The sequence below is a fragment of the Rhizobium sp. CF122 genome (assembly GCF_000282035.1).
Taxonomy (GTDB): Bacteria; Pseudomonadota; Alphaproteobacteria; order Rhizobiales; family Rhizobiaceae; genus Rhizobium.
In genome coordinates this window covers 56,617-114,287 of the sequence record NZ_AKKA01000079.1, presented here as the reverse complement: position 1 = coordinate 114,287, position 57,671 = coordinate 56,617, and the positions used below count along the sequence as shown (strand labels likewise).

Below are 57,671 nucleotides of genomic sequence, written 5' to 3'. Positions count from 1 at the left end.
CCGGCAAGTCGACGCTGATGAAAATCCTGGCCGGCATCTACATCCCCGACAAAGGCGAGGTGCGCCTCAAGGGTGTGGAGATTCAGCTCAAATCACCGCTGGATGCCCTCGAAAACGGCATCGCGATGATTCATCAGGAGCTGAACCTGATGCCCTTTATGACCGTCGCCGAGAACATCTGGATCCGTCGCGAGCCAAAGAACAAGTTCGGCTTTGTCGACCATGCGGCAATGTTTCGCCAGACGGACGAGCTGTTTCGCCGGCTGAACATCGACATCGACCCGGAAATCCAGGTCCGTGACCTTTCGGTTGCCAACCGGCAGATGGTCGAAATCGCCAAGGCGGTCTCCTACAATTCCGACGTCCTCATCATGGACGAGCCGACATCGGCGCTGACCGAGCGCGAGGTCGAGCATCTCTTCCGGATCATTCGCGACCTCAGGGCGCAGGGCATCGGCATCGTCTACATCACGCACAAGATGAACGAGCTGTTCGAGATTGCCGACGAGTTCTCGGTGTTTCGCGACGGACGCTACATCGGCACCCATGCCTCGACGGACGTCACCCGAGACGACATCATTCGCATGATGGTCGGTCGCGAAATCACCCAGATGTTCCCGAAAGAGGAGGTGCCGATCGGCGACGTCGTTCTCTCGGTGAAGAACCTCTCGCTGAACAATGTCTTCCATGACGTATCTTTCGATGTCCGATCCGGCGAGATCCTCGGCGTTGCCGGGCTTGTGGGATCGGGCAGATCGAATGTCGCAGAAGCCTTGTTCGGCGTAACGCCGGCGACATCAGGCACGATCGAGCTGTTCGGCAATAAGACGGACATCTCCTCGCCGACCGTCGCGATCCGGAACCATATGGCGTTCCTGACCGAAGATCGCAAAGATACAGGCTGTCTGCTGATCCTCAACGTTCTCGAAAACATGCAGATCGCGGTTCTCCAGGACAGGTTCGTCAAGGGGGGCTTTGTGCAGGAAAGCGCGATCGAGGCGACCTGCGAAGACATGGCCAAGAAGCTCCGCGTAAAGACGCCCAATCTTGACGAGCGCGTGGAAAACCTTTCCGGCGGCAACCAACAGAAAGTCCTGATCGGTCGCTGGCTACTAACAAATCCGAAGATTCTCATTCTCGACGAGCCAACGCGTGGAATCGATGTCGGCGCCAAGGCTGAAATCCATCGCCTGGTGACGGAGATGGCGAGAAATGGAGTGGCAGTGATCATGATCTCGTCGGAAATGCCGGAGGTACTGGGCATGAGCGACCGCATCATGGTGATGCATGAAGGACGTGTAACCGGATTTCTCAATCGTGACGAAGCAACGCAGATCAAGGTGATGGAGCTTGCCGCGCAGTGATGCGTGGCCTCCAGCAACCCGAAGGGAGGCTAACATGAACACCAACGCAGCTGAGGCGGCAGCCCCACTTGCAACGCGCGCCCGGCGGCGGCGAGTCCCGCCGGAACTCAACATTTTCCTCGTCCTGATCGGTATTGCGCTCATCTACGAAGTGCTCGGCTGGATTTTTGTCGGCCAAAGCTTCCTGTTCAATTCGCAGCGCCTGACGATCATGATCCTGCAGGTCGCCGTCATCGGCATCATCGCGGTTGGCGTGACGCAAGTCATTATCACGGGCGGCATTGACCTCTCTTCCGGTTCCGTCGTCGGCATGACGGCGATGATCGCGGCGAGCTTCGCACAGGCGTCCACCTGGCCAAGAGCACTCTATCCTTCGTTGACCGATCTGCCGTTCTTCATCCCGATTGGTGTCGGTCTTCTCATCGGCCTCGCGGCCGGCTTCATAAACGGGCAGCTGATCGCAAGGACTAAGATCCCGCCGTTCATCGCCACGCTTGGTATGATGGTCTCGGCACGCGGCATTTCGAAGTGGTACACCAAGGGCCAGCCGGTTTCGGGGCTCACCGATCAGTTCAATTTCATCGGTACCGGCATTTGGCCCGTCGTCGTCTTTCTCGTCGTCGCGCTGATCTTCCACATTGCGCTGCGCTATACCCGCTACGGCAAGTTCACCTATGCGATCGGTGCCAACGTTCAGGCTGCGCGTGTTTCTGGCATTAACATCGAAGCCCACCTGATCAAGGTTTACGCGATTGCCGGCCTCCTGGCAGGTCTTGCTGGCGTCGTCACGGCGGCGCGCGCCCAGACCGCGCAGGCCGGCATGGGTGTCATGTACGAACTCGACGCGATTGCCGCGACCGTTATCGGCGGCACCTCTCTGACCGGTGGTGTCGGTCGCATTACTGGCACGGTCATCGGCACGATCATTCTGGGTGTGATGACCTCGGGCTTCACCTTCCTCAGGGTCGACGCCTACTACCAGGAAATCGTCAAGGGGCTGATCATCGTTGCCGCTGTCGTCATCGACGTCTACCGGCAGAAGAAACGCGCCAAGCACTGACGAAAGTACCTCGGAACGGGAGCCTCGGCTCCCGTTTTCCGTTTCCGCTACCCGTTGATGCGGAACAGCAAAATTTCTGAAAAAAAGGGTAGCGTATTCCACCAGCTTTTCTATTCTGCGCTCTTCATATCGCCCGCCCGGGCACACAGGAACGCAGATGCAATTCGTATTTGACGGCCATAACGACGTCCTCCTCCGGCTTTGGACACATGAACGGGACGGCGGCGATCCAGTCGCCGAATTTGCTAACGGAACAGATCTAGGCCACATCGATGCTCCGCGTGCCAAGGCTGGCGGGCTGGCCGGCGGCCTTTGCGCAATTTACGTGCCCTCAGGCGATCTCGTTTTTGCGGATCCCGACAAGAACGGCCACTACGTTACCCCGCTCGCCGCCCCGCTCGAACCGCTGCCCTCCCTCAGAATCGCCACGGAAATGGCCGCGATCGCCCTTCGCCTGGACAAAGCGGGCGCGTGGCGGCTTTGCCGCACGCTAAAGGACATTCGCCAAGCGATGGCCGATGGTGTTTTCGCGGCGGTGATGCATATGGAAGGTTGCGAAGCCATCGGCCCCGACCTGGCGGTGCTGGAGGTATTCTATGCCGCTGGCTTGCGATCGCTGGGACCGGTTTGGAGCCGCCACAATATCTTTGGCCACGGCGTGCCCTTCGCCTTCCCGATGTCACCGGACACCGCTCCGGGGCTGACTGATGCGGGGTTTGCCCTCGTGCGCGAATGCAACAGGCTCGGCATCCTGATTGATCTTGCGCATATCACCGAAAAGGGCTTCTGGGATATCGCGAAGACAACAGATCGGCCGCTGGTTGCAAGCCACTCCAACGTTCATGAACTGACGCCGGTCGCTCGCAACCTCACCGACAAACAGCTCGACGCCATCAGGGAAACCCGGGGTCTCGTCGGCGTGAATTATGCGACCGCGATGCTGCGCAGCGACGGTCGCTCCGATGGCGATACGCCGCTGAGCGACATGGTGCGCCATATCGACTATCTCGTCGAGCGTGTCGGCATCGACTGCGTGGCGCTCGGCTCAGACTTTGACGGCGCGACCATACCCGACGAAATAGGGGATGCTGCGGGTAACCAGAAGCTAATTGCCGCGCTCCAGCGCGCTGGCTATGGTGCAGGAGATCTCGAAAAATTGGCCAGAGGGAACTGGCTGAGAATTCTGGCCTCGGCGTGGGGAGAAGAGGACGCCTAGGCCAGCTACTTTGTATTGAAATGAAAAAACAAGGGAACAAAGCCATGATAGTCAGCAAATTTAACCGCACTTTCCGCCTGCTTTCGGCAGGCGCCGCTCTGTCGATCATGATGGCGGCTGCACCGGTAGCCTTCGCGGAAACGCCGAAGGACACGCTGGTCGAAGGCTTCGCCATCGACGACATCATCACCATGGACCCCGGCGAGGCTTTCGAACTGTCGACGGCTGAAGTCACGAGCAACACCTACAGCCTGCTCGTCCGTCTCGACATGGGTGACACGTCGAAGGTCAAGGGCGATCTCGCCGACAGCTGGACGGTGTCCGACGATGGTCTGACCTACACCTTCAAGCTGAAACCCGGCATGAAGTTCGCCTCCGGCAATCCGATCACCGCCGAAGATGTTGCCTGGTCCTTCGAGCGCGCTGTCAAGCTCGACAAGAGCCCGGCCTTCATCATCACTCAGTTCGGCATCAATGGTGACAACGTCACCGAAAAGGCAAAGGCAACGGATGAAAACACCTTCGTCTTCACCGTCGATAAGCCCTATGCGCCAAGCTTCGTACTGAACTGCCTGACGGCAACTGTTGCTTCGGTCGTCGACAAGAAGCTGGTCCTGGATCACGTCAAGTCCGTGACGCCGAGCGCCGATTACAAGTACGACAACGACTTCGGCAACGAATGGCTGAAGACGGGCTATGCCGGCTCCGGCGCCTTCAAGCTGCGTGAGTGGCGTGCCAACGAAGTTGTCGTGATGGAACGCAACGACAATTACTATGGCGACAAGGCGAAGCTCAACCGCGTCATCTATCGCTTTATGAAGGAAAGTTCGGCGCAGCGCCTGGCGCTGGAAGCCGGTGATATCGACATCGCGCGCAACCTGGAGCCCGGCGATCTGGATGCAGTCTCCAAGAATGCCGACCTGACGACCGTCAATGCTCCAAAGGGCACCGTCTACTACGTCAGCCTCAACTCCAAGAACGAGAACCTGAAGAAGCCGGAAGTCCAGGAGGCCTTCAAATATCTCGTCGACTATGACGCGATCGGCTCGACGCTGATCAAGGGCATCGGCGAGATCCACCAGACCTTCCTGCCGAAGGGCCAGCTCGGTGCGCTCGATGAAAATCCCTACAAGCTCGATGTCGCCAAGGCCAAGGAACTCTTGGAAAAGGCCGGGCTGAAAGACGGCTTCTCGGTGACGATGGATGTTCGCAATACGCAGCCAATAACGGGTATTGCCGAGTCCATGCAGCAGTCGCTGGCTCAAGCGGGCATCAAGATGGAGATTATCCCCGGCGACGGCAAGCAGACACTGACGAAGTACCGCGCACGCACGCACGACATGTATATCGGTCAGTGGGGTTCGGATTATTTCGACCCGAATTCGAACGCCGATACGTTCACCAGCAATCCGAATAATTCGGATGCTGGCACTGTCAAGACGCTCGCCTGGCGCAACACGTGGGAAGCGCCGGAACTCGACAAGGAAACGAAGGCCGCCCTGCTGGAGCGTGACGGCGCCAAGCGTGCTGCCATGTATGAGGACATTCAGAAGAAGTTCCTGGCAAACAGCCCCTTCGTGATCATCTTCCAGCAGATCGAAGTCGCAGGCGCTCGCAAGAGCCTGAAGGACTTCAAACTCGGCCCGAGCTTCGACACCAACTATGTCGGACCGATCGGCAAGGAATAATCCGGCAGGATTGATCCGTTGAGCAACATTGAAACAAAAATGGAGGCACGGCCCAAACAGGGCCGTGCGGTTCCTATTGCCAAGGCGGTCGGGCGATTTCTTGTCGCCGCCGTCACGACTTATCTTGGCCTATTGGCCGTGACTTTCTTCATCGGCCGCGTCGTACCGATTGATCCAGTCCTTGCGATTCTCGGCGACCGCGCTCCGGCCCATGTTGTCGAGCGCGTCCGTCGCGAGCTCGGTTTCGACCTGCCGCTCTACCAGCAGTTCTACATCTATCTGAAAAGCATTCTCTCAGGTGACTTCGGGACCTCCGTGCTGACCACCAATCCCGTCATGGTCGACATCAGGCGCGTTTTCCCCGCGACGATCGAGCTTGCGACGCTCGGGACCATCATCGGCTCGCTCGTCGGTGTTCCGCTCGGCGTGCTCGCGGCTGTCAAGCGAGGCAGCATTGCCGATCAGATCGTCCGTGTCATCGGGCTGATTGGTTATTCGGTGCCTATATTCTGGCTTGCGCTGATCTCGCTCGTCATCTTCTACGCGCAGCTCCGCTGGGTGGCGTTCCCCGGCCGCATCGACATCGTCTTTGAGTACAGCTTTACGCCGGTGACCGGCTTCTATCTGCTCGACAGCGCCATGCAGGGGCAGTGGGACGTCTTCTATGACGTTTTCCGCCACATCATCCTGCCCGCCTCGCTGCTCGGCTATTTCTCACTGGCCTACATCAGCCGCATGACCCGCAGCTTCATGCTCAATGAACTGAGCCAGGAATATGTGGTAGCGGCACGCGCCAAGGGACTTTCGGAAACTCGGGTCATCTGGGGTCACGCACTGCGAAACGCCGCCGTGCCGCTCGTCACCGTCATCGCGCTTTCGTATGCCGGCTTGCTTGAGGGTTCAGTTCTCACCGAGACGGTTTTTTCCTGGCCGGGCATAGGGCTCTACATCACCAATTCCCTCCAGAACGCGGATATGAACGCCGTCCTCGGTGGCACCATCATCATTGGCACGGTCTTCATCGGCATCAATCTTCTGTCCGACCTTCTCTATCGGACGCTTGACCCTAGGACGCGAAGCCGATGACGGTCCCTGCAAATCAATCAGCGCCGCTGAGCCGCCGCGAGTGGCTGCTGTCCGATCGACCGCAGTCGCGCACGCAAGCGCGATTGGGCCGAGTCTACGTGACCTGGCGCCAGTTCACCGCAAACCGCCTGGCCGTCGTCGGTCTCGTGATCATCATCGCCCTCCTGTTCGTGGCTACCTTTGCGAACCTTCTCGCAACCCATTCGCCCATTGTTGGCGACCTGAAGAATGCGCGGCTGCTGCCGCCTGGCGCTGAGGGCTACTGGCTGGGCACGGACGACCAGGGTCGCGATATCTATTCCCGCCTCATCTATGGTTCCCGATTGACGCTGCTCGTCGTCGTTCTCGTCGCAGCCATCTCGGCGCCGATCGGGCTGATCGTTGGAACAGTGTCGGGTTACGCCGGCGGCTGGGTCGATGCGACGCTGATGCGCATCACCGATATCTTCCTCGCCTTCCCCAAGCTGGTTCTGGCCCTCGCCTTCGTCGCGGCTCTCGGACCTGGCATCCAGAACGCGATCATCGCGATTGCGATCACCTCCTGGCCGCCCTACGCTCGTATTGCGCGTGCGGAGACGCTGACAGTGCGACGCTCCGACTATATCTCTGCAGTCAAGCTGATGGGCGCATCACCCCTGCGGATCGTGGTCCGGCACGTCATGCCACTTTGCCTTTCTTCGCTCATCGTGCGCGTGACGCTCGACATGGCTGGGATCATCCTGACGGCGGCCGGTCTCGGCTTCCTCGGTCTCGGCGCGCAGCCGCCGCTTCCCGAATGGGGCGCGATGATCGCGTCTGGCCGGCGTTTCATCCTGGATCAGTGGTGGGTGGCAGCCATGCCGGGTTTTGCCATCCTGATCGTCAGCCTCGGCTTCAATCTGCTCGGCGACGGCTTGCGCGACGCGCTCGACCCCAAGGAGAGCGGCCAGTGACCGAGCTCCTCACCGTTCAAAACCTCAAAGTCAGCTACCCCACGCGCACGGGCGTCATCGAAGCCGTCCGCGGCGTCTCGTTTACGCTTGGCAAGGAACGCCTCGGCATCGTCGGTGAATCCGGCTCAGGCAAGTCTCAGACCGGGCGCGCCATTATGGGCTTGACCCCGAAGCACGGCATCGTTTCAGCCGACAAGCTCGATTTCAACGGCATTGATCTTCTCGCCGCATCCGCCAAGCAGCGCCGGCAATTGCGCGGCAAACGCATCGCGATGGTCCTGCAGGATCCGAAGTATTCGCTCGATCCCGTCATGTCGATCGGCCGACAGATCTGCGAAACGCTGAGGACCCATGAGAAAGTCGGCAAGGCGGAGGCGCGCGATCGCGCTCTCGCCATGTTGGAGGCCGTGCAGATCCGCGACCCCGAGCGGGTATTCGACCTCTATCCGCACGAGGTCTCGGGCGGCATGGGCCAGCGCGCCATGATCGCCATGATGCTGATCGCCGATCCGGAGTTGCTGATCGCCGACGAACCGACCTCCGCACTGGATGTCACGGTCCAGCTTGATGTTCTCAGGATCATGGACCGGCTCGTGTCGGAACGCGGCATGGGGCTGATCTTCGTATCCCACGACCTGCGCCTGGTTTCGTCCTTCTGCGACCGTGTCATCGTTATGTATGCCGGCAAGGTTGTCGAAGAACTCAAGGCATCGGAGCTCAAGAATGCGCGCCACCCCTACACGCAGGGCCTGTTGAACTGCATGCCCCAAATTGGAGAAAGCAGGCATCCGCTGCCGGTTCTCGATCGCAGGCCGGAGTGGGGAGCATGAGCATCGCACTTTCAGTCGACAAGCTGAGCGTAACCTATGATCACTTCCGTGCGTTAAAGGACGTCAGCGTTGATATCGAGACCGGCGAGTCATTCGGCCTGGTCGGCGAGTCCGGATCGGGAAAGTCGACCCTGCTCCGTGCCGTTGCCGGCCTGGCACCGGTGGCAGGCGGCTCGATCAAGATCCATAGCGATCCCCTCGTTGGTGCGAAACGATCCAAGGCCTTTTACAGACAGGTGCAGATGGTCTTCCAGGATCCTTATGGATCCCTGCATCCTCGCCAGACCATAGATCGCCTCCTACTCGAGCCGCTGGCGATACACGGCATCAGCGACAGTGACATGCGGATCGCCCGGGCCCTCGACGAAGTCGGGCTTGGAAATGGCTTCCGTTTCCGTTACCCGCATCAGCTTTCGGGCGGTCAGCGTCAACGCGTTGCGATTGCCCGGGCATTGATCGTCGAGCCGTCCATCCTCTTGCTTGATGAGCCGACCTCGGCCCTTGACGCTTCAGTGCAAGCGGAGGTTCTGAACCTCCTCGAACAGGTGCGGCGAGATCGCAAGCTGACCTTCGTTATGGTCAGCCATGATCTCGGCGTCGTCACCCACATGTGCGGTCGCCTGGCCGTGATGCGAAACGGGGCCGTCGTCGAGCGACTGACTTCAGCGCAGCTTGCGCAGGCAGCCGTGACAGAGGACTACACGCGAAATTTGATGGTTGCCAGTAAGGGTTTCGTCAAAGCTTGAAGGGCAATCCTTCCAACGATTTGATTTCACTGAGGCTCGCTGGGCCTCAGCCTTAATGATCCACTAAAACACGACCATTCGACTAGACTATTGACACTTGCCTTACTTCTGTCATGATCCGGTTAACGCCCGTTAATTTTCGTGATCATGGAGATCCGGCATGTTTTTTCTTGGCGGCATGACCATGGGATATCTGCAGCCATCGGCCAAGATCGATAGAGAAGCTGCACCCTCGACATCCATTCCCGCAGAGAAAGACCGGCGACTCCTGGAAACACCGGAAGCAACGGTCAGGTGCCGCCAAGGTGCCGGAGACGATCGTTCGTTGCTCTGGGCGTGGCGAATTCTCGTGTAATCGCCGAAGGACGGATTTTTTAACGTCCCCTGGCAGGACAGAATTTTATCTCTACCTATTAGATAGAGAAAATACGAAAACACGCTCTAACAAAAGAAGCGCGGAGAAACGGAGGCAGCACATGGCAGACTTGGGTATCTCGCATGCTCATGTGAATCAATATGGTTCCGTCCAGACCAAGAAGCCGGTCACGACACGCAGCAAGATTCAGCTTGTCGTTCACGCAACGCTTGTCACGGCGGCATTTCTTTTCGTCACAGCCCTCGTCTTTGGCATCGTAGGATAAGCCAAAGAACACGTAGTGTCGCGGCCGTCGAGAGATGCCGCGTCGGAGCCACGTTTTATTCTCTCATCACATTCATTGTGAAACGGAGAATGAAGATAAAAGGGATTTTGGGATATTCCGATCCCGGTGATTATTCTGCTCCATCTCTTCCATGCAGTCTAAGATTGCGGTTGGTTGCCGATATAGAAAAGGTGCGTCGATTTCGACCCGCCTTTTCTATTGGCTGAACCCGGCCTGGGGGCTCCAACGGAACCAATAGGGCGACCTCCCGTTATTTCGTCAGCAAAGACAAAGGAGATCGCCATGCTTTATTATGCACTCGTATTTCTCGTTGTAGCGCTGATTGCCGGGGTTTTGGGCTTTGGCGGCATTGCAGGTGCTTCCGCGTCGATCGCACAGGTTCTTTTCTTCCTGTTCCTGATCCTGTTTGTCGTCTCGCTGGTTATGCGCCTCATGCGACGCGCTTGACAAAAAACACTGGTGTAAGATTGGAAATCGGCGCTTGCCCAAGCGCCGATTTCTTTTCGACCGCAAGTGATGTTCGTACGCTGCCCCATTGCATCCTTTGAAACATCTTGACTTGAATTATCGCAATGGTGTCCAACTTTCCCGGGATGGCTCCGAAAGGGTGGAGGGCGCAACGGAGTCGTGTTCGCACATCGCCCACATAGGTTGCGTTTAAACCGTTTCGCATCGTCGGTTGATTACCGCTTCGATCTTGCTGTCTGGGATCAGGAAACCCCGGCGCTGTTCATGCGGCAGTCATATTTGGCAGTGCAAAAGGCTACGCAAAATCATCATAACTTTGTTTGGATCCAGAACCGAACCCATGAACATTTCCGCAACGTCTCCGAGCCCGTCCCGCGAGTCCGAAACGAAGCAGATCGATCATAACGACTCGATCCGCTCAACCTATCTTTCCATTGAGGATATCAAGGCAATCGGCGCCTCCGTCGCCGTGCGCGGCGTCGACTCGCTGCCCGCTTTTACGCCCTTCGATTTCTTCGCGCGGCATAAGGAAAACGAGAAGGAAATCCTGCGGGTCTACCGCACCACGGCAACGGACGTGGAATCCGGTGAAACCATTACCCCGGCAGCGGAATGGCTGCTCGACAACCATTACATCGTCGAGGAAGCGATCCAGGAAATCCGTCGTGACTTCCCGCGGCGCTTCTATCGAGAACTGCCAACGATCGACGTCAGCGGCGTGCAGATCCCGCGCACCCTGGTGCTCGCATGGCTTTATGTCGCCCACACCCACAGCACGATCTCGCAGGAAAGCCTGACGGCCCTCGTCGATGGCTTCCAGCAGAGCGAAACGTTGAGGATCGGTGAACTCTGGGCACTGCCATCGCTTGTTCGCTATGTGCTCGTGGAAAATCTGCGTCGCATTTCGATCCGCGTCGAGCGCAGCCGCCGGTTGCGTCGGCGTGCCAACGAGGCTGCAGATGAGCTTGTGCGGCTGACGGACCCGACAAAGGCGGCCGAGTATCTTAAGTCGCTCGAGTCTCTTGCCGAAGACAATACCTTCGCAACGCAATTCCTCTACCGCATGCGTGACGGGTCGCAGGCCTCCAGCGTGGCGATCGCCTGGCTCGACGAGCGCCTCGAGGCCCTCGGACGCGATACCGAAGAAACGACAATGGCGGAGCACAGCCGCCTGTCCTCCGGCAACGTCACGATGGGCAACATCATCCGGAGCTTGCGCGAGATCGACGACACCGAATGGTCCGTTTGGGTCGAACAGGTCAGCCATGTCGACAAGCTGCTGTGGGATCATTCCGACTACGGCGATCTCGATTCGGGTTCGCGCAACAAGTACCGCAAGCAGATCGAAAAACTCGCCAAGCGCTCGCCGCTTTCGGAAATGGAGATCGCCCAACTGGCGCTGGATATGACCGAAGAGGCGAAGGCCTCCGGCGAGCCACAACCGCATGAACCGAATGTCGGTGGCTTTCTGACCGGTGCTCAAAGGCCCAAACTCGAAGCGCGTGCGAACTATAGCCCGACCGCAACGCAGCACTTCGTCCGAACCGTTCGCCGTTTCAACTGGCTCTCGATCGCCACACCGGTAATCCTGCTCACCATCATCGCCATGGCGATCGTCGGCAAGTTCATGGCCAATGCCGGCATGGGACCACTTGAGATCGCGATCCTGCTGATCATGTTCTCGCTCCCGGCTTCGGAAGGCGCAACCGGCCTCTTCAACACGGTACTGTCGTTCTTCGTCACGCCGGCCCGATTGGTCGGCTACGAGTTCAAGGAGGGTATTCCCGAAGAAGCCCGCACGCTACTGGTCGTTCCCTGCCTTATCTCCAACCGTGACAGTGTCGATGAACTCGTCCGCAATCTCGAAGTTCACTACCTCGCCAACCCGCGTGGGGAGATCTACTTCGCGCTGCTCAGCGACTGGCCGGACAGCCAGGCCGAGGAAACGTCCGCCGACCTCGAGGTATTGGACTATGCCCGCCGCGAGGTCGCAAACCTTTCAGCACGGTATGCCTTCGATGGCAAGACGCGCTTCTACCTCCTGCATCGCCGTCGACTCTACAATCCATCCGAGGGCGCCTGGATGGGATGGGAGCGCAAGCGCGGCAAACTGCACGAACTGAACCTGCTGCTTCGCGGCGACCGCGATACCACTTACCTTCCGGGCGCAAACATCGTGCCGGCAAACGTTCAGTACGTTATGACGCTCGATGCCGACACACGCCTGATGCGCGATGCCGTCACTAAGCTCGCTGGCAAGCTCTACCACCCAATCAACCGTCCGGTCATCAATCCGGTCAGCGGTCGGGTCGAAAGCGGCTATGGCGTGCTGCAACCGCGCGTCACGCCGTCACTGACGACGGGCAAGGATGCATCGGTCTTCCAGCGTGTCTTCTCGATCAATCGCGGCCTCGACCCTTACGTATTTACCGTCTCCGACGTCTATCAGGATTTGGCGGGTGAGGGCACCTTCACCGGCAAGGGCCTCTATCACGTCGACGCCTTCGAAGCATCGCTCAAAGGGCGCGTCGACGAAAACTCAGTGCTCAGCCACGACCTGCTAGAGGGTTCGATGGCCCGCTGCGCGCTCGTCACCGATCTGGAGCTCGTCGAGGATTTCCCGACCCGCTACGAGGTCGAAACCTCGCGCCAGCATCGCTGGGCGCGTGGTGACTGGCAGCTGCTGCCGTACATGTTCAACCCGAAGCACGGCGTCACCGGGCTCGGGCGCTGGAAGATGTTCGACAACCTCCGCCGATCGCTGACGCCAATCGCATGGTTCTTCGCCTCAGTGCTTGGCTGGTATTTCATGGCCCCGCTCGGCGCGCTCGTGTGGCAGATCCTATTGATTTTCTGCCTGTTCGTCGCCCCGACACTCTCCCTCATCAATGGTATCATCCCGCGCACCAGCGATATCGTCGCCCGCGCCCATCTCTACACCGTCTGGTCCGATATCCGTGCTGCCAACGCACAGGTCGCTCTCCGGATTATCTTCATTGCCGATTCCGCTTGCATGATGGCCGATGCCATCGGTCGCTCGCTCTACCGTCTGTTTGTCAGCCACAAGCTGATGCTGCAATGGCGAACGGCTGCCAGTGTCCAGGCCGGCAAGCAGGGAACCATCGTCTCTTACTACAAGGCGATGTGGCACGCCCCGGTGCTGGCCCTGCTCGCCCTAGCCTTTGCAGCGCTTTCCGGTGACAAGGCATATCTGGTCGGCGTTCCGTTCGCGTTTCTCTGGATCCTTTCGCCGATGGTCGCCTATTACGTCAGCCAGTCGGCCGAGACGGAAGACCGGCTTGAGGTTGCCGATTCTGTTTCTAGCGAACTTCGCAAGATCGCCCGCCGCACGTGGCGCTATTTCGAGACGTTCACAACTGCCGAGCAAAACTATCTGCCTCCGGACAACGTCCAGGAGACGCCTCATGTAATCGTGGCGACACGCACGTCCCCAACCAATATTGGCGTCTACCTCCTATCCGTCGTTTCCGGCCGGCATTTCGGATGGTTCTCCTTCGAGGAGACCATTGATCGGCTCGAACAGACGATCGCGACAATCGACAAGATGGAGAAATTCCGCGGGCACCTCTTCAACTGGTACCACACTGATACTCTCGATACGCTTGGGCCGCGCTATGTTTCCGCAGTCGATAGCGGCAACCTCGCCGGCCACCTCATCGCGATCTCGTCGGCCTGCCGCAACTGGGCGGAAGCGCCCTCCGCTCATATGCAGGGCAACCTCGATGGCGTCGGCGATACCGCAGGCATCCTCGCGGAGGTGCTGTCCGAGTTGCCGGACGATCGCAAGACGGTTCGCCCGCTGCGCCGTCGCTTGGAAGAGCGTATCATCGGATTCCAGAACGCATTGGCCGCGGTCAAGCGCGAGCACGAGTTCGCATCGATCCGCATCATCAACCTCGCCGTTCTGGCGCGCGACATTCAAAAGCTCGCTGCCAACCTCGATCATGAGGTGAAGTCCGCATTGAGCGTCGAAGTCACGCGCTGGGCGGAATCTCTCGTCAAGGTCTGCGAAGCCCACATCTCCGACAGCACCTTCGATCTGTCCAACATCGACGCACTGCGCCCGCGCCTGATTGCCTTACGCGACAAGGCCCGCGACCTCGCCTTCTCGATGGACTTCGGCTTCCTGTTCCGGCCCGAAAGACGTCTGCTCTCGATCGGCTACCGCGTCGAAAGTGGCGAACTCGATCAGGCCTGCTACGACCTGCTCGCGTCGGAATGCCGACTAACCAGCCTGTTCGGCATCGCCAAGGGCGATCTGCCGACGGAACATTGGTATCGTCTCGGCCGCCAGGTCGTCCCAGTTGGCTCGCGTGGTGCGCTTGTCTCCTGGTCCGGCTCGATGTTCGAGTACCTGATGCCGCCGCTCGTCATGCAGGAGCGCGGCGGAGGCATCCTCAACCAGACCAACAATCTGGTTGTGGTCGAGCAGATGAACCATGCACGCAAGCTGGGGATCCCGTGGGGTATTTCGGAAGCGGCGTTCAATGCGCGCGACCATAACCTGAACTACCAATACACGAACTTCGGTGTACCCTCGCTCGGCTTGAAGCGGGGCCTTGGCCACAACGCGGTCATTGCGCCCTATGCGTCGATCCTTGCCAGCCAGTACAATCCTGACTCAGCGCTTGAAAACCTCCAGCGCCTGCGCAAACTCGGCGCACTCGGCAAGTTCGGCTACCACGACGCCGTCGACTTTACGCCGACCCGCGTGCCAGAAGGCAAGACTTGCGCGGTTGTATATAACTACTATGCTCACCACCACGGCATGTCGATCGCCGCAGTCGCGAACGTCGCCTTCAATGGTCACCTGCGCGAACTCTTCCACTCGGATCCAGTGATCGAAGCTGCCGAGCTCCTTCTCCAAGAGAAGGCACCGCGGGATATTCCGGTCATGAGCGGCAAGCACGAATCCGATACCCCAGCCAGCATCCAGGACGATCTGTTGCGCCCTGAACTGCGCAAAATCTATGATCCGGCCTCGCGTGATCGCGAGCTGGTCTTCCTCTCGAACGGCCACTATTCGCTGATGCTGACCGCAACGGGCGCCGGCTATTCGCGATGGAACGGCCAATCGGTTGCACGTTGGAAAGCCGACCCGACTGAGGACCGCTGGGGCACCTTCATCTTCCTTCGCGATACGGCGACCAACGAATGGTGGTCGGCAACTACGGAGCCAAAGAGTGTCGAAGGCGAACAGGTAAAGGTTCTCTTCGCTGACGAAAAGGCGGAGTTCACTAAGACGGTAGGCGACCTCACGAGCGAAGTCGAATGCATTGTCGCCACTGAGCATGACGCCGAAGCACGGCGCCTGACGCTCGTTAATTCGGGGACGGAGGATCGATTTATCGAAGTAACCTCCTATCTCGAGCCCGTTCTCGCGCCAGACGACGTCGACAACGCCCATCCGGCATTTGCCCGCATGTTCGTCAAGACGGAGGTCGGCAAGCGCGGCGACGTCATCCGCGTCGAGCGCAACAAGCGAGATCCGAACGAGCCGAACATGGCCGTCGCTCACCTTATCGTCGACACCTCCGGCTCTACGCGCGACACCGAGTTCGAAACGGACCGCCGCAAGTTCCTAGGCCGCGGGCGTAGCCTCGCGAACGCCGCCGCTTTTGATGCGGGAGCGACCCTTTCCGGTACCGACGGCTTCACGCTCGATCCGGTACTCTCGCTTCGCCGCACCCTCCGCGTACCGCCGGGCAAGAAAGTCAGCGTCATCTTCTGGACCATCGCTGCCCCTAGCCGCAACGAGGTGGATCAGGCCGTTGACCGGTATCGCCATGCAGACGCTTTCAACCACGAACTCGTCCAGGCCTGGACGCGCACGCAGATCCAGATGCGCCATGTCGGCGTGACGTCACAGCAGGCGGCAGCCTTCCAGCATCTCGGCCGTCATCTGGTTTATCCGGATATGTATTTGCGCGCCGATGCGGCCGCAGTTGCCGCCGGCATGCAGTCGCAGTCATCACTTTGGCCACTGGCGATCTCCGGCGATTTCCCGATCTTCACGTTGCGCGTCAACGACGACATGGATCTCGATATCGTCAGGGAAGCGTTGCTTGCGCAGGAATACCTCCGCTCGCGTGGCGTCACCGCCGATCTGGTCATCATGAACGAGCGCGCCTCATCCTATGCGCAGGACATGCAGCACGCCGTCGATCAGATGGCCGAGAACGTTCGCCGCATGGGTCAGGCCGATGGCTTGCGCCAGCACATTTTCACGGTCCGCAAGGATCTGATGGAAGAATCAACATACCATGCGCTGATCTCCGCCTCGCGCGTCACGCTCCATGCCAAGAACGGCAAGATTATCGATCAGATCAATCGTGCCGTCGCGCTCTTTTCCCCGAGCAAGGAAGAGCAGCACGAGCTGGAGCGCGCCGACCGGCTGAAGACGCCCGTCAAGCGGATCGCCCCGGCACCAGCCTCACGGCCCTCCAGGGTGGTGATCGAGGAAGAGGGGGACCTCAATTACTGGAACGGCATCGGCGGCTTTGCCGGCGACGGTCGCGAATATGTCGTGCGCCTTCCCGGAGGTCACGCAACGCCGCATCCGTGGATCAATGTAATCTCGAACGAAAAATTCGGCTTCCATGTGTCTGCCGAAGGAGCTGGTTTCACGTGGAGCGCAAACTCCCGTGATTATCAGCTGACGTCGTGGTCGAATGACGCAGTCATCAACCGCCCCGGCGAAGCGATCTACGTCGTCGATCGGGATAGCGGCGCGGTATTGACCCCGTTCGCAAACCTCTCGGAGCGGCCGGATATTCGCTTCGAAGCGCGACATGGCCTGGGCTATTCGGTATTCTCCAGCGTGCAGAACGAAATCGCGCTTGAGGTCACGCAGACCGTCGATCGCGAAAAACCGGTCAAGCTGCAACGAATCCGGCTACGCAATGCCGGCTCCAAGCCAAGGAAGCTGCGGATTTACGGCTACGTCGAGTGGGTTCTGGGCAACAATACGCAGAAGTCTGCACCGTTCATCCTCTCCGAGCACGACGAGGAGACCGGCGCACTATTCGCAAGCAACAATTACAGCATCGATTATTCCGGTCGTGTCGCTTTCTTTGTGGCCGGCGAGAAGCCATCTAGCTTTACTGCCAGCCGCCGCGAATTTATCGGCAAGAAGGGAACGATTCAGGCGCCACACGCCCTGAATTCGGGAGCCAGCCTTTCCGGCACGACAGAACTCGACGGCGATCCGGCAGCGGTTCTGGCGATCGATATCGAGATCGGACCGGACGAGGAGCGGGATGTCTGCTTCTTCCTCGGCGACACCAAGACGAAGGCCGAGGCGCGGGCGTTGATCAACGATATTCGCAAGGTTGCCTTCGAGGACGTTGTCCACGCAAACCGTGCTTTTTGGCAGGGATTCACCGGAAAACTGCAGGTTTCCACGCCCGATCAGAGCATGAACAATCTGATCAATACCTGGCTGCCGTACCAGAGCCTAGGCTGCCGCATCATGGCGCGTACGGCCTTCTACCAGGCAAGCGGTGCCTTCGGCTTCCGCGATCAGTTGCAGGATACGTTGGCGTTCGTCATCCATGAGCCGTCGATTGCCCGCAAGCAGATCCTGAACGCCGCCTCGCGCCAGTTCCGCGAGGGTGATGTTCAGCATTGGTGGCTGCCTGGCACCGGCGCTGGTGTCCGGACGATGATTTCGGACGACGTGGTTTGGCTCGCTTACGCGATCCATCACTATTGTAGCGTTACGAGGGACAAGAGCGTCCTCGACGAACAACTCGCCTTCTTGGAAGGGCCGGCACTCCTTGAGGGACAGCACGATTCCTTCTATTTGCCTGAGATCTCCGAAGACAAGGCGAGCGTCTACGAACACGCGGCCATCGCGCTGGATCTCGCGATCGCCCGCACAGGCAAGAACGGTCTGCCGCTCTTCCTCGGAGGTGATTGGAACGACGGCATGAACCGTGTCGGCATTGGCGGACAAGGAACGAGCGTCTGGCTTGGCTGGTTTCTGGCGGGTGCGCTACGTTCGTTCTCGGCATATGCGGAGGAACGTGGCGACAAGGCACGGGTTGAGCGGTGGACTCAGCATTTGACCACGCTCAAGGCCGCACTTGAAACCGTCGCCTGGGATGGCGCTTACTACCGGCGCGGTACATTCGACGATGGCAGCTTGCTTGGTTCCAAGGAAAGCCTCGAATGCCAGATCGATTCGATCGCCCAGTCTTGGAGCGTGCTGTCCGGAGAGGGCGATCCGGCGCATTCGGCAAAGGCTATGAACTCCGTGCTGGATAAGCTGGTCGATCCAGAGGCACGGATCATCCGGCTCTTCACGCCGCCCTTTGCAAACTCGGCTAAGGATCCTGGCTATATCAAGGCTTACCCGCCAGGTGTTCGAGAAAATGGTGGCCAATACACTCATGCCGCGACTTGGGTTGTCTTGGCATTGGCTGAACTTGGCCGCGGCGATGATGCCCTGCGTTGCTTCGAGCTGCTCAATCCGATCAGTCATGCCCGCGACCCGGTTTCGGCGGAACGCTATCGCGTCGAACCTTATATCATTGCAGCTGACGTCTACGGTGAGGGCGCGCTCAGCGGTCGCGGCGGGTGGACCTGGTACACAGGCTCCGCGGGCTGGCTCTATCGCGCGGTGATCGAGGGCATCCTCGGCATCAAGGTGAGGGATGGCCGCTTGTACGTGCGTCCAGCACTGGCGAGCACATGGGACGGCTTCTCCGCCGAGATTGAGCACGCAGGTGCTAAATACCTCATTTCGGTCTCAAAATCGTCCCATCCGAGAGGCTACGATGTGACCATCAACGGACGCGAAGTCACCGATCCCGACGAGGGATATCCGGTCGGATAACAGCATTTTCCTCGCTAATCATCCGGCGATTCGTTGCGGCCAAAAGGGAAACCTTTTGGCCGCAACTGCGTTTGCAAATCGGAAAAGCAGGAGAGGTCCATGGCAATAGCGCTCGGGGGAACGATCGGCGCCAAGCAAAGTTCTGTGACGGTAGCGGCGCCGAAACGCGATACGAGATTGGACGTTCTACGCGGACTCGCGCTCATCACGATTTTCATCAATCACGTACCCGGTCAGATTTTCGAGAATCTTACAACCAAGAATTTCGGCTTTTCAGATGCGGCCGAAGCCTTCGTTCTGATTTCGGGCATCGCGGTTGGCTTGGCCTATGGTACGCGCTTTGAGCCCGGCGCGTGGCTGCAGACGGTAGTGAAGGCCATGAAGCGGGCGTTTACCCTTTATCTGGCTCACATGATAACGACGTTCATGACGCTCGCCCTGTTCCTGGCCGGCGCGTGGATCTTCCACCGACCCGGCCTGCTGTGTGAAATCAACATCCTCGCCGTCCTCACCAATCTGAAGGCCGGCATTCCCTCGCTAGTACTGCTTGGACATCAGATCGGCTACAACAACATTCTGCCGATGTACGGCGCGTTGATGTTGATGGTGCCGATCATCCTTCTGCTCAACGCGGCAAGCCCTCTTCTTGCACTCGCCGTTTCCGGCACTGTTTGGCTATTTGCGGGCGTTTACGAGATAGCGCCACATAACATGCTGATCGAGGGTTATTGGTTCCTCAACCCACTGTCCTGGCAATTCCTCTTCACGATCGGCATCGTTGGCATGATGCATGTGCGCCGCGGCGGCCAACTGCCGCAGCACCCGATCCTCTTTGCTTTCGCGGCCGCCTATGTCGCGTTGTCCTTTGCCTGGGTCGTGGGCCAGCTCTGGAGCTTCGGAATTGCGTTGGCATCGCTCGGGCTGCCGCCCGTGCTGACAGGCTTCGACAAGACATTCCTGTCGCTGCCGAGGCTACTGCACGTTCTGGCGCTGACGTATCTCGTCATCAATATTCCAGCAATCTCACGCCTGCTTCGCCGGTCCACGAACAATCCGCTGACCATCCTTGGACGCCACTCGCTGAACATCTTTGTCGCCGGCACTGTTCTGGCGATGGTTGGTCAGGTGGTGCTCTACATCAACAACCACGACCGGATCGTCGGCCCAGTCTTCGTGGTCATCGGCATCGCCATTCAGTTCGCCTACGCCTACCATCTTGAGCGAAAGCGCAAGCTGGAGACCGGCGACCGCGACAGGCTGCCCAGCCGAACGATGGTGCCGGTTCCTGCGCGCGTCGATCGTTCGCAAGATCGACGCTAGACGCCAGTACCATGCGACTGTTGAGAGATCGCTGCCTTCCGCGCCGTCGCATATCATGATCGCAAAAACCTTGACTCCTGTGGAAAACCTTTTAAGAGCAACGGCGGAAAAGGAATATCCATGGTTCGTGATGAACACGCCATTGCTGCATGCAATGACCGGGCACAAGGTGCCGGGATGGGTATTGCCGTTCCGGTTTCTTCCAAAACCAAGGCCAAAACGACGACGAAAACCGTCTGACGTCTCTGGCCTGCCGCTCTCTCCCCGGCCCGGCTGGGGACAGGAAGTCGCGATGTCTTCGCGCTTCCCCCTCACCGGACAAGAGGAGAGAAGAGAAAGAGAGCTTGAGAAATGGGTTTTAAAGTTGCAGTTGCGGGAGCGACCGGAAATGTTGGCCGGGAAATGCTCAATATCCTCTCCGAACGCGGTTTCCCCGCCGATGAAGTCGTAGCGCTTGCGTCTGCGCGCTCGCAGGGCACTGAGGTTTCTTACGGCGACAAGACGCTGAAGGTCGCAAACCTCGAGAACTACGATTTCTCGGACACCGACATCTGCCTGATGTCGGCCGGCGGCGAGGTCTCCAAGAAGTGGTCGCCCAAGATCGGTGCGCAGGGTTGTGTCGTCATCGATAACTCGTCGGCATGGCGCTACGACGCAGACGTGCCGCTGATCGTTCCTGAGGTGAATCCCGACGCCGTTACCCAATTCAGCAAGCGCAACATCATCGCCAACCCGAACTGCTCGACTGCCCAGCTCGTCGTGGCGCTCAAGCCGCTTCACGACTTCGCCAAGATCAAGCGCGTCGTCGTTTCGACCTATCAGTCCGTTTCCGGCGCCGGCAAGGATGGTATGGACGAGCTGTTCAACCAGACGCGAGCCGTGTTCGTCGCAGATCCGATCGAGAACAAGAAGTTCACGAAGCGTATCGCCTTCAACGTCATCCCGCATATCGATGTCTTCATGGAAGACGGCTACACGAAGGAAGAGTGGAAGGTTCTCGCCGAGACCAAGAAGATGCTCGACCCGAAGATCAAGGTGACCTGCACGGCAGTTCGCGTTCCTGTCTTCATCGGCCACTCTGAATCGGTCAACATCGAGTTCGAAAGCGAGATCACGGCTGATCAGGCACGCGACATCCTGCGCGAAGCTCCCGGCTGCCTCGTCATCGACAAGCACGAGAACGGCGGATACATCACGCCCTACGAGTCTGCCGGTGAAGATGCGACCTATATCTCCCGCATCCGCGAAGACGCGACGGTCGAGAACGGCCTGAACATGTGGGTGGTCTCCGACAACCTCCGCAAGGGTGCCGCTCTCAACGCGATTCAGATCGCTGAGCTGCTTATTAATCGCGGACTTGTGAAGCCGCGCAAGCAGGCAGCCTGAACCAATTGTTAACTATGGTTTGTTAAGCCCGGCTTATTAAGGTAAGGGCTTTTTTGGCGCGGGTTTGCTGTTCTCGGCTTCCCGCGCTTGCCAAATCAAAGACGGTGACAATATTGCCGAAAGCGGGCTGCGGGCCCGGTTTGAAGGCTAGTCAGATCGGGATCGGGGTATCTCCATGCGCATGACAAGATTTCTGTTGGCAGCTTCGGCGGCCTGCATTCTCCACGCAGTTCCTGCAGCAGCCAAGGCAGCCCAGTGTGGCAACAACGGCGCCGGTTTCGAGGCCTGGGTTGGCGAGTTCAAGCAAGAGGCAGCTGCAAGCGGTGTCAGCCCCTCCGTTCTTGATCGCGCCTTCGCAAACGTCTCCTACAACAGACCGACTATTGCCGCTGACCGCGGCCAGAAGAGTTTCAAGCTTTCCTTCGATGCTTTCATGCAGAAGCGTGGCGGTGCAGCGATCATTTCGCGCGGCAAGGGCATGAAGCGCGCCAATGCCGCTCTCTTTGCGTCGATCGAACGCCGCTACGGCGTGCCGGCGGGTCCGCTAATCGCGATTTGGGGCATGGAGACCGGATTCGGCAGCTATATGGGCAACCAGCATACGCTGTCGGCAGTGTCGACCCTCGCCTACGATTGCCGACGTTCCGACTACTTCACCGATCAGCTCTATGCAGCACTGCAGCTTGTCTCGGAGGGTTACCTCAACCCGCAGGCGCGCGGTGCGGCCCATGGCGAGATCGGACAGACGCAGTTCCTGCCGCGCAATGTCGTGCGCTTCGGCGCCGATGGTGATGGCGACGGCCGCGTCGATATGGTCGGCTCGCGCGCTGATGCGCTTGCCTCTACTGCTAATTTCCTGAAAGGCCATGGCTGGCAGGCTGGTGCCGGCTATCAGCCCGGCGAGCCCAACTTCGCAGCGATCGCCGGCTGGAACGCGGCGACGGTCTATCAGCAGGCCATCGCTTATATCGGCCAGCAGATCGACGGAAACTGAGAATAATTCAGCGCAAACCGCGAGCGCCGAACTGAGGTTCGGCGCTTTTTTGTTTGAGCCTAGACGTCGGGGCGAATGAAGTCGCGGGTTTCGGCGTCCATGACCCACAGTTCTCCCGTCGAAATATCGAACCAGGCACCGTGAAGTGCGATCTTGCCGGCGTCTTCCAGGGCCTTGATGTCTGGAAACGTCCTGAGATTCTCAATCGAATTGCGGATCGAGACACGCTCGAGGGCGGTTTGGCGCTCGGCAGGAGTCATCACGTCATTGGCGCCGATCTGCTCGGCCGCAGGCCTGACGAGCGACATCCAGCGTCCGATAAAGTCGCCGGGCGAAAGGGGCTCGGCACTCGGATCGAGCGCCGCCCTGATGCCACCACAGCGCCCATGACCCATGACAACGATGTCCGTAACCTTCAGAACCTGAACCGCGAATTCCAGCGCGGCTGACGTGGCATGAAAATGACCATCCGGCTCGTAGGGCGGCACCATGTTGGCGACATTGCGGATGACGAAAAGTTCGCCGGGACCTGCATCAAAGATCAGCTCGGGAGCAGCACGCGAGTCCGAACAGGCGACCACCAGTGTGCTTGGGTTTTGGCCGTGCTCGGCAAGCGTCTTGTAGCGATCACGGGCGTCCGCATAACGCCCGTTCATAAAGTTGCGGTAACCGTCGAGAAGGGTGTTTGGAAAACGCTGCATGATCTTCGATTACAGCCTGCGCCCACCAAGATCAATATCGCACTGCAAGATAGCAAGCGCGGGCGTGACGTCAGCCCTTGCGCCTTTGTGCCGGGTGCATCAAGCGCCGCATCTGTACCATCGCCATCGGCGTTGCCAGGCTTGACGCGTCGCTTGCCAGCGTCAATTCGTCGCTCCCCCGCTTCACGGCGCGGACAAGCACCTCGTAGACGCTTGCCGTTGCAAGCTGAAGCGCCTTCTCGTCCTCCATGCCGGAAAGAAGCCGCGACAGAAACAGCGCGGCAAGAAGATCACCGAGGCCATTCGGCGGCTTGTCGATCAGGCGATGTTCCGCCAGCAGCGCATGGCGCCCCGAGAGATAGAGATTTCCTGTGCCTCCTGCCATCATCGGCACGGCTGAGGTCACCAGCATGCGGGACGGACCGAGCGACAGGGCAGCATCCATAATCGACGTATTGTCCTCCAGCGGGGCACCAGCGAGCCAGGCGAGTTCAAATCGATTAGGCGTCGCAAGCGAAGCAAGGGGTATCAGATGATCCCTGATCGCCTCGGCCGTTGCCTGCGGCACGTAAAGGCCACCCAGATCCCCCATAACCGGATCGCAAACGTAAAGCAGCTCCGGTTTCTGCTCGCGCAAAGCTGTCACGAGCCGGGCAACCGAGCGCGCCTGCCCGGCATTGCCAAAATACCCTGAAAGAACAGCCTTCACTTCACCGATCCAGGGTGCGCGAATGAGATCGTCGATCGCCGCGTCAAAATCGGCTTCGGCAAACGTGAGCCGTGTCGACCGGCCATGGCCGGGGTGCCACGGCAGCACGATCGTCGGCAGCGCCCAGACCTGATGACCGAGTGTCTCTAGCGCAAAGACCGCCGCACGATTTCCGACGGACCCACGCACAACATGGCTGGAGATAACAATGACGGTTCCTGCGGCATTATCTGACATGATGCTCTACTCGGCCTTCGATGACCGTTGATCTCCTTTTTGCAGCTCCACTGTCAACAGCTCTTCACGCAGACATGGAAACTTCCGCCGCAAGAAATTCGGGCATTCATACAACGAAGCAAAATCTTTCGAAAATTTGCGTTCCGACCGCCAAAAACGCATGAAAGCTGCCTCGCAATGCACTCTTTTAGAGATTCTTTCGTCAAATCTTCTGCTAACTTGCGCCAAATCGAGGAGATGAGGGAGTATCTGCGATGGCTGGTCGAAACAATCCGAAGCGAGAAAAACAGCTCGAGAGCGCGACCAAAATCGCGGCCGCAACCGGGGAGACCTACCTCGATCCCGAATTCTTGTTCGGGCGCGCCAGCGGCGACGACCTGGAACGCTACACGCCGGAGATGTTGGCACTTTCTGCCGTGCATTCTGCAAAAGAATTAGCAGCCTGGGCAGGCAATTCAGCGCGCATCACCATCGATACCATCGCCGACGTGGAGCCCGACGGCGTTGCCGTATCCGTTCTTTCGGTCACCGACCACAATGTGCCGTTCTTGTATGAATCGGTGATGGGCGAGGTCACCAGCAGTTATCGCGACCTCTACATGGCCGTGCATCCGATCCTCGTGATGGAGGACGGCAAAGCGCCTGAACTTTACTCGGCCGACCTCCAAAGCGAACCGGCCAAACGCGTCAGCCATATCCAGCTGCACCTTGCGCCCCTGACGACGGCTCAGGCAGCCGATCTGATCAAGCGTGTGAAGACCGTGGTCGAGCAGGTGCGCGTGACGGTTTCCGACTGGAGACCGATGCTCGATAAGCTCGGAACGGTGATCGACGAACTTTCTGCCTACAATGCCAGCCGCAGGAAAGCGGAACGCGATGAAGCGCTCGCCTTCCTGACGTGGCTGCGCGATGCCAACTTTACCTTTCTCGGGATGCGTGAGTACGTCTACTCGGGCAAAGGCGCGAGCGCAAAGGTGGAGCGTGACAAGGGCGCTGGCCTCGGCATCCTTTCAAACCCCGACGTGCTCGTTCTGCGCACCGGTAAGGACGCTGTCACGACGACGCCGGAAATCCTCGCATTCCTCGATGGCCCGGATTTCCTGATCGTCACCAAAGCGAACGTGAAGTCGATCGTCCATCGACGCGCCTATATGGACTATGTCGGCGTCAAGCGCTTTGACGCCAAAGGAAACGTAACCGGCGAATTGCGCATCGTCGGCCTCTTCACCTCAACCGCCTATACATCCCTCGCCAGCGAGATTCCGCTGCTCCGTTCCAAGATCGAGCGGGTGAAGGAATATTTCGGCTTCGACCCGATGAGTCACTCGGGCCGTATGCTGGACAATACGCTGGAATCCTATCCACGTGACGACCTCTTCCAGATCGACACGACCCTTCTGGCGAGCTTTGCAGAACAGATCAACGATCTCGCCGACCGGCCGCGTGTCCGCGCGCTGCCGCGCATCGATCACTTTGATCGCTTCGTTTCGGTGATCGTTTATGTGCCACGCGAGGAATATGACTCGATCGTGCGTGAAAAGATCGGAACCTATCTGAAGACCGTCTATGATGGCCGCGTGTCCGCCTATTATCCGGCTTTCCCGGAAGGCGGCGTTGCGCGCGTTCATTTCATCATCGGTCGTTCCGGCGGCAAAACTCCACGCGTGCCGCAAGCAAAACTCGAGGAGGCAATTCGAGCCATCACGGCGCGTTGGGATGACCGGTTCGAAGCCCTGGCTGGACCCAAGGCTCCTCGCTTGCTCGTAAGCCACGCGTTCCAGGATCTCTTCCCGCCCGAAGAAACCTTCTATGATCTTGAGGACATCACCGCTTGCGCAGCCGGAGAGCCGATCCGCATAGCGTTCTACACGCGGGAGAAAGACGGCGTTGAGCTGCTTTGCCTGAAGATTTTCCATTCCGGCGGCCAACTCGCCCTGTCCCGCCGCGTACCCTTGCTTGAGAACCTCGGCTTTAACGTCATAAGCGAGGGAACATTCGATATCGATGTAACCCTCCACGGCGGCCCGGAAACGCTGGTGGTGCTGCATGATATGGAACTTGAGCCTCGGGGAGGTATCCAAATCGATCTCCATCGTCATGGAGAGATGTTGGAGGAAGCGTTCCTCGCAGCGTTCAGCGGCGTCATCGACAATGACAACTTCAACCGCCTGATCGTCTCGGCGGGATTGACTGCGCGCGAAACCAGCGTCCTTCGTGCCTATGCCCGCTATCTGCGCCAGGCCGGCATTCCGTATTCGCTGGACTACATCGCTACCACGCTGGACAAGTATCCGGTAATCGCAGCGATGATCTTTCGGCTGTTTTACGACGCGCTCGATCCGAAAATTTCCGAGAAGACGCGGATCAAGAAGGCGGCCGAGCATCACCAAAGGATCGAGGCGGCTCTCTCCGATGTGCCGAGTCTCGACGACGATCGAATCCTGCGCCGCTACGTCAACGTCGTGGACGCGACACTGCGGACCAACTACTTCCAGCGCGATCAGGATGGCTTGCCGAAAGCGATGCTGGCCTTCAAGCTCGATCCGCATCTGGTCGACGGATTGCCCGAACCCCGACCATTCCGCGAGATGTTCGTCTATGGCGTCGAAGTCGAAGGCGTACACCTGCGCTTCGGCAAGGTGGCGCGTGGCGGCCTGCGTTGGTCTGACCGCGCTGAAGACTATCGCACCGAAGTGCTGGGGCTTGTGAAAGCACAACAGGTCAAGAACGCCGTCATCGTGCCAGTCGGCGCTAAAGGTGGCTTCTATCCGAAGAAGCTGCCGGTCGGCGGCAGCCGCGACGAAATCTTCAACGCTGGTCGCGAAGCCTACAAGACCTATATCCGCACTCTGCTGTCGATCACCGATAACATCAATGGCGCCGATATCGTGCCGCCAAAGGACACAGTCAGGCTTGACGGCGACGACCCTTATTTCGTCGTGGCCGCCGACAAGGGAACCGCCACCTTCTCGGACACCGCCAACGCGCTCGCGCAGGAAGCGGGCTTCTGGCTGGACGATGCCTTCGCTTCGGGTGGCTCGGCCGGTTACGACCACAAGAAAATGGGCATCACCGCCCGCGGTGCCTGGGAAACGGTGAAGCGCCACTTCCGTGAAATGGATATCGACATCCAGACCACGCCCTTCACCGTTGCCGGTGTCGGCGATATGTCCGGCGATGTGTTCGGCAACGGCATGTTGCTGTCACCAAAAATCCGGCTGGTCGCCGCTTTCGACCATCGCGACATTCTCATCGATCCGGATCCGGATATGGCAAAGACGCTCGCGGAACGGCAGCGGCTTTTCAATCTAGCGCGGTCGAGCTGGCAAGATTTCGACAAGGGTGTCCTTTCGAAGGGCGCGATGATCATTTCGCGATCGGCGAAGTCGGTCACGCTGACGCCGGAAGCAATGGCTGCGATCGGCATCGACAAAGCCGTGGCAACGCCGTTCGAGATCATGACGGCCATTTTGAAAAGCCCGGTCGATCTGCTCTGGTTTGGCGGTATCGGCACCTATGTCAAGGCGCCGTCCGAAACAGACGCCGAGGTTGGCGACCGTGCCAACGATCCCATTCGCGTTGCGGCGGAAGACGTGCGCGCCAGGGTGATCGGCGAGGGCGCAAATCTCGGTGTGACGCAGAAGGGCCGTATTGCCTACGGCCTGAGGGGCGGGCGCTGCAATTCCGACGCGATCGACAATTCGGCTGGCGTCAATACGTCGGACGTCGAAGTCAACATCAAGATCGCGCTTGCCGCCGCCATGCACGATAATCGCCTCACGCGGGCAAAGCGCGACCAGCTCCTGTCATCAATGACGGATGAGGTCGCAAAGCTGGTGCTCAGGAACAACTATTTGCAGTCTCTGGCGATTTCGCTGACGGAGCGCAAGGGCACGGCAAACGGCCTCGAACTTGCCCGGCTCATGACGGTGCTCGAAGGCGCCAAGCAGTTGAACCGGAAGGTTGAGACGCTGCCTGACGATACGGTCCTTGCCGAGCGCTATGCGGCGGGCAAGCCGCTGACCCGACCCGAGATTGGCGTTCTGCTTTCCTATGCCAAGATCGTGTTGTTTGATGCCCTGGCCGCCAGCGATTTGCCTGATGATCCCTATTTCACCGCAACGCTTTCGAACTACTTCCCCGCAAAGATGCGCAAGACGAACGCATCGGACATCGACGCCCATCGTCTGAAACGCGAGATCATTGCGACCGTGCTTGCCAACGAGGTCATTAACCGCGGCGGCCCTGGCTTCGCTGTCAGCATGATGGATGCCACAGCGGCATCCGCACCGGAGGTTGTTCGGGCGGCAATCATTGCCCGTGATGGCTTCGATCTCGGACGGCTCTGGACGGAGACGGATGCGCTGGACGGAAAGATCGGCGGCCAGATCCAGAACCGCATCTACGAGGAAATCAGCCACACCTTCACGGTGTTGACGCGCCTTCTTCTGAAGACACAGATGGTCAAGGGCGATATGGCTGCCACCATCGAGGGACTTCAAGCAGCCCTGAAGAAGCTCAAGCCGATTTTCGCCAGCCAGACAGTACCCGAGCTCGAGGCACGCCGCCAAGAATATCGCGAGGCCGGCGTGCCCGATAAGCTGGCCGCCGAGATCTCGGGGCTCCTCGGCTTTGCGCTCGTGCCCGAGATCATGCAGATCGCCGAACGCACGGGCGAACCACTGGCTCGCGCAGCGGAAAGCTATTTTGCCGTCTCACAGACATTCCGGATCGGGCGGTTGCTCGCCGCCGGATCGCGCATCATCTCGGCCGACCACTACGAGAATCTGGCGCTGGCACGCAGCATCGACCAGATCGCCAGTGCGAGACGCGATATCGTCATCTCGGCGCTCGCAAACCATGGAAAGGACAAGCTTCCGGTCCAGGCTTGGCATGCCGGCGATCGCATCAGAATCAACCGGATTGCAGAGGAACTATCCGGGTTGAGTGACAGCGGCGATCCGAATCTTGCCCGGATCACCGTGGCAGCGGGTCTGTTGACCGACCTTGCGCGCGACGGGGCGAGGTGAGACAGTTCCGCTCGGAATCAGGAGCGGATTGTGAATCGCATCGACTGGACGGGAACTCAGCCGGCTAGGGCATCGGAGAAGGGCATCTGGGGCTGGATGCTCTTCGACTGGGCAGCCCAGCCATTCTTCACGGTCGTGACGACCTTTATCTTCGGCCCGTACTTCGTGTCACGCCTGACGGCCGATCCGGTCTCCGCTCAGGCGATGTGGAGCAACATGGCGACGATCTCTTCGGTGATCATCGCCATCTTGTCGCCCGTCCTGGGTTCGATTGCAGACCAGTCCGGCGCGCGAAAGCCTTGGATCGCTTTTTTCGCCGTCATCAAGATTGCGAGCCTCTTCTGCCTCTGGTTTGCGTCACCGGGTTCGTCGCTGGTCTACCCAGTAACCTTCATGATCCTGGCGTCGATCGCGGCCGAGTTCTCGATCGTCTTCAACGACTCCATGATGCCGCGGCTCGTCAGCAAAGACGAGGTCGGCAAGTTGTCCAATACGGCCTGGGGTCTTGGCTATCTTGGCGGGATGATTGTCCTGATCGCCGTGGTCGTCCTGCTTGCGGGAAATCTGGAATCCGGCAAAACAATTCTTGGTCTTGATCCCTTGTTCGGTCTTGATCCACACCAAGGGGAAGATGCCCGCATCACCGGGCCGATCTCGGCCGCCTGGTACCTGATCTTTATTCTTCCGATGTTCTTTTTCACACCGGATGTCAGCAAGGGCCTTCCGTTCGGTGCCGCGGTGCGAACCGGCCTTGCCGAGCTGAAAAGCACGCTTGGCGAGCTCAAGCACCGCCGAGGCATTCTTCATTTCCTGGTCGCCCGCATGATCTATCAGGATGGCGTCAACGGACTGCTGATTCTTGGTGGCGCCTTTGCCGCAGGAATGTTCGGCTGGGCGACAATCGAAATCGGGATCTACGGGATCATACTCAACGTCGTCGCAATCTTCGGCTGTATCATTGCAGGCCGGGTCGATCGACATATCGGATCCAAGTCGACAATTGTCATCAGCTTGGCGATGCTGTTGCTTGCCACCGTTGGCATTGTGTCGACGGGGCCGGGATACACGCTCTTCGGCCTGCTCGAACTGCCGACCGCCGATTCCGGTGGACTCTTCGGGACGGCAGCCGAGAAAGCATACATCGCCTACGGCCTACTGATCGGCCTTGCCTTCGGCCCGGTGCAGGCGTCGTCACGCTCCTATCTCGCACGAAGCGTAAGCCTGAACGAGGCGGGCCGCTATTTCGGCATCTATGCGCTTTCAGGGCGCGCCACGAGCTTCCTGGCGACGCTGTTCTTCTCCGCCGTGACCTATATGACGGGCTCGTCGCGGCTTGGAATGGCAACACTTGTACTCTTTTTGGCCGCAGGGCTGATCCTGCTCGTCCGTACGCCCTATCCTGCGGACAGGGCGTAACGGCGGCCTACCCGCTTAGTGGCGGAAGTGCCGCATCCCAGTAAAGACCATTGCGACATTGTGCTCATTGGCAGCGTCGATCACTTCCTGATCGCGCATCGATCCGCCCGGCTGGATAACCGCCGTCGCACCGGCTGCGATCATTGACAGCAAGCCATCGGCGAAGGGCAGGAAGGCCTCCGAGGCAACGGCCGAACCGTGCGTCAACGGCTCTGTGAGCCCGAGAGACCTGGCAGCTTCCTCGGCCTTCAGGCCGGCGATCCGCGCAGAATCCACGCGGCTCATCTGGCCTGCGCCAATGCCGGCCGTCTGCCCGTCCTTGGCATAGACCACCGCGTTCGACTTGACATGCTTGGCGACCTTGAAGGCAAATTTCATGTCCTCGAGTTCCTGCTGGGTAGGCGCACGCTTGGTAACTATCTTCAGCTCCAGATCCTCGACCATGCCGTTGTCTCGGCTCTGCACGAGCAAACCGCCGGAGACGGTTTTCGCCGTCAGACCGGCAGACCGCGGATCTGGGAGCCCGCCTGCAGTCAGCAGACGTAGGTTTGCCTTGCGCGCAACGATGGCCTTCGCCTCCTCAGTAACCTCAGGCGCGATGATGACTTCGGTAAAGAGCTTGATGATCTCTTCCGCCGTTTCCGCATCGAGTGTCTGGTTAAGGGCGATGATGCCGCCAAAGGCGGAAACGGAGTCGCAGGCAAGCGCGCGCTTGTAAGCTTCGAGCAAGCTGGAACCGGTTGCCACGCCGCAGGGATTTGCGTGCTTGATGATCGCGCAGGCTGCTGACTTTTCCGGCAGGAACTCGGCGACGAGCTCGTAGGCCGCATCGGTGTCGTTGATGTTGTTATAGGAGAGCTGCTTGCCCTGAAGCAGTGACGCCGTGGCAACACCGGGGCGGCGTTCGCCCGTGACATAGAATGCCGCCTTCTGGTGCGGGTTCTCGCCGTACCGCATCTCTTCCTTGAGCACACCGCCAATGACGCGATGACGCGGGGTGTCTATCGAGAGCGCCTCGGCAAACCAGTTGGAGATCATCGAATCATAAGCAGCCGTGCGAGCAAACGCCTTGGCTGCCATCCGTTGGCGGAAGCCATAGGCAGTGCCGCCGGCGTCGGAAGCGAGATGTTCGAGTAGCTCGGCATAGTCCACCGGATCGGTCAGGATCGTCACATAGGCGTGGTTCTTGGCCGACGCACGGATCATCGCGGGACCGCCGATATCGATATTCTCGACGGTCGTCGGATAGTCACCGCCGGCAGCACGAACGTCCTCGAACGGATAAAGATTGATGACGACAAGGTCGATACCCTCGATGCCGTGCGCCTTCATCGCAGCTTGGTGTTCCGCGTCATCGCGAATGGCAAGCAGGCCGCCGTGCACTTTCGGATGCAAGGTCTTGACCCGACCATCCATGATCTCAGGAAACCCTGTGACGTCGGAAACATCGGTCACCGCAAGTCCGGCGGCTGCAATTGCCTTGTGAGTGCCACCTGTCGACAGGAGGCGAACGCCCTTATCGGCAAGTGCGCGCGCGAGCTCGACGATACCGGTCTTATCGGATACCGAAAGCAACGCTGTCTTGACGGCGACCTTGTCGGGTGCGGGAATTTTCTTGGAAACAACGGCCATGAGGCTTCTCCGTTTGGTCTTCAGGAGATATCCGGCGAGGGATAAGCGGATGATGGCGCCGCGTTAGCACAGCTTTGCCGCCGCGGAAACAGTCGCTAGCTCTTACGCGATAAAAACCAGCGTATTTCCGGTCGGTCAGGATAGGAGAAGGCGATCTCGATCTGATCGGAACCGCAAATGCCCGACGCGTCGGCAAAGAAGACGTCCTCGCCAATCAGCACTTCGTTGCCGGGCGAGGAGAACAGCCATGTTTCTCCATCGGGAGCCGTCATCATCACCGACTCTTTGTCAAGCTGCTTTAGATTGATCGAGGGGTGGGCATGGAAGCGCGCCACGGCACGCACGGCCTCATCGACCTTGCCTTCCGGCGCAACCAGTCGATCATAACCCGTAACGATCAATCCCGTGGCGTTCAGGGTCAGCTCTCGCTCATGCAGAACACCAAATGCGTTAAGGTAGCCGTCATGGCTCGCCTTGATTACGTCGCGCCCGTCATCGGCGAGCGCGCGATCGACGCTTACGGTTTTGACGCCATCAGTAATCACGTTCGCAATGAAGTCTGACGGCGCAAAACGGCTGGATGAGGTGTCGTTGACAGTTACAGTGCTATGCGCAGCAGTCGTTCGAGCGATCTGCACGTAACGCTGTCCGGCAAATTTCGGCGATCCGGAATTGACAATAAAACGGTGACGTCCGGAGGACAACTCAAACGACAGGCAACCGGCATGTGCCGTGCGGGACAGGCTGCCAGTAGGCGGCAATCCGGTATCGGCAATGACCACGGTTCTACCCGCAGCCAGCCGCTGATAGCGCGAATGGGGCATCGCCTTGAAGGGATCGCCCGCGGTCTCGTCGTATCGCAGCAACGACATCAATTCCGTCGCGAGAGTCGACGTCGCGCCATTAAAAAGCGCGAGATCGCCATCCTGGTGCCGGAAGAAGCGCAGGGCCGGATACATACGATCGATGCCCGAGATCAGTTTCTGCGGCAGGTCATGACCGAGATTGACGTAGGTTTGCCGGAGCGGAAGGAGATCGAGGAGCAGCTCCAATCCGACCCGCGGATTGCGCGAGACATGACCTCCGTCAGGTAGAATCTGGCTGTCAAACTCCCGATCCAATGCTTCGGCAGCGCGTCGGAGCGCACCTGAGCGCGTTGGCATTGCAATGGAGGCCATCGCAAGGGCGATCCGCAATCGAAAGCGAACTTCGCCGGGAGGCGCGTACTTTGCCATTCGGCGTAGAAATCGAACTTGAAAGGCTAGCGAGCGCAGGAAACGGCGATAGAAGCCGCGATCGGCATTGTGAAGGACAACGGGCGAATGCGAGAGCCAGGAAATCACCCGCTGCGCGGTGACATCGATCCCCCAGGCGATGCCTTCGATGCGGCCGCCATGCAGCGACAGCCAGTTGTTGACGATGGAGCGGGCGACGCTCGAGTGAAGGTCACTCTTCTTGGTCCGCATATGGCGAAGCCATCCGAAGCCATGAAGCCGCAACGCGAAGGATCGGGACGGAAGGCTGAAATTGAAAGGCGACTTGCCGCCCGTTTCGAGAAGGCGTCCGGCAAGCGGGAAGCGGCCGTTCAAAATCTCTTCGGCCACATGCGGATCGACCGCACGTAGGTCGGTCGGGGCGACAATCAGGCGCTCCGGGGCGTGAACCGTGTGGCGGAAGAGGCGCAGCCGCAGAAGTGCTCCGCGGCACAGCGTGCGCCGCCAAACCTCTCCCAAGTAAAGAGCCGAGAACCCGGACCACATGTTTATTGTCTATTGACCCGTGTCGTTAAGAATAAGTGAATAAGCGCAGAATCCGTGACACTTACGTATCAAATTATGACGGGTGCTCAACTATGCCAGTTGCCTTTCGATCAGGCAACACGGCGAATAACGACGGCGTAGAAGCCGTCAAGGCCACCCGCAAAACCGGCGGGAACCTCCAACATGTCGGGCGTCGTGCGGAATTCTCCGAGGCGGCTGATAGCAGACTCCAGTCCCGGCCAGCGCTTGGCATCAATGGCGACACGCTCGAGCATCGGTGTATCCGAAAGGACGCGAGCGGCTACCTCTTCTCCCTCGGTCGGATCAAGCGAGCAATTGGAAAAGACAATTGTGCCGCCCGGCTTCAGCAAGGTTATCGCGTGGCGCAGCAGGCGCTCCTGAAGCGCAGCAAGTTTCGCGATGTCGTCCGGCCCCTTGACCCAGAGAACGTCGGGATGTCGGCGCGTCGTCCCCGTCGATGAGCAGGGCGCATCCAGCAGTATGGCATCGAACAGTTCCGCTGGCTGGTATTTCGTCAGGTCGCTGGCAACCGTCTCGCCACTCAACGCTAGCCGATCCAGATTGGCTCGCAAACGCTTAATACGGTTTTCGGATTGCTCGACCGCCGTAACGTCACCCCCAGCAAGGATCAACTGGGCCGTCTTTCCGCCAGGCGCTGCACACAAATCCGCAACGCGTTTTCCCGCCAAGTCACCGAAGAGCTGGGCAGGGATACTGGCGGCTGCGTCCTGAACCCACCAGGCGCCCTCCGCAAATCCCTCGAGTGAGGGAATGCCGCCCTCGAAGGCGGCCAGCCGAACACCACCGGTCGGCAGCACAAGACCGCCCAAACGCTGCGCCCAGCTCCGCGCGTCCGTTTTGACGGTAAGATCAATTGCGGCCGGCTCGAGCTGCGATTCAGAGATCGATCGTGCCCTTTCCTTGCCGTAGGCCTTTTCGAGCCTTTTAAGAAACCATTCCGGCATGACCGGAATGGCGTTGATTTCAGCCAGGACATCCTCTTTCTCGCGTCCGAGACGGCGTAGGACGGCATTTACCAGCTTGGCAAAGCGGCGATTCCGCGGGTCCTGATTTGATTGCTCAACTGCGAGGTCGACCGCGGCATGATCCGGCACATCAAGATAGAGGATCTGCGCCGCGGCAATCGCGAGAACGTGATGCAATGCCCGCGCGCCTTCGGGAAGCGGCGATTCGAGCAGGAGGGAAATCGCGGCATCTATGCGCGGCAAATGGCGCAGCGTCGCATTGAGAATGGCACGCGCTAGTGCGCGGTCACCCTCATTCAGAGCCTTATAGGCTGGATTACCATGTTCATTGTCCAAGGCGCCGTCAAGCGGGAGCTTCCGGTCCACGACGGCTGCCAGGATCTTGGCCGCAGCGGCACGAACCTGCAATCCGGGTTTTGCTGGCGCAAGGACAGGCCCCGAGTTGGAAGGCTTTGCTTTACGAAATGGCTTTTTCTTGCCGTCTGAATTCAAGACCACGGACCTTTCGGCGGTTGTGAACCACCGCGATCAAGACCGGTATTCGGAACCGAGCGCGATTTGCGCATCGGATTATCAGCGCGAACCGGCGGCGTCGAGACATTCATGCCGCTGCGTGCCATTTCCTGCAGCGCCGCAATCCGGTTTTCCGTGTTCGGGTGTGTGGAGAACAGATTGTCCATGCCGGCGCCGGTCAGCGGATTGATGATGAACATATGGGCAGTTGCCGGATTGCGCTCGGCATCGTAGTTCGGCACATGCGACGCGCTCCGCGCGATCTTGGCAAGCGCCGAAGCAAGCCACAGCGGATTGCCGCAAATCTCCGCGCCACGGCGATCGGCCGAGTATTCGCGCGTCCGGCTGATGGCCATCTGAACCATCATCGCGGCGAGCGGCGCGACAATCATCGCCAGCAACACCCCTACGAAGCCGAGCGGATTGTTGTTGTTTTCCCGGTTGCCACTGAAGAAGAACGCAAAATTGCCCAGCATTGAGATCGCGCCGGCGAGCGTCGCGGTGATCGTCATCGTCAAGGTGTCGCGGTTTTGCACGTGGGCGAGCTCATGCGCCATGACGCCGGCGACCTCTTCCGGCGTCAGTGCGCTCAGCAGGCCGGTGGACGCGGCAACGGCAGCGTTCTCGGGATTGCGACCCGTCGCGAAGGCATTTGGTTGCGGGCTGTCGTAGAGATAGACCTTGGGCATGGGCAGACCGGCATTGCGCGCCAAATCCCTTATGATCGCGAAGAACTCCGGGGCATTGCGCTCGTCGATCTCCTGCGCGTGATAGGCCGACAGCACCATGCGGTCGGAATTCCAGTAGGAAAAGAAGTTCATCCCAGCCGCGATCACGAACGCGATCATCATGCCGCCGCGCCCGCCGATCAGAAAGCCGACGGCCATGAACAATGCGGTCATGAAGGCGAGCAACATGGCTGTACGGACGAGGTTCATTGCTATCTCCAAAATACGCCTAAGCGGATCCGCGCAAGGCCAGAGGGTTTCAATTGCGGCGCCGGCGCACTATGATTTGGTCATTCACCAGCCATTTTCAATATTTTTGGGCGGAATCGCGTGATGCAGGCAGCGGATAATGACAACAACGAAACCCTAGCGACTGAAGCCGCCGAGACTCCCCGCAAGTTGCTCCCGCCGGCTGCCAAGCGCGCGCTTGCCGAGGCGGAAGAGCGTCGCCGAAACGAGAAGCCGGTAGAAATGCCGCCAGAGATAGGTGGCCGCGGCGGTGCCGATCCCTCCCGCTTCGGGGACTGGGAAATCAACGGCAGAGCGATCGATTTCTAAGTAAATTTTCCTATTAATCTCCTCCAATGATCGGAATTTATTCCTTTCATGAGAAAGATTGCTTCCCTTGTCGCACTGGCCTTTGTCGTAACTCCGGTCGCGTCCGAGGCACGCGACGAAATAGCGGGGCCGGTATCGGCTGAAATGCTAAGAGTGATCGATGGAGATACTCTTCTGGTCGAAGCTCGTCCTTGGCCGCAGCAGACAATGGAAGTCTATGTTCGGATTCGCGGTATCGACGCGCCTGAGATGCACTCAGGCTGTGCCGAAGCCCGACATCCAGATCACCCGAGATCCAGCTTACGCAGATTGCTGGCGGACAAGTATTTTGGCCGCATCCTGGCAAACGTAACACTTTCAGATGGCAGGAATCCGGCTCAATATCTGTCGGGCGGGGGATCGTACGGGCCTATGATGGCGGCCGAAAGCCGCGCGCAATCTGTCCCGAACAGAACTGAAGCCGCCCCGATCGCTCGGAGCGGCTTTTGCTTAGGCCGTCACCTTGTTCTGGCGGTTGGCAATCAGATCGTCAACAACGGCGGGATCAGCAAGCGTCGAGGTATCGCCCAAAGAGCCGAAGTCGTCCTCGGCGATCTTGCGCAGGATGCGGCGCATGATCTTGCCGGAACGGGTCTTCGGAAGCCCGGGTGCAAACTGTATCTTGTCGGGTGCTGCGATTGGGCCGATTTCGCTGCGAACATGCTTGACCAGTTGCTGGCGCAAATCGTCCGAACCTTCATTGCCCGCCATTAGAGTAACGTAGCAATAGATGCCCTGGCCCTTGATCGGGTGCGGATACCCAACGACGGCCGCCTCCGACACAAGGTTGTGCGAAACGAGCGCGGATTCGACCTCGGCGGTGCCCAGACGGTGCCCCGAAACGTTCAGCACGTCATCGACACGACCGGTGATCCAGTAGTAGCCGTCCTCATCCCGTCGGCAGCCATCGCCGGTGAAATACTTGCCCTTGTAGGTCGAGAAGTACGTCTGGATGAAGCGCTCGTGGTCGCCATAGACGGTGCGCATCTGCCCCGGCCAGCTGTCGGTAATGCAGAGATTTCCGTCCGCGGCACCCTCGAGCACATTGCCTTCATTGTCGACCAACTGCGGCTTGACGCCGAAGAATGGCATCGTCGCCGAACCCGGCTTCAGGTCAGTCGCGCCCGGCAGCGGCGTGATCATGTGACCGCCGGTTTCCGTCTGCCACCACGTATCGATGACAGGGCAACGCTTGTCGCCGACGACGTTATAGTACCATTCCCACGCTTCCGGATTGATCGGCTCGCCAACCGTTCCGAGCAGGCGCAGGCTGGAGCGCGACGAGCGCGTGACGAAGTGGTCGCCAGCACCCATTAGCGAGCGGATCGCCGTCGGCGCCGTGTAGAAGATATTGACCTTGTGTTTGTCGATGACCTCCCAGAACCGGCCCTGATCCGGGAAATTCGGCACGCCTTCGAACATCAGCGTCGTCGCACAGTTCGCAAGCGGACCGTAGACGATGTAGGAGTGCCCGGTCACCCAGCCCACGTCGGCGGTGCACCAGTAGATATCGCCAGGGTGATAGTCGAACACATATTCATGGGTCATCGCCGCATAGACGAGGTAGCCGCCCGTCGTATGCAACACGCCTTTCGGCTTTCCGGTGGAGCCAGAGGTGTAGAGGATGAACAGCGGATCCTCCGCCTTCATCTTCACCGGCGGGCATTCAGGCTTAACCGTAGCGACTTCCTGATGGTACCAGAGGTCGCGGCCCGGCGCCCAGCCGGTCTTGCCACCGGTACGCCGCACCACGAGGACCTTGTCGACGATGACATGCTGACGAGCGGCGATATGAATGGCCGTATCGGTATTGTCTTTCAGCGGTACCGGCTTGCCGCCGCGCACGCCTTCGTCGCAGGTAATCACAAAGGTGGACTCGCAGTCGACAATACGACCGGCCAGCGCTTCCGGCGAGAAGCCGCCGAACACGACCGAATGAACTGCGCCGATGCGGGCACAGGCGAGCATCGCATAGGCGGCCTCGGGAATCATCGGCATATAGATGGTAACGCGATCACCCTTCTTGACGCCGTGCTTCTTCATGACGTTCGCCATACGGCAAACGTGCTCATAGAGCTCGTTGTAGGTGATCTTCTTGTCAACGTAGGGATTGTCGCCCTCGAAGATGATCGCCGTCTGATTGCCGTTGGTCTTCAGGTGCCGGTCGATACAGTTGTACGAAACGTTCGTCTGCCCATCCTCGAACCACTTGATCGAGACCCGGCCGGTGAAAGACGTGTTCTTGACCTTCGTGTAGGGCCTGAACCAATCGATCCGTTTGCCATGCTTGCCCCAGAACTTGTCAGGGTTCTCGACGCTTTCCTCGTACCATTGCTCGTACTTGGCCTTATCGATAAGCGCATGGTTCTTCACCGGTTTTTGCACCGGGTAGATCTTTTCGGACATGGAACTCCTCCTCACTCGGACACCGGACGGAACGAAGCAGTCCGGACTGGCTCTGGGCATTCATAGCAGGTCGAATTTGCCCGGCAATTAGACAAAGGTCATTTCATTCGTGATCAATTGCAATTCTGCGTCACTGCGGTTATATAGCGCCATATTTCCCGGACATAGTGGTGACAATCCACGGACCGCGACACCGGCGCGGACGACAGAAGGACTATATCCATGGCTCAACAATTGCTCATGCCGAAGGCGACCGCCATCTGGCTCGTCGACAACACAGCCCTGTCATTCGACCAGATCGCACAGTTCTGCAAACTGCATCCGCTCGAAGTGAAGGCGATTGCCGATGGCGAAGCCGCGCAGGGCATCAAGGGTCTCGACCCGATTGCGACCGGCCAGCTTTCCCGCGACGAAATCGCCCGTGCCGAAAAGAACCCGGCACACAAGCTTAAACTCTCCGAGCCCAAAGTTCGCGTGCCCGAATCCAAGCGCCGTGGCCCGCGCTACACGCCGGTTTCCAAGCGCCAGGATCGCCCAAACGCCATTCTCTGGCTGGTGCGCAATCATCCGGAACTGAAGGATGCGCAGATTTCCCGTCTCGTCGGCACGACGAAGTCGACGATCGAGCAGATTCGCGAACGCACTCACTGGAACTCTGCAAATCTGGCGCCGATGGACCCGGTAACACTCGGTCTTTGCAGCCAGATCGATCTCGACATGGAAGTCGAAAAGGCGGCAAAGGGCCGTCCGCTGCCAACGGCAGCCGAGCTTGGTGCAACCTTGCAGTCTGCGCATGAGACCGAGCGTCTGACGAGCCATGAGCGCGAAGAGGAGAAGGAAATCGACGCCGATGCCGTTTTCGCAAAGCTGAAGTCGCTGAAGTCTTCTCCGAAGGATGAGGACGAAGACGATCACTACTGATTGTCTCCCGATGAGCGATAAACAAGGCCCTGCGTAAGCGGGGCCTTTTTATTTCTGCGCTTTTATATCGGAAGCGAACCGAATCCGCGCTTGCGCAACGCTTCCGCGATTTCCTCGAGAATTGCCGGATCGTCGATCGTCGCTGGCATTTTCCACGGCACGCCGTCGGCAATCTTTTGGATCGTGCCGCGCAGAATCTTGCCGGAGCGTGTCTTGGGAAGGCGGTCGACCGTTATGGCGGTCTTGAAAGCAGCCACCGGGCCGATCGCGTCGCGGATCAGCTTTACGACCTCCGATTCGATGGCCGATGTTTCCCGTGAAACATTCTTTTTGAGAACCAGAAGCCCGCACGGCACCTGGCCCTTCAGCTGGTCGGCAATTCCGACCACAGCGCATTCGGCAACATCCGGATGCGTAGCACAAACCTCCTCCATCGCTCCCGTCGACAGGCGATGACCGGCACAGTTGATGATGTCGTCGGTTCGCGACATGATGAAGAGGTAGCCATCCTCGTCGACGTAGCCGGCATCCGCCGTTTTGTAATAACCCGGAAATTCAGCCAAATAGGCCGAACGGAAGCGCTCATCTGCGTTCCACAGCGTGGGCAGGCAACCGGGAGGCAGGGGAAGCTCGACAACAATGTTCCCGAGTGTCCCCGGCGCAACGGGGTGACCGGCGTCATCGAGGACATGGATACTATAGCCGGGCATGGGTACCGATGGGGAACCATGCTTCACCGGTAGCACCTCAAGGCCGAGCGGATTCGCCACCATTGGCCATCCCGTTTCGGTCTGCCACCAATGATCGATCACGGGAACATCGAGCATATGCTCGGCCCACTTCAGTGTCTCCGGATCAGCACGCTCTCCCGCCAGGAACAGGGCTCTGAAATTGGGCTTCGAATAGGCTTTGAGGTGTGCGCCCTCGCTATCTTCGCGGCGAATGGCGCGGAAGGCCGTAGGTGCGGTGAAGAGAACGCGCACATCATGCTCTGAAGCAATGCGCCAGAAGACGCCGGCATCAGGCGTGCCGACCGGTTTTCCTTCGAAGATAACACTGGCAGCGCCAGCCAGTAGCGGCGCATAGACAATGTAGGAATGGCCGACAACCCAACCAATATCGGAGGCGGCCCAGAACACTTCACCCTGCTGGATGCCGAAGATGTTCGTCATCGACCAGTTGAGGGCGACCATGTGACCGCCGTTGTCGCGCACGACGCCCTTGGGCTGGCCCGTCGTGCCAGACGTATAGAGAATATAGAGTTCGTCCGTCGCCTCGACGGGGGTGCATTCGACATTCACACCACGATTTCTCGCGACGGCAGCTTCGAAATCCTCGTCACGACCATCAACCAGGTCCGCCGCAAGCTGCATCCTTTGCAGAACAAGGCAATGGGCCGGCTTTGACTTCGCGATGGCGATTGCCTGATCGACCAAGGGCTTGTAGGGCACCACCCGTCCCGGTTCGAGCCCGCAACTTGCGGTCAGAATTAGTTTCGCTCCCGAATCGTCGATGCGCGCCGCAAGCTCATTTGCCGCAAAGCCACCGAACACGACGGAATGGACAGCGCCGATGCGTGCGCAGGCAAGCATAGAGAAGATCGCTTGCGGCACCATCGGCATATAGATGATGACGCGGTCGCCCTTCGCGATTCCGCGCTGCCGCAGCGTCGCAGCAACGGCGTTCACTTCGGCAAGGGCTTCGTCGTAGGTAAAGACAGTCTTCGTACCGCTAACGGGGCTGTCGTAGATAAATGCGGTATTGCCGCCGCGACCGGCCAGAACATGGCGATCGAGGCAATTGTAGCAGGTATTGGTTTCGCCTCCGGCGAACCAACGGCCATATGGACCGCTCTCCGGTGAAAACGTCCGCTCCGGCTCTTTGAACCAGTCAATTTCCGCCGCCGCCGCCCGCCAGAAGGCCTCCGGATCGCCCTTCCATCTGGCATAGGTCCGCTGATAGTCACCCTGCATCTGCTCCTCCCCAGGATATGCAAGTTACCTTAGCAATCTAGGAGAGGCAGGGCACGAGAGGAAGCCCGACCAAAGCAGCGTATCAGCGGGCGCCGAAGATCGCGGAGCCGACACGAACGCTGGTCGCGCCAAAGGCAATGGCCGTTTCATAATCCCCGGACATCCCCATCGAAAGCTTCTCGACGCCGCACGCCTTAGCAAGCTTGGCAAGCAATGAAAAATGCGGACCGGGGTTCTCATCCGCTGGCGGGATACACATCAGTCCCTCGATGGCGAGGCCGAGTTCATCACGACAAAAAGCGACAAACACCGCGACGTCATTCGGTGCGATCCCAGCCTTCTGCGGCTCAAGCCCTGTATTTACCTGGACATAGAGACGAGGGGTCTTCGCCTGACGCTTCATTTCGTCAGCGAGTACACGGGCAATCTTCTCGCGATCAACTGTCTCGATCACGTCGAACAACGCAACCGCCTCTGCCGCCTTGTTAGACTGCAGAGGTCCAATAAGATGAAGTTCGATGTCCGACGTCTCCAATTTCAGCTCCGGCCATTTTACCTGGCTTTCCTGAACCCTGTTTTCCCCGAAAGTCCGCTGCCCGGCCTGTAGCGCCGGGCGGATGGCGTCTGCGCCGAATGTCTTTGAGACGGCGACAAGCTGAACCGAACCCGCGGATCGCCCGCCCTGCTGTTCGGCTGCGGCGATATGCGAGCGCACATCGTTCAATCGCTCTTCAAGTTCCATCACTCGCCTCGACAAGACCGCATGAGAAGATCGCAATGCACTAAACGCCCGGGCTGTGCTTGCCAAGGCCCCACACGCCCGAAATCGTGGACGGCAGACCGAGATCGGACGCTTGCCGCACCCGTAAAACTTGACGCTACGGTGGTTTCATGGTGAAGGTCACCACCAACTTCCCCTGATTTTTCGGAAATACGAGTACCATGGCAACCGAACGTTATAACCCGCGCGATGCTGAACCTCACTGGCAGCAGAAATGGAACGAAGCGAAGGTCTTCGAGACCGACAACAGCGATCCGCGCGAGAAGTATTACGTCCTTGAAATGTTTCCGTATCCATCCGGTCGCATCCACATGGGCCATGTGCGAAACTACGCGATGGGTGACGTCGTAGCTCGCTACAAGCGCGCTCGCGGCTATAACGTGCTGCATCCCATGGGGTGGGACGCCTTTGGCATGCCGGCCGAGAATGCAGCAATGGAGCGCGGCGTCCATCCGGCTTCCTGGACCTACCAGAATATCGCGTCGATGAAGTCTCAGTTGAAGGCGATGGGCCTATCACTGGATTGGAGGCGCGAGTTCGCAACCTGCGATGTTGCCTACTACCAGCATCAACAGCATCTTTTCCTGGATTTCCTCGAGAAGGGGCTCGTCTATCGCAAGCAGTCAAAGGTGAATTGGGATCCGGTCGACAACACTGTTCTGGCCAACGAACAGGTTATCGACGGACGCGGCTGGCGTTCGGGCGCACTCGTCGAACAACGCGAATTGACGCAGTGGTTCTTCAAGATCACCGACTTCAGCCAGGACCTGCTCGAGGCGTTGGACACGCTTGATCAATGGCCTGAAAAGGTCCGGCTGATGCAGAAGAACTGGATCGGCCGCTCCGAAGGCATGATGCTCCGCTGGGAGATCGTTCAGGAGACCGCGCCGGCCGGAGAAACCGAGATCGAGGTCTATACGACGCGCCCGGACACGCTGTTCGGCGCCTCGTTCCTGGCGATCGCGGCTGACCATCCACTGGCAAAGGATGCCGCAGCGAAGAGTCCGGCCATCGATGCCTTCTGCGAAGAATGCCGCCGCGCCGGCACCTCGCTTGCCGCGCTGGAAACTGCGGAGAAGAAGGGAATCGACACCGGCATACGGGTAAGGCATCCACTTGATCCTTCGTGGGAACTGCCTGTTTACATCGCAAACTTCGTCCTCATGGACTACGGGACTGGCGCCATTTTTGGCTGCCCGTCAGGCGATCAGCGGGACCTTGATTTCGCACGCAAGTACGATTTGCCCGTCGTTCCGGTCGTCATGCCGGCAGATGGAGATGCTGCGACGTTCAGCATTGGTGATGTTGCCTATGACGGCGACGGCGTGATGATCAACTCGCGCTTCCTCGACGGCAAGACCACCAACGAGGCATTTGATCTTGTCGCTGACCGTTTGTCATCGATGACGCTTGGGAACGCTCCCCAGGGCGAGCGCAAGGTTAACTTCCGCTTGCGTGATTGGGGCATCTCGCGCCAGCGCTACTGGGGCTGCCCGATCCCGGTGATCCATTGCGATGACTGCGGCGTTGTTCCCGTTCCGAAGAAGGACCTGCCGGTAAAGCTGCCGGAGGACGTAACCTTCGACCAGCCCGGCAATCCGCTTGATCGTCATCCAACATGGCGGCATGTCGCCTGCCCGCAGTGCGGCAAGGATGCACGACGGGAAACCGACACAATGGACACTTTTGTCGATTCCAGCTGGTATTTCACGCGCTTTACTGCGCCTTGGGAAGGCAAGCCGACTGACCCGAGCGCTGCCAATCGGTGGCTGCCGGTCGACCAGTACATCGGTGGTATCGAGCACGCGATCTTGCACCTGCTCTATTCGCGCTTCTTCACCCGAGCAATGCGCGAGACAGGCCATGTCGATGTGAAGGAACCTTTTAAGGGCCTCTTCACGCAGGGCATGGTCGTGCACGAGACATACAGCCGCGGTACCGGTATGAGCCGCGAGTGGGTCGCACCGGCAGACATTCGCATCGAGGAACTGGACGGAAAACGCCGCGCCTATCACCTCTCCAACGGCGAAGAAGTCGCTATCGGATCGATCGAGAAGATGTCGAAGTCGAAGAAGAATGTCGTCGATCCGGACGATATCATCGCCTCTTACGGCGCAGACACTGCGCGCTTCTTCGTGCTTTCGGATTCGCCACCGGAGCGGGACGTTATCTGGTCGGAAGCAGGGGTCGAGGGCGCTCACCGGTTTACGCAGCGTCTGTGGCGACTAATTGCCGAGGCGTCGGACAACCTTCGCAATGTTGCTCCGACTCCGGCTAAGGATGGGGAAGCTCAGGCTATCTCCCAGGTCGCGCACAAAACCTTGAAGGCCGTGCAGAATGACTACGATCGTCTCTGGTTCAACAAGGCCGTCGCGCGGATCTACGAGCTCGTCAATGCCCTGGCATCACCTTTGACCCGTGTAGGCGCGGGGGAGGGCGATCGGACGTATCGCGCCGCCGTACGCGACGCTGCAGAGATACTTATCCAGTTAGTAGCGCCGATGACACCGCATTTGGCGGAGGAGTGCTGGGCAGCGCTGGGCAACGGCGCATTGCTGGCACACACGGATTGGCCACGTTATGACGAGACCCTTGTCGTTGAAAACGATTTGATTTTGCCGGTTCAGATCAACGGCAAGAAGCGCGCCGAATTGACAATTTCTCGCGACGCAGATCAGAATGCCGTCACCGAGGGTGTGCTTGCATTGGATGAGATCAAGAAGGCTCTGAACGGTCAGACGCCTAAGAAGATCATCGTGGTTCCGCAAAGGATTGTGAACATTGTCGTTTGATATCGCTTTTAAGCTGCTGCGCGGCTCAGGCATTGCCGCAATCCTTGCATCCGCGGCCTTTCTTGCATCCTGCCAGGTTCGCCCCCTCTATTCCGAAAGCTCCGGCGTCGCGGGTAAACTCGCGTCTGTCGGCTTCTCGGAAGCAACGAGCCGTGTCGGGCAGGAAGTTCGCAATCGACTGATCTTTATCGCTTCACGCGGCGCCGGCGAGCCCGCGAACCCGGACTACAAGGTAGAGCTCAGCGTTCGGTCGAATGTCATTAGCACTCTGCTTGTCGCGTCGTCAGATGAGTCGCTAGCCGGACGTGCAACTGTCAGCGTTGACTACACCCTGAAGTCGACGAAAGATGGTCATGTCATCAAGGCCGGCAATCGCTATGCCACCGCCCTGCTCGACTTCCCCGGCCAGGAATTTGCTAAACAGCGCGCTATTCGCGACGCCGAGAACCGCGCCGCGCGGCAGGCTGCCGAGTTTGTTGGTGCCGATATTGCGGCTGCGCTTGGCCGCTGAGGAGCGGATGCATGGCGGAAATCAAATCGCATGAGTTTGAAAGCTTTCTTGAGCGATCCGCCCGCAACTACCGGCTCTTCGTGATCTATGGGCCGGATCGTGGCCTTGTCTCGGAGCGCGCAACCCTTCTTGCTGCCAAGACAGGCGTTTCGCTCACGGATCCTTTTTCGCTGATCAAGCTCGACATCGCCGACTTGCAGCGGGACCAGGGACGTCTCCTGGACGAGACTGGCGCGATCGGCCTTTTCGGAGGGGACAAACTAGTCTGGATCCGTGGAGCAGCCAACGAAAAATATCTCGTCGATTCCCTGCAGACTCTTTCCGCGAGCATGCCGGAAGGCACATTCGTTATCATAGAAGCTGGTGACCTCAAGAAGGGTTCGCTGCTGCGGAAAGGCGCCGAGACAGCGCGCAATATCGTGGCAGTACCCTGCTATTCCGACGATGCTCGCGCGCTTAACAGCTTGATAGACAGCGAACTTTCGAACGCAGGCATCGCCATCACGCCAGCTGCACGACAAGCCTTACTGGTGCTTATTGGCGGGGATCGGATTGCCTCTCGCAACGAACTGCGAAAGCTTGCGCTCTATTGCCGTGGTAAATCGACGATCGAAGAGCATCACGTTACGGAAATTATAGGCGACGCCAGCGCAATCTCAGTGGACGATGCCGTCGATGCGGTGCTGAGCGGCAATCCGACCAGCTTCCTGAACGCGATGCAGAAGATCATATCGTCCAAGACCGCGGTGTTTCTCGTTATACAGGCCTGCCTGAAGCAATTTCAGTTGCTGGATGCCATGAAGACGGAAATGGAAGAGAAGCGATTGCCGGCCGCGCAGGTCATGCAGACGCTGGGCCGTCATCTGCATTTTCGACGAAAACCGATCATCGAGCAAGCACTTCGAACTTGGTCCGCAGACGCCCTAGCACGAGAAGCCAATCGTCTGCAGGCCACTATCCTGCAGACTCGCAAGCGTGCGTCCCTAGAAGACAGCGTCGCACTCCAGACGCTGCTTTCGACCACACTCCAATCGGCGCGCCGGTAATTACTCTCAGCGACGCTCCAGAAGACGGCAGATTTCTTCTAGCTGTTCCAGGGACTTATAGGATATCCTGATCTGACCACCGCTTGCTTTATGATTGATCGTCACATCAAGGCCGAGTGCATCGGATAGGGTCCGTTCCAAGGCGAGCGTGTCTGAATCCTTCTGATCCTTTTGATGCGCCAGGGGTCTCGGTTCGGACTGCGCCTTGATATCGTTTTGAGCCAAACGCTCGGCGTCGCGCACCGACATGCCTTTTGATACTATCGTGCGGGCGAGCGCGGTCGGGTCAGAGGTCGGCACCAGCGCTCGGGCATGACCAGCAGAGAGAGTTCCGGCGGCCAGGAGGTCTCGAACAGGCTCTGGCAGCTTCAAAAGACGCAGTGAATTCGCCACATGGCTGCGGCTCTTGCCGATGATTTCGCCAAGGTCGTTCTGGGTATAGCCATATTCCGCCATAAGTTGCTCGTAGCCGAGCGCCTCTTCCAACGGATTGAGGTCGGAGCGCTGAACGTTTTCGACAATCGCGATCTCGAGAGCGGTTTTGTCATCGACATCACGCACGATGACAGGAATCTCGATCAAGCCAGCAAGCTGCGCCGCGCGCCACCGTCTTTCGCCGGCTATGATCTCGAACTGGCTACTCGCCAACGTGCGGACTACAACGGGCTGAACGATACCATGCTGCCGGATCGAGCTCGCAAGCTCGTGCAATTCGCCGTCATCGAAGAACCGTCGAGGATTGCGCGGATTGCGACCGACGAACTCGATGGGCACCATTTGATCGGCACTCACTCCGCGATTTGGGGCATCAACCGGCATCGGCTGATCCATCTCACCGATTAATGCAGCTAGGCCACGGCCAAGTCTTCTCTTCGAGACGTCATCGTTCATGTCTTAACTCGCTATAGTTTCCTTAAATCACGCCGCGAGACGTTGGCGTTCGCGTTGAATAACCTCTGACGCCAACTGGAGATATGCCTGACTCCCCGCGCACTTCAGATCGTACAGAATCGCCGGCTTGCCGTAGGATGGCGCCTCTGAAACGCGAACGTTCCGCGGAATCAACGTATGGTAGACTTTCTCACCGAGATGCATGCGGACATCGTTAACAACTTGTTGCGCCAGATTGTTGCGAGAATCAAACATCGTCAGCACAATTCCCTGGATATCAAGCTGTGGGTTGACCGTGCGCCGAACTTGTTCGACGGTTTCGAGTAGCTGACTCAAACCCTCTAACGCAAAAAACTCGCATTGCAACGGCACAAGCACGGAATGCGCGGCTGCCATGGCATTCATGGTGAGCAGATTGAAAGACGGCGGGCAATCCACGAGAATATAGGAAAAGCGGAAAGTTGCTTCTTTTGCTAGTGCCTTCTTCAACTTGAAAACACGGTCGCTCTGGCTTGCGATCTCCATCTCGATCCCGAGTAGGTCCATCGTCGATGGCACGATGTGGAGATTTGGAACAGCAGTTTCCTGCGAAACCTCCTCTATTCCATATTCTCCCAGCAACAAATCATAGGAAGATAGCCGGCGATGCTTGCGATCAATCCCCAAACCGGTGCTGGCGTTGCCCTGAGGATCGAGGTCTACAATCAATACCCGCTCACCGATTGCAGCAAGTGCCGTCGCCAGATTGATCGCCGTCGTGGTCTTGCCAACGCCGCCCTTCTGATTTGCAATGGTGATTATCCGATTTCGTTCGCCAGCCATAGCCAAAGCCCGATCTGTTAAGCCACGCGCTGGAGGTTGAAGATCTCCAAAATGACAGAATCCTGCTCGACAGCGCTCTTATGTTCTAGCAGATCGAATCTCCAGCTACCATGCGCTTGATCCAACTCGCGTCGGTAATCCCGGCCTTTATGAAGATAGGCTCGAAGAGTTATGTTCCGTTTCGACCACGGTTCAATATAGCCCAGTAGCTTTCCAAGGTCGGCGAGCGCACGTGCGGAAACAAAATCACAGTCCCCGACAATTGACGGAGCATCTTCGATCCGAACCGCGTGAACGGTGCCCCTGCCGCCGGTTTCGCGGAGTGCGGTGCGCAAGAATGCTGCCTTCTTGTGATTGCTCTCGACAAGATGAACCCAACCTCCGTCCAGCTCGGCCAGCATGATGGCTGTGACAATCCCCGGAAAGCCACCCCCGCTGCCTAGGTCAATCCAGGTAAGAGGCGCCGACTGGATCTGGAAGATCTGAGCCGAGTCGGCGACGTGCCGGCCCCACGCATCATCTAGCGTCGACGGCGCTGTCAAGTTGATCGATCTCGCCCATTTTTGAAAGAGGGCCACGAAGTGTTCGAGACGCCCCTGTGTTTCACGTGAAACACGTCGACCGTTCAGCTGCATTGTAGGACTCTCGTAGATTGTAATAAGACGATCTTCAGGCGGAAGCCGCAACGTCCATAGCGCCGCGCCGCAAGTGGACGAGCAACAACGAAATGGCAGCGGGCGTCATCCCGTCGATCTTCGCTGCCTGCGCTACATCATAAGGGCGAGCAATACGGAGCTTCTGCTTGAGCTCGTTGGATAGGCCAGAAAGCGCGCCGAAGTCGAAGTCACCCGGTATCACCCGATCCTCATCTCGCTTCACTTGCGCGATGTCGGCTGATTGTCGCTGCATGTAAACGGCGTAGCTTGCTTCTATCTCCAGGGCTTCTGCCACCCGACCGTCCATCTCGCCCAACACCGGCCAAACCTGCTTGAGATCCTGAAGGCCAAAATCGGGATAGGAGAGAAGATCGTAGGCCGATCGTCGCTGACCGTCCTGGTTGAGTTTTAGACCAAAGTCCGCAGCTTCGCGTGGCGTCACTGAGAGGGCTTTCAATCTGGCGCGCCCTGCGTCCAACGCATCGCGATACGCCTGGAAACGATTCCGTCGCCCCGCGGAGGCGGCGCCAATTTGTATCGCCAAAGGAGTTAAGCGAACATCGGCATTGTCAGCTCTCAGCGACAGGCGATACTCGGCGCGAGAAGTAAACATCCGGTAGGGCTCGGCAACACCGCGTGAGGTCAAGTCGTCGATCATCACGCCGATGTACGAATCCGTCCTACTGAAACGAACCTCGTCCTGGTCCCCTGCAAGCCGCGCCGCGTTAATACCAGCAACAAGACCCTGAGCCGCCGCTTCCTCGTAGCCAGTGGTTCCATTGATCTGTCCGGCAAGAAAGAGTCCCGGCATCTTCTTAACTTCGAGCGTTGGTTTCAGCTCCCGCGGATCGACGTGATCGTACTCAATCGCATAACCAGGCTGCAGAATCACCACCCGCTCAAGCCCGGGAATCGTGCGAATAAATACGTCCTGGATTTCGGCGGGCAGGGACGTCGAGATGCCGTTAGGATAAACGGTGCTATCGTCAAGCCCCTCAGGTTCAAGAAAGACCTGATGCCCGTCGCGCTCGCCGAACTTGACCAGCTTGTCCTCGATGGATGGGCAATAGCGCGGGCCGACACCCTCAATCTGCCCGGAATACATTGCGGAGCGCTGCAAATTCTCGATGATAATGCGGTGAGTCGCTTCGGTCGTCCGCGTCACGCCGCATTCGATTTGCGGATTCACAATTCGGTCAGTGATGAACGAGAAGGGGACAGGCTCTTCGTCAGCGCCCTGACGGCCGACATTCTGCCAATCGATGGTAGCTCCATCGAGCCGCGCTGGCGTGCCGGTCTTTAGACGTCCCAACCGAAGACCAAGGCTCAAAAGTGTTTGGGAAAGCCCAATGGATGGTTCCTCACCGATGCGGCCGGCCGGAATCTTCTGATCACCGATATGAATGAGGCCTCGCAAGAACGTACCTGTCGTTAATACAACCGATCCGCATGAAAGAATCCGGCTATCTTTCATCACAACAGCCGCAACCCGCCCATTCTTGATGGATACATCGAACGCATCGCCTTCGATGATGGTCAGATTCTCAATGCTCTCAATCTCAGCGAGCATGGCCTGGCGATAAAGCTTACGATCGGCTTGCGTGCGAGGACCTTGAACGGCCGGACCCTTCTTCCGGTTTAGCATCCGAAACTGAATACCAGCCGCATCAGCCATACGACCCATGAGCCCATCCATAGCGTCGATCTCTCGAACGAGGTGACCCTTTCCAAGCCCGCCGATTGCTGGATTGCACGACATAACTCCAATGGTGTCGCGTCGATGGGTCACCAAGGCAGTCTTAGCGCCAAGACGCGCGGCCGCGGCCGCCGCTTCGCATCCAGCGTGCCCGCCGCCGATGACGATGACATCGAACCGTGAGGTATCCATTCTTCAAGCTCCTGAGATCGTCAGGTGATGCGCGATGTCGCCCGGCGAGTCAAGGCGTTTCACGTGAAACCCGCGACTGGTCGCGATTCGGATGTTTCACGTGAATCATTTTCCGATGCAGAATTCACCGAAGATGACATCAAGGAGGTTCTCGACATCGACACGTCCGGTAACGCGTCCCAAAGCATCGCCAGCCGCGCGCAGATCCTCCGCCCGGAGATCCAAACCACGGTTTGGGGCAAGAAGAGACGCTCGCAGAGCCGCCAATGACCTTTCAAGCGCCTCCCTATGGCGTGCCCGGCTCGGGATGGCCATGGACTGAGGATGCACCTTTTGCTTCAGACGTTGCACAATCAGACCCCGAAGTGCGTCCAGTCCGGTCCCAACTTCGGTCGAGATCAGGAGATCGTATTCTCTCATACTTCGGCGAGATAGATCAGATTTCGTGCCCACCAATACAGCGCTTTCTGGTGGCTCGTCCGTCCCAGTGTCTGTTGATAGGTCTTCGACAAAGATCAACAGGTCCGCTTCTGTGATGATCTTCTCGGCCCTCCGAATACCCTCACGTTCGACGATCTCATCCGTGTCGCGAAGACCAGCAGTGTCGTAGAGTTTGACAAGGTACCCGTCCATACTCAAATCGACTTGCAGGACATCTCTGGTCGTACCGGCGATGTCGGTGACGATCGCAACATCGCGCTTAGCCAAGGCATTCATGAGGCTGGACTTGCCGGCATTCGGCCTGCCTGCAATGACGACTTTGAAACCATCACGGATAATCTCACCAGCTTCCAGCTGCTCAAGGTGGCTGGCGAGCTCCTCTGCCAAGCTCGACACATCCGCCCAGACCTGATCGGATACTGAACCCGGAACATCTTCCTCATCGGGAAAATCAAGCTCAGCCTCGATCAATGCACGTGCGCGTGTCAGTCTTTCTGACCAGCCATAGTAAATGGAAGATAGGCCTCCGGAGCTCTGCTCGACAGCAAGACGTCGCTGCATCTCCGTTTCGGCAGCAATGAGATCTGCCAGGCCCTCGACCTCGATCAGATCCAGCTTCCCATTTTCAAAGGCACGCCGCGAGAATTCTCCTGCTGCTGCGGGTCGCAAATTTGGGAGTTCTGCGAGTTCGCGGTACAGAGCGTCGACAACCGCACGACCACCATGAAGATGAAGTTCAGCAACATTTTCACCAGTAAAGGAATGCGGTGCCGGGAAGAACAGGACGAGGCCGGTGTCGATCACGAGACCATTACGAGTCCGAATCGATCGCAGTACTGCCTGCCGCGAGGTCGGCAGTTCCCCAATGAGAGCGGCAAGCACAGCTGGCACGTCCTCTCCGCTGATTCGCACGACGGCTAGACCCGCCGGAACAGCGCCGCTCGACAGAGCGAATATCGTTTCCTTGTTGGGCATCATCTTCCCCCTCCAGTTCAAGGCTGAAGAGAACGTTCGTTCAAATAGGAAAGCCGGCCACAGCGGTGGCCGGCTTTATCGAAGAATCCGGCTAAGGATTATGTATTCATAGAATCGAAGAAGTCCGGATTGTTCTTCGTCTGTTTCAGTTTGTCGATCAGGAACTCGATCGCGTCGGTCGTTCCCATCGGGGCGAGGATGCGACGCAACACGAAGATCTTCTGAAGATCCTGTCGCGGCACCAGCAGGTCTTCCTTACGCGTGCCGGACTTCAGGATATCCATCGCCGGGAAGATACGCTTGTCGGCGACCTTGCGGTCGAGAACGATTTCGGAGTTTCCGGTTCCCTTAAACTCTTCGAAGATCACTTCATCCATGCGGCTGCCGGTATCGATAAGAGCCGTTGCGATGATCGTAAGTGATCCGCCCTCTTCTATATTGCGCGCGGCGCCGAAGAAGCGCTTCGGGCGCTGCAGCGCGTTCGCATCAACACCACCCGTGAGGACCTTGCCGGAAGACGGGACAACAGTGTTGTAGGCGCGGCCCAGACGCGTGATCGAATCAAGCAGGATCACAACGTCGCGGCCGTGTTCCACGAGACGCTTCGCCTTTTCGATGACCATTTCGGCCACCTGGACGTGGCGCACAGCCGGTTCGTCAAAGGTCGAGGATATGACCTCGCCGCGAACGGAACGCTGCATGTCCGTGACTTCTTCCGGGCGTTCATCGATGAGAAGAACAATGAGATAGCACTCGGGATGATTCGCCGTGATCGAGTGTGCAATGTTCTGAAGGAGAACGGTCTTACCGGTGCGCGGCGGCGCGACGATCAGGCCGCGCTGACCCTTACCAAGCGGTGCCACGAGATCGATGACGCGCGGCGACAGGTCTTTGGTGGTGGGGACATCCAATTCCATCCTGAAGCGTTCATTCGGATACAGCGGCGTCAGGTTATCGAAATGCACCTTGTGACGAATCTTCTCGGGATCGTCGAAATTGATGGTGTTGACCTTCAGCAGCGCGAAGTAGCGCTCGCCTTCCTTGGGCCCGCGGATCGGGCCTTCGACTGTGTCGCCGGTCTTCAGCGAGAAACGGCGGATCTGCGATGGTGAGATATAGATATCGTCCGGGCCCGGAAGATAGTTCGCGTTGGCAGACCGCAGGAAACCAAAACCGTCCTGGAGAACCTCCACAACGCCTTCACCGATAATCTCTACGTCCTGGCTGGCGAGCACCTTCAGGATTGCAAACATCAATTCCTGTTTGCGCATCGTGCTCGCATTTTCGACCTCGAGCGATTCGGCGAATGCCAGCAGATCCGTCGGGGACTTACTCTTAAGTTCTTGAAGCTTCATTTCAGCCATGAAGTGACCATTACTCTTAAATTCTGGGGGGAAGGCGATGTCGAGGCTGTAACCGGTCCTGCGAAGGGATCGCAGACGATCGAACTTTACATACTGCCACAAGGATGAGGTGGACCGAAAATAGCGAGTAAGGTTCACCGCTGCAAGGGGGCTGCTTAAAATCAACAAAATTTAACCGAATGGCCTTCCATCAGAACGGCTTGACCACTACCAGAATAACAATCGCGATCATCAATAGGGTCGGCGCCTCATTCATGAAACGCCAGTAGCGCGCCGACCGGCGGTTCTCATCGCGCTCGAACGCTCTGGCTGCGCGAGCAAAAAGGACGTGCACAGCCGTCAGGAGCACAACGAGACCAATCTTCGCATGCAGCCAGCCACCCTGAAAGCCGTAGACCGACCAAGTGAGATAGAGCCCAAAGATCCAGGTAAGCATCATTGCCGGGTTCATGATCACCTTCAGCAAGCGACGTTCCATGACCTTGAAGGTCTCGGACTGCGTCGAGCCAGGCTCGGCGTCGGTATGATAAATGAAGAGTCGCGGCATGTAGAAGAGGCCGGCCATCCACGAAATTACTGCGATGATATGGAGCGCCTTGATCCACAGATAGAGATCATTTGGATTCCACAGAAATAGCCCCACGGCCAGAAATCCGAAGAACAGGATAGCAAAGTGCGCACGGCGGCGCGCATAAGTGCCAGGCTTCTCATCTGTCTGCTTTTCCATGTGCTATCGGCTCCAGCTGCGAACATGCTCGACAAGCAGCTGGACGTTCTGAGGGTCGGCCTGGGGAGTAATTCCATGGCCAAGATTGAATATCAGTGGACCGTCGCCAAGCTTCTCGAGGATGTCGGTGACCCCCTCCTCGAGCGCCGCGCCGCCGGCAACGACGCGCATCGGATCGAGATTGCCTTGTACGGCTCCATCCTTTTGCAGTTCTACAGCAAAATCCAAGGGCACCGACCAATCAAGCCCGATCGCATCTGCCTTCGTTTTCTGGCGGTAGTCCTTCAGCAGGAACCCGGCTCCCTTAGCGAAGGCTATAACCCGAGCGTTCGGTCGCCGCGCCTTGATGGAGGCGATCATCCGCGCCACAGGCTTTACCGCAAACGCCTCGAACTCCCGCTCGCCGAGAACACCAGCCCAGGAATCGAAGATCTGTACGGCATCTGCACCTGCATCGATCTGCGCGATCAAATAGTCGGCCGACACCTCGGCCAGGACCGCAAGCAAATGTTCGAACGCCTTCGGATGCTTATAGGCAAAGAGGCGAGCGGGAGCCTGATCGGGCGTGCCATGGCCAGCGATCATATAGGTCGCAACCGTCCACGGAGCACCACAGAAGCCGAGAAGGGTCGTTTCACCCGATAGCTCCTTCCGCAGGCGCGCAACCGTTTCCAAGACCGGCTGCAGATAATCGATGATATGGTCGGTCTTGATCCGGAAGATTCCCGCTTCGTCGATGGGATCCATCTGCGGTCCATGGCCCTCCGTGAAGCGAACGTTCCGCTTCATCGCATCCGGAATCACCAAGATGTCAGAGAAGAGAATTGCCGCATCAAAGCCATAGCGGCGAATAGGCTGAAGAGTGACCTCCACGGCATGTTCAGGCGAATAACAGAGATCAAGGAAGCTTCCGGCCTTCGCGCGCGTTTCCCTGTACTCAGGAAGGTATCGTCCAGCCTGTCTCATCAGCCAGATTGGAGGAGGGCTGAGGGTTTCGCCATCCAAGACCCTCATGATTTTCCGGCGGCTTTCACCCACGCGCTTCTTCCCTATAAAAAATCTAAGATATTTTAAAAGGTTTCTATTTCTTAGAGTCTGTTTCTATCAAGGATTAAAATTAATCCACTGCCGGAGCCTTTTGTCGCGCCACCGCAAGTTCGCAGCAATTGAGTGGCGGGCTCTTGGCCTGAAATCGTGGATAAATCAGAAAACGCAAATTATTCCAATCGGATAAGATATCCGGCAGGTTCGGTTGAACTGTGGAAAAGACATAGATTGTGGTCGAACTGTCAATCGCTATCCACTGAACCAACAGGCCGCGTTGTCGGCTCCCGTGAAATTCGATTTGTGGAAAAGGTGACATGTTTTCCCTTGCCTAACCCCCTCGGGCTCTCTTAGCTCTCCATTGTCCAGTCTTTTCAACAGGCCACGGAAAATAGCGTGGAGAACCGCACGAACTTCTTCCATCTGCATCTGATTTCTGACTCGACTGGCGAAACGCTGATTTCCGCCGGGCGCGCGGCGTCAGCACAATTCAAGTCCGCGCAGCCGATCGAGCACGTCTACCCACTCGTTCGCAATCGCAAGCAGCTTTTGCAGGTTCTCCAATCGATCGACAGTCAGCCAGGTATCGTTCTCTACACGATTGTCGACCGGGAGCTCGCGACCCTCATTGACCAACGCTGCGCGGAGATGGGCGTTGCGTCAGTGAACGTGCTCGAACCTGTCATGAACGCATTCCAGATTTATCTCGGTGCACCGTCGCGTCGGCGCGTTGGCGCGCAGCACGTGATGAACGCAGGCTACTTCGCGCGTATCGAAGCACTCAACTTCACGATGGATCATGACGACGGCCAGATGCCCGATGACTACAATGATGCTGACGTCGTCATCATTGGCATCAGTCGGACGTCGAAAACGCCGACCAGCATCTACCTTGCGAATCGTGGCATCAAGACAGCCAATATTCCGGTCGTCCATGGTGTGCCGCTCCCGGAAAGCCTGTTCGCCGCGACCAAACCTTTGATCGTCTGCCTGATTGCCACGACCGATCGGATCTCTCAGGTCCGCGAGAATCGCATTCTTGGAGCGACGCCTGGTTTCGACCGAGGGCAATACACTGACCGAGCCGCCATATCAGAGGAGCTCAAATACGCTCGATCGCTCTGTGCTCGGCACAATTGGCCACTCATCGACGTGACCCGCCGTTCCATCGAGGAGACGGCGGCAGCAATTGTTGCTCTCCGTCCGAAGCTGCGTTAAGCGCTGCCGCAGCAGATCTGTTCGAGGCTCCATGACACCCAAGCTTATTCTCGCATCCTCAAGTCCGTTCCGCCGCATGCTGATGCAAAATGCTGGTCTCGCATTCGAGGCCCATGCAGCTCACATTGATGAGCGTGCGGTCGAAGCGCCTCTCGAAAGAGAAGGTGTCACGCCTGATGCTGTCGCCCTCGTTCTTGCCAAGGCAAAGGCAAAGGAGGTTAGTGATCGCTTTCCGGCTTGTCTTGTGATCGGCTCGGATCAAACGATGTCGCT

General features: G+C 58.5%; 42 protein-coding genes (2 of these 42 only partly in view). 25 read left to right on the top strand and 17 right to left on the bottom strand.

Annotated features, from left to right (window positions below; all coding sequences use genetic code 11):
• The 16 genes from PMI09_RS19385 to PMI09_RS19315 all read left to right on the top strand — a co-directional run.
• Window positions 1-1,364, top strand: the 3' portion of a protein-coding gene (locus tag PMI09_RS19385) for a sugar ABC transporter ATP-binding protein (protein WP_007798231.1). Its footprint begins 178 nt before the window's first position; only the last 1,364 of its 1,542 coding nucleotides appear in the window; the start codon falls outside the window, past its left edge; the stop codon is at window positions 1,362-1,364.
• Window positions 1,365-1,398: 34 nt separating this feature from the next.
• Window positions 1,399-2,424 (top strand): ABC transporter permease, encoded by a 1,026-nt coding sequence (locus PMI09_RS19380; RefSeq protein WP_007798229.1) that lies wholly within the window; start codon window positions 1,399-1,401, stop codon window positions 2,422-2,424.
• A 157-nt stretch (window positions 2,425-2,581) separates the two neighbouring features.
• Window positions 2,582-3,640: a dipeptidase gene (locus tag PMI09_RS19375; protein ID WP_007798227.1), complete on the top strand. Its 1,059-nt coding sequence runs from the start codon at window positions 2,582-2,584 to the stop codon at window positions 3,638-3,640.
• Between the two features lie 44 nt (window positions 3,641-3,684).
• Complete coding sequence (locus tag PMI09_RS19370; RefSeq protein ID WP_007798226.1) at window positions 3,685-5,328, top strand: ABC transporter substrate-binding protein; 1,644 nt, start codon at window positions 3,685-3,687, stop codon at window positions 5,326-5,328.
• Between the two features lie 18 nt (window positions 5,329-5,346).
• Complete coding sequence (locus tag PMI09_RS19365) at window positions 5,347-6,414, top strand: ABC transporter permease (protein ID WP_007798225.1); 1,068 nt, start codon at window positions 5,347-5,349, stop codon at window positions 6,412-6,414.
• A complete protein-coding gene (locus PMI09_RS19360; protein ID WP_007798223.1) occupies window positions 6,411-7,346 on the top strand; it encodes an ABC transporter permease in 936 nt (311 codons plus the stop codon). Before PMI09_RS19365 ends, PMI09_RS19360 begins: the two co-directional genes overlap by 4 nt.
• A complete protein-coding gene (locus PMI09_RS19355) occupies window positions 7,343-8,176 on the top strand; it encodes an ABC transporter ATP-binding protein (RefSeq protein ID WP_007798221.1) in 834 nt (277 codons plus the stop codon). The genes PMI09_RS19360 and PMI09_RS19355 overlap by 4 nt, the downstream gene beginning before the upstream one ends.
• Window positions 8,173-8,922 (top strand): ABC transporter ATP-binding protein, encoded by a 750-nt coding sequence (locus PMI09_RS19350; protein WP_007798219.1) that lies wholly within the window; start codon window positions 8,173-8,175, stop codon window positions 8,920-8,922. Before PMI09_RS19355 ends, PMI09_RS19350 begins: the two co-directional genes overlap by 4 nt.
• A gap of 160 nt (window positions 8,923-9,082) precedes the next feature.
• Window positions 9,083-9,277: a hypothetical protein gene (locus PMI09_RS19345; RefSeq protein WP_007798217.1), complete on the top strand. Its 195-nt coding sequence runs from the start codon at window positions 9,083-9,085 to the stop codon at window positions 9,275-9,277.
• A gap of 121 nt (window positions 9,278-9,398) precedes the next feature.
• On the top strand, window positions 9,399-9,563 hold the full coding sequence (locus PMI09_RS31770; protein WP_007798215.1) for a hypothetical protein: 165 nt from the start codon (window positions 9,399-9,401) through the stop codon (window positions 9,561-9,563).
• A gap of 303 nt (window positions 9,564-9,866) precedes the next feature.
• Window positions 9,867-10,031 (top strand): DUF1328 domain-containing protein, encoded by a 165-nt coding sequence (locus PMI09_RS30525; protein ID WP_007798213.1) that lies wholly within the window; start codon window positions 9,867-9,869, stop codon window positions 10,029-10,031.
• A 361-nt stretch (window positions 10,032-10,392) separates the two neighbouring features.
• Window positions 10,393-18,912, top strand: coding sequence for a GH36-type glycosyl hydrolase domain-containing protein (locus PMI09_RS19335; protein WP_007798211.1), 8,520 nt, complete (start codon window positions 10,393-10,395; stop codon window positions 18,910-18,912).
• Between the two features lie 99 nt (window positions 18,913-19,011).
• Window positions 19,012-20,232, top strand: a complete 1,221-nt coding sequence (locus PMI09_RS19330; protein ID WP_007798207.1) for an OpgC family protein — start codon at window positions 19,012-19,014, stop codon at window positions 20,230-20,232.
• Window positions 20,233-20,259: 27 nt separating this feature from the next.
• Entirely contained in the window at window positions 20,260-20,472 is a 213-nt protein-coding gene (locus PMI09_RS19325) for a hypothetical protein (RefSeq protein ID WP_037083547.1), read from the top strand.
• A 111-nt stretch (window positions 20,473-20,583) separates the two neighbouring features.
• Window positions 20,584-21,618: an aspartate-semialdehyde dehydrogenase gene (locus tag PMI09_RS19320; RefSeq protein WP_007798204.1), complete on the top strand. Its 1,035-nt coding sequence runs from the start codon at window positions 20,584-20,586 to the stop codon at window positions 21,616-21,618.
• 175 nt (window positions 21,619-21,793) lie between these two features.
• Window positions 21,794-22,612 (top strand): lytic murein transglycosylase, encoded by an 819-nt coding sequence (locus tag PMI09_RS19315; protein WP_007798202.1) that lies wholly within the window; start codon window positions 21,794-21,796, stop codon window positions 22,610-22,612.
• Between the two features lie 59 nt (window positions 22,613-22,671).
• Here PMI09_RS19315 and PMI09_RS19310 read toward each other — a convergent pair whose 3' ends face one another.
• Window positions 22,672-23,313: a carbonic anhydrase gene (locus tag PMI09_RS19310; RefSeq protein ID WP_007798199.1), complete on the bottom strand. Its 642-nt coding sequence runs from the start codon at window positions 23,311-23,313 to the stop codon at window positions 22,672-22,674.
• A 70-nt stretch (window positions 23,314-23,383) separates the two neighbouring features.
• Window positions 23,384-24,259: a pyridoxal kinase PdxY gene (gene pdxY / locus PMI09_RS19305; RefSeq protein WP_007798197.1), complete on the bottom strand. Its 876-nt coding sequence runs from the start codon at window positions 24,257-24,259 to the stop codon at window positions 23,384-23,386.
• A gap of 254 nt (window positions 24,260-24,513) precedes the next feature.
• Between pdxY and PMI09_RS19300 the strand changes: the two genes are divergently transcribed.
• Together PMI09_RS19300 and PMI09_RS19295 are read left to right on the top strand one after the other, a co-directional pair.
• Window positions 24,514-29,289: an NAD-glutamate dehydrogenase gene (locus PMI09_RS19300; protein ID WP_007798195.1), complete on the top strand. Its 4,776-nt coding sequence runs from the start codon at window positions 24,514-24,516 to the stop codon at window positions 29,287-29,289.
• A 27-nt stretch (window positions 29,290-29,316) separates the two neighbouring features.
• Window positions 29,317-30,705, top strand: coding sequence for an MFS transporter (locus PMI09_RS19295; RefSeq protein ID WP_183719813.1), 1,389 nt, complete (start codon window positions 29,317-29,319; stop codon window positions 30,703-30,705).
• Between the two features lie 15 nt (window positions 30,706-30,720).
• On the opposite strand, the gene purH is transcribed toward PMI09_RS19295, so the two are convergent.
• The 4 genes from purH to htpX all read right to left on the bottom strand — a co-directional run bounded on the left by purH (window position 30,721) and on the right by htpX (window position 36,555).
• Window positions 30,721-32,337: a bifunctional phosphoribosylaminoimidazolecarboxamide formyltransferase/IMP cyclohydrolase gene (gene purH / locus PMI09_RS19290; protein WP_007798191.1), complete on the bottom strand. Its 1,617-nt coding sequence runs from the start codon at window positions 32,335-32,337 to the stop codon at window positions 30,721-30,723.
• Between the two features lie 95 nt (window positions 32,338-32,432).
• Complete coding sequence (locus PMI09_RS19285; RefSeq protein WP_007798188.1) at window positions 32,433-34,097, bottom strand: heparinase II/III family protein; 1,665 nt, start codon at window positions 34,095-34,097, stop codon at window positions 32,433-32,435.
• A gap of 110 nt (window positions 34,098-34,207) precedes the next feature.
• Window positions 34,208-35,602: an RsmB/NOP family class I SAM-dependent RNA methyltransferase gene (locus PMI09_RS19280; protein ID WP_193385409.1), complete on the bottom strand. Its 1,395-nt coding sequence runs from the start codon at window positions 35,600-35,602 to the stop codon at window positions 34,208-34,210.
• Window positions 35,593-36,555, bottom strand: coding sequence for a zinc metalloprotease HtpX (gene htpX / locus PMI09_RS19275; protein WP_007798182.1), 963 nt, complete (start codon window positions 36,553-36,555; stop codon window positions 35,593-35,595). Before htpX ends, PMI09_RS19280 begins: the two co-directional genes overlap by 10 nt.
• 123 nt (window positions 36,556-36,678) lie before the next feature.
• Here htpX and PMI09_RS19270 point away from each other — a divergent pair, with 123 nt between their 5' ends.
• A complete protein-coding gene (locus PMI09_RS19270) occupies window positions 36,679-36,903 on the top strand; it encodes a DUF1674 domain-containing protein (protein ID WP_007798179.1) in 225 nt (74 codons plus the stop codon).
• A gap of 489 nt (window positions 36,904-37,392) precedes the next feature.
• On the opposite strand, the gene acs is transcribed toward PMI09_RS19270, so the two are convergent.
• Window positions 37,393-39,348, bottom strand: a complete 1,956-nt coding sequence (gene acs, locus PMI09_RS19265) for an acetate--CoA ligase (RefSeq protein ID WP_007798176.1) — start codon at window positions 39,346-39,348, stop codon at window positions 37,393-37,395.
• Window positions 39,349-39,570: 222 nt separating this feature from the next.
• On the opposite strand from acs, the gene PMI09_RS19260 reads away from it, so the two are divergent.
• On the top strand, window positions 39,571-40,269 hold the full coding sequence (locus PMI09_RS19260; protein ID WP_007798173.1) for a DUF1013 domain-containing protein: 699 nt from the start codon (window positions 39,571-39,573) through the stop codon (window positions 40,267-40,269).
• 62 nt (window positions 40,270-40,331) lie between these two features.
• Here the strand turns inward: PMI09_RS19260 and PMI09_RS19255 are convergent, their stop codons facing one another.
• Window positions 40,332-42,242, bottom strand: a complete 1,911-nt coding sequence (locus PMI09_RS19255; RefSeq protein WP_007798171.1) for a propionyl-CoA synthetase — start codon at window positions 42,240-42,242, stop codon at window positions 40,332-40,334.
• 82 nt (window positions 42,243-42,324) lie between these two features.
• Window positions 42,325-42,984, bottom strand: a complete 660-nt coding sequence (locus PMI09_RS19250) for a YggS family pyridoxal phosphate-dependent enzyme (RefSeq protein ID WP_007798168.1) — start codon at window positions 42,982-42,984, stop codon at window positions 42,325-42,327.
• 200 nt (window positions 42,985-43,184) lie between these two features.
• Between PMI09_RS19250 and leuS the strand changes: the two genes are divergently transcribed.
• The 3 genes from leuS to holA are packed head-to-tail and all read left to right on the top strand — an operon-like array spanning window position 43,185 to window position 47,372.
• Window positions 43,185-45,815: a leucine--tRNA ligase gene (gene leuS, locus PMI09_RS19245; protein ID WP_007798165.1), complete on the top strand. Its 2,631-nt coding sequence runs from the start codon at window positions 43,185-43,187 to the stop codon at window positions 45,813-45,815.
• Window positions 45,805-46,326 carry an LPS assembly lipoprotein LptE gene (gene lptE / locus PMI09_RS19240; RefSeq protein ID WP_007798162.1) on the top strand — a complete coding sequence of 174 codons (522 nt, stop codon included), beginning with the start codon at window positions 45,805-45,807 and terminating at the stop codon, window positions 46,324-46,326. Before leuS ends, lptE begins: the two co-directional genes overlap by 11 nt.
• Window positions 46,327-46,337: 11 nt before the next feature.
• Entirely contained in the window at window positions 46,338-47,372 is a 1,035-nt protein-coding gene (holA, locus tag PMI09_RS19235; RefSeq protein WP_007798160.1) for a DNA polymerase III subunit delta, read from the top strand.
• Between the two features lie 6 nt (window positions 47,373-47,378).
• On the opposite strand, the gene PMI09_RS19230 is transcribed toward holA, so the two are convergent.
• The 8 genes from PMI09_RS19230 to hemE form a co-directional block, all read right to left on the bottom strand.
• Window positions 47,379-48,263 (bottom strand): ParB/RepB/Spo0J family partition protein, encoded by an 885-nt coding sequence (locus tag PMI09_RS19230; protein WP_007798158.1) that lies wholly within the window; start codon window positions 48,261-48,263, stop codon window positions 47,379-47,381.
• 27 nt (window positions 48,264-48,290) lie between these two features.
• Complete coding sequence (locus tag PMI09_RS19225) at window positions 48,291-49,085, bottom strand: ParA family protein (RefSeq protein WP_007798156.1); 795 nt, start codon at window positions 49,083-49,085, stop codon at window positions 48,291-48,293.
• 17 nt (window positions 49,086-49,102) lie between these two features.
• A complete protein-coding gene (gene rsmG, locus PMI09_RS19220) occupies window positions 49,103-49,720 on the bottom strand; it encodes a 16S rRNA (guanine(527)-N(7))-methyltransferase RsmG (protein WP_007798153.1) in 618 nt (205 codons plus the stop codon).
• Window positions 49,721-49,754: 34 nt separating this feature from the next.
• The gene (mnmG, locus tag PMI09_RS19215) at window positions 49,755-51,629 is read right to left on the bottom strand and encodes a tRNA uridine-5-carboxymethylaminomethyl(34) synthesis enzyme MnmG (protein WP_007798150.1); all 1,875 of its coding nucleotides are present in this window, start codon (window positions 51,627-51,629) and stop codon (window positions 49,755-49,757) included.
• 105 nt (window positions 51,630-51,734) lie between these two features.
• Window positions 51,735-53,048: a tRNA uridine-5-carboxymethylaminomethyl(34) synthesis GTPase MnmE gene (mnmE, locus tag PMI09_RS19210; protein ID WP_007798147.1), complete on the bottom strand. Its 1,314-nt coding sequence runs from the start codon at window positions 53,046-53,048 to the stop codon at window positions 51,735-51,737.
• Window positions 53,049-53,143: 95 nt separating this feature from the next.
• Window positions 53,144-54,409 carry a transcription termination factor Rho gene (gene rho, locus PMI09_RS19205; RefSeq protein ID WP_085990693.1) on the bottom strand — a complete coding sequence of 422 codons (1,266 nt, stop codon included), beginning with the start codon at window positions 54,407-54,409 and terminating at the stop codon, window positions 53,144-53,146.
• A 190-nt stretch (window positions 54,410-54,599) separates the two neighbouring features.
• The gene (hemJ, locus tag PMI09_RS19200) at window positions 54,600-55,136 is read right to left on the bottom strand and encodes a protoporphyrinogen oxidase HemJ (RefSeq protein WP_007798141.1); all 537 of its coding nucleotides are present in this window, start codon (window positions 55,134-55,136) and stop codon (window positions 54,600-54,602) included.
• A 3-nt stretch (window positions 55,137-55,139) separates the two neighbouring features.
• Window positions 55,140-56,174: a uroporphyrinogen decarboxylase gene (hemE, locus tag PMI09_RS19195; RefSeq protein ID WP_193385408.1), complete on the bottom strand. Its 1,035-nt coding sequence runs from the start codon at window positions 56,172-56,174 to the stop codon at window positions 55,140-55,142.
• Window positions 56,175-56,576: 402 nt separating this feature from the next.
• Between hemE and PMI09_RS19190 the strand changes: the two genes are divergently transcribed.
• On the top strand, window positions 56,577-57,398 hold the full coding sequence (locus tag PMI09_RS19190; protein WP_007798135.1) for a pyruvate, water dikinase regulatory protein: 822 nt from the start codon (window positions 56,577-56,579) through the stop codon (window positions 57,396-57,398).
• Window positions 57,399-57,429: 31 nt separating this feature from the next.
• On the top strand, window positions 57,430-57,671 hold the 5' end (the start) of the coding sequence (locus tag PMI09_RS19185) for a Maf-like protein (RefSeq protein WP_007798131.1). Its footprint extends 358 nt past the window's final position; the window shows 242 of its 600 coding nt (coding positions 1-242); it begins with the start codon at window positions 57,430-57,432; its stop codon lies beyond the right edge, outside the window.

Coding starts and splice junctions, on each gene's coding strand:
- purH (WP_007798191.1), bottom strand. CDS start 32,337: ATGGCCGTTGTTTCCAAGAAAATTCCCGCACCCGACAAGGTCGCCGTC.
- mnmG (WP_007798150.1), bottom strand. CDS start 51,629: ATGGATACCTCACGGTTCGATGTCATCGTCATCGGCGGCGGGCACGCT.
- pdxY (WP_007798197.1), bottom strand. CDS start 24,259: ATGTCAGATAATGCCGCAGGAACCGTCATTGTTATCTCCAGCCATGTT.
- PMI09_RS19260 (WP_007798173.1), top strand. CDS start 39,571: ATGGCTCAACAATTGCTCATGCCGAAGGCGACCGCCATCTGGCTCGTC.
- hemJ (WP_007798141.1), bottom strand. CDS start 55,136: ATGGAAAAGCAGACAGATGAGAAGCCTGGCACTTATGCGCGCCGCCGT.
- PMI09_RS19230 (WP_007798158.1), bottom strand. CDS start 48,263: ATGAACGATGACGTCTCGAAGAGAAGACTTGGCCGTGGCCTAGCTGCA.
- PMI09_RS19285 (WP_007798188.1), bottom strand. CDS start 34,097: ATGTGGTCCGGGTTCTCGGCTCTTTACTTGGGAGAGGTTTGGCGGCGC.
- PMI09_RS19375 (WP_007798227.1), top strand. CDS start 2,582: ATGCAATTCGTATTTGACGGCCATAACGACGTCCTCCTCCGGCTTTGG.
- PMI09_RS19300 (WP_007798195.1), top strand. CDS start 24,514: ATGGCTGGTCGAAACAATCCGAAGCGAGAAAAACAGCTCGAGAGCGCG.
- mnmE (WP_007798147.1), bottom strand. CDS start 53,048: ATGATGCCCAACAAGGAAACGATATTCGCTCTGTCGAGCGGCGCTGTT.
- PMI09_RS19360 (WP_007798223.1), top strand. CDS start 6,411: ATGACGGTCCCTGCAAATCAATCAGCGCCGCTGAGCCGCCGCGAGTGG.
- PMI09_RS19315 (WP_007798202.1), top strand. CDS start 21,794: ATGCGCATGACAAGATTTCTGTTGGCAGCTTCGGCGGCCTGCATTCTC.
- PMI09_RS19330 (WP_007798207.1), top strand. CDS start 19,012: ATGGCAATAGCGCTCGGGGGAACGATCGGCGCCAAGCAAAGTTCTGTG.
- PMI09_RS19270 (WP_007798179.1), top strand. CDS start 36,679: ATGCAGGCAGCGGATAATGACAACAACGAAACCCTAGCGACTGAAGCC.
- leuS (WP_007798165.1), top strand. CDS start 43,185: ATGGCAACCGAACGTTATAACCCGCGCGATGCTGAACCTCACTGGCAG.
- PMI09_RS19335 (WP_007798211.1), top strand. CDS start 10,393: ATGAACATTTCCGCAACGTCTCCGAGCCCGTCCCGCGAGTCCGAAACG.
- PMI09_RS19370 (WP_007798226.1), top strand. CDS start 3,685: ATGATAGTCAGCAAATTTAACCGCACTTTCCGCCTGCTTTCGGCAGGC.
- PMI09_RS19225 (WP_007798156.1), bottom strand. CDS start 49,085: ATGGCTGGCGAACGAAATCGGATAATCACCATTGCAAATCAGAAGGGC.
- acs (WP_007798176.1), bottom strand. CDS start 39,348: ATGTCCGAAAAGATCTACCCGGTGCAAAAACCGGTGAAGAACCATGCG.
- htpX (WP_007798182.1), bottom strand. CDS start 36,555: ATGAACCTCGTCCGTACAGCCATGTTGCTCGCCTTCATGACCGCATTG.
- rho (WP_085990693.1), bottom strand. CDS start 54,409: ATGGCTGAAATGAAGCTTCAAGAACTTAAGAGTAAGTCCCCGACGGAT.
- PMI09_RS19380 (WP_007798229.1), top strand. CDS start 1,399: ATGAACACCAACGCAGCTGAGGCGGCAGCCCCACTTGCAACGCGCGCC.
- PMI09_RS19350 (WP_007798219.1), top strand. CDS start 8,173: ATGAGCATCGCACTTTCAGTCGACAAGCTGAGCGTAACCTATGATCAC.
- PMI09_RS30525 (WP_007798213.1), top strand. CDS start 9,867: ATGCTTTATTATGCACTCGTATTTCTCGTTGTAGCGCTGATTGCCGGG.
- PMI09_RS19250 (WP_007798168.1), bottom strand. CDS start 42,984: ATGGAACTTGAAGAGCGATTGAACGATGTGCGCTCGCATATCGCCGCA.
- PMI09_RS19255 (WP_007798171.1), bottom strand. CDS start 42,242: ATGCAGGGTGACTATCAGCGGACCTATGCCAGATGGAAGGGCGATCCG.
- PMI09_RS19310 (WP_007798199.1), bottom strand. CDS start 23,313: ATGCAGCGTTTTCCAAACACCCTTCTCGACGGTTACCGCAACTTTATG.
- rsmG (WP_007798153.1), bottom strand. CDS start 49,720: ATGCAGCTGAACGGTCGACGTGTTTCACGTGAAACACAGGGGCGTCTC.
- PMI09_RS31770 (WP_007798215.1), top strand. CDS start 9,399: ATGGCAGACTTGGGTATCTCGCATGCTCATGTGAATCAATATGGTTCC.
- holA (WP_007798160.1), top strand. CDS start 46,338: ATGGCGGAAATCAAATCGCATGAGTTTGAAAGCTTTCTTGAGCGATCC.
- PMI09_RS19320 (WP_007798204.1), top strand. CDS start 20,584: ATGGGTTTTAAAGTTGCAGTTGCGGGAGCGACCGGAAATGTTGGCCGG.
- PMI09_RS19345 (WP_007798217.1), top strand. CDS start 9,083: ATGTTTTTTCTTGGCGGCATGACCATGGGATATCTGCAGCCATCGGCC.